Here is a 55,330-nt window from a genome sequence, read left to right on the forward strand (position 1 = left end):
AAACTATATCCCTATTATGGAGGAAAGTGGATTCGAACCACTGAACTCAGAGAGAGCGGTTTTACAGACCGCCGCGTTTAGCCACTTCGCTATTCCTCCATTTTCAATGGCGCGGGACGGAATCGAACCGCCGACACATGGAGCTTCAATCCATTGCTCTACCAACTGAGCTACCGAGCCATCAAACGGTCCATGCGGGATTTGAACCCGCGATCTCCTCCGTGACAGGGAGGCGAGATAAACCACTGCTCCAATGGACCATATTGCGGGAGCTGGATTTGAACCAACGACCTTCGGGTTATGAGCCCGACGAGCTACCAGACTGCTCCATCCCGCGATAATAAAAAGGAGGATGTGGGATTTGAACCCACGCACGAGTCACCCCGTCTAACGGTTTTCAAAACCGTCCCCTTAAGCCACTTGGGTAATCCTCCATTTGATGGATAGAAAAATATTCAATTCTTGCCTTCCGGCAATGACCCGTACGGGATTTGAACCCATGTTACCGCCGTGAAAGGGCGGTGTCTTAACCACTTGACCAACGGGCCGCGTAAGCACTCTTAAGATGATACTCGCTTAAACTCATCTTGTCAAGCGGCTTTCTCAATCTTTTCAAAGGCCACTTGCGCCGACGCTCGCGTGTCAACAAATATTAGAATACAGAAAAATCCTGTCTTTGGCAAGTCTTTTTTAGAAAAAAGAGCTACTTTTTTGCCTTTTCTCCTGCTTCTGCCCTATCTCCTTCTTACTTTTAGAGTTAAGCAGCTTTAAGGCACAAAAAAAGAGCTGCGGAACAGCTCTTTATCAAGCGGAGTAAGAGAGATTCGAACTCTCGCGCCAGTTTCCCGGCCTACACCCTTAGCAAGGGCGCCTCTTCAGCCACTTGAGTATTACTCCAATGGGCCTGGATGGACTTGAACCATCGACCTCACGCTTATCAAGCGTGCGCTCTAACCAGCTGAGCTACAGGCCCATAAGCGGGTAACGAGAATCGAACTCGCGACAACAGCTTGGAAGGCTGTGGTTTTACCACTAAACTATACCCGCAAATATTCAATTTATGGCGCGGGACGGAATCGAACCGCCGACACATGGAGCTTCAATCCATTGCTCTACCAACTGAGCTACCGAGCCAGCTTATTAAAAAGCAATTGCGGGAGCTGGATTTGAACCAACGACCTTCGGGTTATGAGCCCGACGAGCTACCAGACTGCTCCATCCCGCGATAATAAAAAATGGACCTTGCAGGACTCGAACCTACGACAGGACGGTTATGAGCCGTCTGCTCTAACCGACTGAGCTAAAGGTCCAAGTTTACAAAATAGCGGCGGGGGGGATCGAACCCTCGACCTCCCGGGTATGAACCGGACGCTCTAGCCAGCTGAGCTACACCGCCATACTGTAACCAATATGGAAAATATTAAATTACAAATCGGGAAGACAGGATTTGAACCTGCGACCCCCTGGTCCCAAACCAGGTGCTCTACCAAACTGAGCCACTTCCCGGATTTATGCACCCAGTAGGACTTGAACCTACAACCTTCTGATTCGTAGTCAGACACTCTATCCAGTTGCGCTATGGGTGCATGCATGCCGAAGACCGGGGTCGAACCGGTACGGTTGAAACCAACCGCAGGATTTTAAGTCCTGTGCGTCTGCCAATTCCGCCACTCCGGCATATATATTATAAAAGCGGAAGACGGGATTCGAACCCGCGACCCCCACCATGGCAAGGTGATGTTCTACCACTGAACTACTTCCGCACAATGCCGATTATACGACTTGAACGTACGACCCCCTGTTTACAAGACAGGTGCTCTACCAACTGAGCTAAATCGGCATAATATAAAATACGGGTGGCGGGACTTGAACCCGCACGTCCGAAAACACTAGAACCTAAATCTAGCGCGTCTGCCAATTCCGCCACACCCGCAGATCGGGGCCATGAGTCGTGAGGGACTTGAACCCTCGACCCTCTGATTAAAAGTCAGATGCTCTACCGACTGAGCTAACGACTCGATGGAGGATACAGGGCTCGAACCTGTGACCCTCTGCTTGTAAGGCAGATGCTCTCCCAGCTGAGCTAATCCTCCATATGACTAGTTTACGGCATAGGCCGTAAGCACAAATATTAGTATATCGTATTCAGCCAAGAATGCAAGTCTTTTTTGCCTTTTTTATTTTGAAAAAGCAAGGCGAAACACAAAAGAACAGCGGAAAACCGCTGTTTTGGGAAAGATTTTAAAATCAATTACATAATGTTGATCTTCTTGTTGGCAATCAGTACGATAGACAGAACGCAGAGAATTGCAATAAAGATAAAGGTGATCTTTTCGTTCTTGTTGAGCTTTCTGCCTTGTTCACGGACGCCTTGGTAATAAACGATCAGGCCTGGGATGTAACTCAAGGAAACAGCCAAGACTGATTGCCAGCCAGCCAAAATCATGCACATTAATTGGAAGAGGGCTGCCAATAAGCCGTAGGTCCATTGAGTCCATTCCTTGTGTTCACGGCTGAACTTCATTTGGTACAAGCCGACAAACAGGTATGAGAACAAGATGGCACTTGAAGCCAAAGTGTAACAGAATTCGTAAGCCTTGTCAGTGAAGAGCAAGGAGAAGAGGAAAATGGTCTGCAGGATAGCAGTAGTGAACAGGGCGTTGGTTGGCGCCTTCTTGCTGTTCAGCTTGCCCCAGAACTTAGGAGCAGCACCGTCTTCAGCGATCAAAAGCATGGTTTCTGCTGGCAGCATGGTCCATGACAGCCAGGAAACGATAGTGGAAATGATCAAACCAATGTTGATGATCATCATGCCCCAGTCGCCGACGATCATCTTCAAGTCGTTACCCAAAGCTGGTTGTGCAGCGCTGGCCAATTGGGCCCGGGTAAGTGAGCCGTATGGCAGGATTGAAATCATCATGTAGAAGACCAAAAGCAGGACGAAACCAAGCATGGTTGCTTGTTGCGCTTCCTTCAAGCTCTTGACACGTGACCCCATGACTGAGGCCCCTTCAACACCGATAAATACCCAGATCAGGGTCATCAAAGTCCTCTTCATCTGTGGCCAAAGGCCGCCAGTAGTGGTCCCCTTGGACAGATTGTTGGCAACTCTGCCCCAGAAGTCAGCGGTGAAAATCCCGCCCTTGAAGGAAACGATGCAGATGATTACAAACATAATCAATGGCACAACCTTGCAGAAAGTACCGATCGTGTTAACGAATGAGGCACTTTCAACACCGTTGTTAACCAAGAAGGTCAAGGCCCAGCAGAAGATGATAGCCACGATGATTGATGGCAGGTTTGAGCCACCCTTGAAGACCGGAATAAAGGTCCCGATCGCGCTCATCAGCATAGTCGCGAAGGCCAGGTTACCCAGCCAGGCACTCATCCAGTAGGCCCAGCCGGAAATGAATTCACCCATAGGGCCATAGCCGGCCCCGGCGTAAGCGAAGATACCACCTTTAAGGTCGGATCTCTTCTCAGTCAAATTGTTCAATGACAGAACAAGCATCAAGAAACCAAAGCCAACCAGCAGCCAGGACAAAATTGCGGGCCCTGGAGCGGCAGATGTGGCGATGGAACTGGTAATGCCGAAGATCCCAGTCCCAATGGAGGAACTGACGATCAAAGCGGTCAGGCCGACAAGGCCTATCCCGCTTTTGTTTACTTTCTCTTCCATGATTTTTACCTCCCAAATACTCTTTCCACCTAAAAAGGCGGAGATAGTCTAAACCCTTGAGCGATAGACCAGCTCCGCGATTTTAAGATCTTAAAACCAATTAGATGTCTTCACGAACAATTGGGCAAGACATGCAACGTGGACCACCACGGCCCCTTGACAATTCGCTTGAGCGAACTTCGTGAACGAGAATCCCGTGTTCTCTCAGCAAAGCGTTGGAGACGTAGTTTCTGTTGTAAGTTACAACTTCACCTGGAGCGATTGCCAAAGTGTTTGAACCGTCGTTCCATTGTTCACGCGGAGCTACGATTGGGTCACCGTTACCAGTTGGGATCAAGTCGATTTCTGACTTGCCCAGTGCCTTCTTCAGCACTTCCTTGATGTCAGTGTGGTGTTCGAAGGTTACTTCGCCATCCTTGCCTGGGTGCAGTACCCAGTTGTCAACCTTGCCATCTTCAGTCAAGATGTCCGGGTGAACAGTGAATTGGTCGTAGTTGATCATGGTGAACACCGTGTCAAGGTGCATCATCGCGTGGTTGTGCGGAATTGAGATGGCAATTACAGTGTCGTAGTCAGAGTTTGCGAACAAGCTCTTAGCGATGTCTTGAATTGCGTCAGCAGTAGTCCGTTGTGAAGTACCGATTGCTACTACGTGGTCGCTCAATACCAGTTCGTCACCACCTTCGATGTGGCTTGCGTGGTTTCTGTCACGCCATACCTTAACCTTGCCTGCAAAGCGAGCGTTGTACTTCAAGATGTATTCAGTGATCATTGATTCACGCTGACGAGCTGGGAAAGTCATCTTGTTGACTGACATCCCGTCACCGATTGAAGCTTGCGGGTCACGGGTGAAGTAAGCGTTTGGAAGTGGATCCATCAAGAATGGCCATTCAGTGTTTTCGGACACTGCAGCCAAGTCAAGGGTAGTCAATTCCGGGTCGTCTTTGCGGATACCTTCGTAGATTCTGGTTACCAGTTCAGCTGGAGTCAGAGCCTTCAAATATTCAACCAAGGCGTCATGGGTTACGCCGGCAACAAAGCCAGCTTCAACAACTTGTCTTTCAATGAATTCGTTTCTGACAGCTTCGTCTTCCAAAGCTTCAGCAGCCAGGTCTTCGGTGTAGATAACTTCGGCACCATTGTCGCGCAGAGTTTGTGCGAAGAAGTCGTGTTCTTCCTGGGCGATTGGCAGATATGGAATGTCGTCAAACAAGAGACGTTCCATTGAATCCGGCGTGATGTTTTCGATTTCGCGCCCTGGCCTGTGCAGCATAACTGTCTTCAACTTACCAATTTCTGTAGTTACATGAATAGGACTTGTCAAGATCTTTACACTCCTATAATTGCTAATTTACCTAATATCCTAATGATTTGTGTGGTTATAAATCGTCAAGTCAACCTACTAACGACTTAACTAACTAGTTGTTCGTAACTTTTAAAGAGAGATTTTCATACTAAAATTTAAACCAGTCGATGAGCTGACGAGCTTATGCGTGGATAACAGTCCCCAACTGTCCAGCAAGAGCAGCGTCTAAGCCTGACAGAGAAGTAATGATGGCTTCTCTTTCCGGGTGGCCTTCAACGAATGACATGCAGGCTTGAACCTTAGGAAGCATGCTGCCGGCGGCGAATTGACCTTCGTCAATGTACTTCTTGGCTTCTTCAACAGAGATGTTTTCCAGGTTCTTTTGGTCTGGCTTGTTGAAGTTAATGGCTACGTAGTCAACAGCGGTCAAAATGATCAGCTTGTCCGCGCCAACATTGTCTGCCAACAATGCGCTGGAGCGGTCCTTGTCGATAACGGCTGGCACGCCCTTGAGCCCTTCTTCGGTCTCAACTACAGGCACCCCGCCGCCACCACCGGCGATAACGAGTTCATTTGCTTCAATCAAGGTCTTGATGCTGTTCAATTCAACGATTCTCTTTGGAGTCGGTGAAGGAACAACCTGCCGCCAGCCGCGGCCAGCGTCTTCCTTGAAGATGTAGCCCTTGTCTTCGGCGATTGAGTCGGCTTCTTCCCTAGTGTAGAAGGCCCCAATCGGCTTAGTTGGGTTTTGGAAGGCGGTGTCAGCCGGGTCAACAACGATCTGCGTTACGATGGTTGCCACATCCTTGGTCATGCCGCGCTTGCGGAGTTCGTTTTGCAGGCTTTGCTGCAGATGATAGCCAATGTAGCCCTGGCTCATTGCCCCGCATTCAGGGAATGGGAAGGCAGCGCTTTGGCCGTGTTCAGCAGCATAGCTCATGCCCAGGTTGATTTGGCCAACTTGCGGGCCATTGCCGTGGCTGATAACTACTTCGTTGCCGGTGCTGATCAAACCGATCAGTGAGGAAGCTGTGTTCTTAACCAATTCCAATTGTTCGGCTGGTGACTTGCCGAGGGCGTTACCGCCCAATGCTACAACAACTTTTGACATAAGAGCACCTCTTCTTGATTAGTTGCCCAAGGTAGCAACCATGACAGCCTTGATAGTGTGCATTCTGTTTTCAGCTTCACGGAAGACAACTGAGTGCTTGCTTTCGAAGACTTCGTCAGTTACTTCAAGTTCCTTCAAGCCAAACTTTTCGTAAACTTCACGGCCAACTTCAGTTTCCAGGTTGTGGAAGGCTGGCAGGCAGTGTTCGAAGATAACGTTAGGGTTTTCAGTAGCCTTAAGAACGTCCATGGTGATTTGGTATGGTGAAAGCAATTCGATCCGCTTCTTCCACTTGTCGTCGGATTCACCCATTGATACCCAAACGTCGCCGTAAATTACGTCCATGCCTTTAACGCCTTCCTTAATGTCGTTTGAAACAACGATCTTGGCGCCAGTTTCCTTAGCGATTGCGTTAGCCTTTGCCAAAGTTTCTTTACTTGGGTTCAGTTCTGGAGGAGTTACAACGTGGTATTCCATACCCATAACTGCGGCACCCAGCATCAAAGCGTTGGATACGTTGTCGTGACCGTCACCAACAAAGGCAAACTTGATGTCTTTGTATTCCTTCTTCAAAACTTCCTTAGCAGTCAAGAAGTCAGCCAGGACTTGAGTTGGGTGGTCAGCGTCAGTCAAACCGTTCCAAACTGGGACACCGGAGTACTTAGCCAAAGTTTCAGCTGCTTCTTGTGAGAAGCCACGGAATTCGATACCATCGAACATGCCGCCCAATACGCGAGCAGTGTCCTTAACTGATTCCTTGTGACCGAAGTGTGAGCCGCTTGGCCCAAGGTAAGTTACATGAGCGCCTTGGTCGTGAGCACCAACTTCGAATGAGCAACGGGTTCTGGTTGAGTCCTTTTCGAAGATCAAAGCAATGTTCTTGCCCTTCAAGCGAGGTTGTTCAACGCCAGCGTACTTGTCCTTCTTCAGTTGTTCTGCCAAGTCAAGCAGGTATTCCATTTCACGAGTGTTAAAGTCTGCGAGAGTTAAATAACTGCGGTTGCGTAAATTAAAAGCCATGATAGCTTCCTCCTGTTTTCTATTGTTTTGTGTTTTTCACTTGTTTACGATTATTATTATAGAAAGCGTTTTTAGAAAACAACGACAAAAACCAAAAAGATTTACCAAAAAATCAGCAATCAATTAATTAGTTTTTCTAAACTGTATAATCGAATTTTTTAAGTGAATAGAAGGCCGCTTATACGGTCCTTTAGGTACTTTTCCCCCGTTTATACACTTTTTTATATTCAGCTGCCTTTGTGTTAAAATAGAAGCATTGACTCAGCTAACTTCAATTTACTTCAAAAATGAAGAGAAAATGCAAAAATGCACTTTTATATCACAAACAAAAACACCAAGAACTTACAACTAATTAGTGACGCCCTGGAGCAGAACTTCGAAAACATCATCGTGGGCCGGTCAACTGATGCCCAAAGGACCTTCGATGATCTCCACCAGCTCAGAGTTGACGTATTGGTGGTCGACTATGACCTGGCTCCTTTTGACGGCCTGGCTCTCTTAAGGCGGCTCAAGCAGGCCAACATCTTGCCCCGGGTGGTCATGACGGCCAATACGCCGTCAGAATCCTTGATTACGGCTGCCTACCAGAACGGCTGCGATTTTTTTATCCACCACCAGCTCAATTCTGAAGAGATTGCCCATATTTCCAAAATCATCAGCACAACCCTGCAGCTTTTGAGTAACATGCGGGTGATTGGCGAGCTCTCCGGCAGCTTGAACAATCCATATGGCCGCCAGCAAACCACCCACCACCAGCAGATCGACCATGTTACCGACACCCTGCGCTTTTTGGGCATTGCATCAGAAAAAGGCTATAATGACATCATGAAAATTATCCGCTTGATGGTCGACAAGGATATGAGCTTTGACCAGATTGACCTGGAAGAAAGCTTCGGCATCAACAGCCGGGAGAAAAAGGTCATCTACCAGCGGATCCGCCGGACCCTGCACATCGGGATCGTCAACCTGGCCACCATGTGCATCGACTACCCGGACAACGAAATACTGCTGGACTATGCCAACAACCTCTTTGAATACCAGAACATCCACGTGGAAATGCAGCACCAAAACGGCAAGGGGCTGGAGCGGAGGCAGATTTCCCTGCAGCACTTTTTTGACGGCCTCCTTCAGGAAAGCTACCGGGTCAAGCGGGACGGCAACAATGAGCTCTGGTAAGGAGCTTTCTGCTTGTAGTACAATTGGATAGTAAGGAAAGAGCTTATCTCTTTTATATAGAAAGAAAGGCACAACATGTTAGAAAAAGTTACCGTTGACCCAAGTTTTTGGGAACTCTTCCCTAACGCGCAAGTAAACATCATGCTCGTCAGCGGTATCGACAACCACGACACTGATGACAATTTGGCCCGCCGGCGCAAGCTGCTCAGAGAAGGCAGCGACAAGGCGGAAGACTTCCTGGGTGCTGCAGCTTTTGCCAAGAACCCAGTTGTTGCTGAATGGCGGCAAGCCTACCAGCAATTCAAAAAGAAAAAAGGCGTCCGGGCTTCCATCGAAGCGCTCTTGAAGCGGATCGACAAGGGCGAGGACTTGCACCCGATTTCACCATTGGTTGACGTCTACAATTCAGTTTCCCTGGCTCATGGTGTCCCAATCGGCATCGAAGACCAAGATAAATTGGCCGGCACCATGCACCTGGGCCAAGTCCACGAAGGCCTTCCCTTCCAGCCAGTCGGCGCTGACAAGGACGAACCGACCCTTGAAGGGGAAGTTGCCTGGTATGATGACCAAGGTGCCGTTTGCCGCTGCCTCAACTGGCGGGATGCCCAAAGAACCATGCTGGATGAAGATTCAACTAAGGGCGTAATCGTAATTGAATCAGTCAACGCTGACCAGGCGCAGCGAGCTAACGAAGCCATGAGCGACTTGGAAGAGCTTTTGGAAGAATTCTTTGGCATCAAGCCGGACAAGTCCGTCATCTTGACCAAGGACGCGCCAAGCGTGGACATTGACTAAAAAGCTATCAACAAGTTTTCCACAAGCAAAAAGTCTTACCCGTCATAGGTAAGACATTTTTCGATTGACTAAAATATTTTACTTCTTTTCCTGGCTCCAGACCTTTTCTCCGCCAATCCAAGTCGACGCCGGCTTGACCTTGGCTAAGTCCTCTGCCTTTTGACTGAAGATGTCTCTGTCCAAGATAACAAAGTCGGCGTCCTTGCCCGGGGTCAAGGTTCCGTTATTGACGAAGCCGCCCATCTTGGCCGCGTCTCTGGTATAAGCTAGGATGGCCCGCACTACTGGGATACCTTCATCTTCATTAATAAAACCGCCTGCTGCCGTGTGCCGGGTCACTGCCGCGTAGATTCCGTAAAAAGGACTGTCCGGTTCCGCCCATGGGGTGCATGGGGCATCAGAACTGAGGCTGAAAAGAATATTTTCTTTGTCTAAGCTCTTGATCCGGTAGGCCATTTTCATCTGGTCCGCTGACAAAAACTGCCGGTAGGAATCTTCTTCGGCGAAGAAGAAGATCGGCTGGGTGGAAACAGCGAGTCCAATTTTTGCCCCCTTCAGCTCCTTGAGCATGGAGTCGGATAAAAGTGAAGCGTGCTCGATTCTGACTGACGGCTGACATTCAAGCCAAGGATCCAGATCCTGGCAAACGTCGATCACCCGCTGAATGGCCGCGTCGCCCATGGCGTGAACCGCGACCTGCAGCTTAATTCTGTTTATTAAACGCTTACAATTTTATTCTACTCAGAAAGCCGACAAATAACAGTAAAAATTAGGCAAATAGAAAATAAAACAAGAAAACAAAAAGAGCCAGACTTCCGTCTGACTCTTGATTCGCGCGGCAGCTTCCTATCCTCGCAGGCAGTTTCCCACCAACTACTTTCGGCGTTAAGAAGCTTAACTACTGTGTTCGGCATGGGAACAGGTGTATCCTTCTTGCCATTGCCACCGCACTCTTTGCTTGAGCTTGCACGCTCAAAACTGAATATCTCTTCCAAGTCAAAACCTCATTGCTTTGCTCTTTTGGTCAAGTCCTCGACTGATTAGTACCGGTCCGCTCCAAGCCTCACGGCTCTTCCACTCCCGGCCTATCTACCTCATCGTCTCTGAGGTGTCTTACTTTCTTAAAGAAATGGGAAATCTCATCTTGAGGGGGGCTTCGCACTTAGATGCTTTCAGCGCTTATCCCGTCCGCACATAGCTACCCAGCGATGCCTTTGGCAAGACAACTGGTACACCAGCGGTGCGTCCATCCCGGTCCTCTCGTACTAAGGACAGCTCCTCTCAAATTTCCTGCGCCCACGACGGATAGGGACCGAACTGTCTCACGACGTTCTGAACCCAGCTCGCGTGCCGCTTTAATGGGCGAACAGCCCAACCCTTGGGACCGACTTCAGCCCCAGGATGCGACGAGCCGACATCGAGGTGCCAAACCTCCCCGTCGATGTGAACTCTTGGGGGAGATAAGCCTGTTATCCCCAGGGTAGCTTTTATCCGTTGAGTGATGGCCCTTCCATGCGGTACCACCAGATCACTAAGCCCTACTTTCGTACCTGCTCGAGTTGTCTCTCTCGCAGTCAAGCTCCCTTTTGCCTTTACACTCTGCGAATGATTTCCAACCATTCTGAGGGAACCTTTGGGCGCCTCCGTTACACTTTAGGAGGCGACCGCCCCAGTCAAACTGCCCGTCAAACACTGTCCTCGGCCTGGATCACAGGCCTGAGTTAGAGCATCCGTCAAGCAAGGGTAGTATCCCACCAGCGCCTCCGATAAGACTGGCGTCCTATCTTCTCCGGCTCCTACCTATCCTGTACATGCTTGACAGATACCCAATATTAAACTGCAGTAAAGCTCCATGGGGTCTTTCCGTCCTGTCGCGGGTAACCCGCATCTTCACGGGTATTATAATTTCACCGAGTCTCTCGTTGAGACAGTGCCCAAATCATTACACCTTTCGTGCAGGTCGGAACTTACCCGACAAGGAATTTCGCTACCTTAGGACCGTTATAGTTACGGCCGCCGTTTACTGGGGCTTCAATTCAAACCTTCGCTTGCGCTAAGCTCTCCTCTTAACCTTCCAGCACCGGGCAGGTGTCAGCACCTATACTTCATCTTACGATTTTGCAGATGCCTGTGTTTTTGATAAACAGTTGCTTGGGCCTTTTCACTGCGGCTGATCTTGCGACCAGCGCCCCTTCTCCCGAAGTTACGGGGCCATTTTGCCGAGTTCCTTAACGAGAGTTCTCTCGCTCACCTGAGGATACTCTCCTCGACTACCTGTGTCGGTTTGCGGTACGGGTGCACCGTTTCTGGCTAGAAGCTTTTCTCGGCAGTGTGACGTCGCAGCCTTCGCTACTTTAATTTCGCTCCTCATCACGCCTTGTCCTTATGAAAGCAAGCATTTGACTCGCTCTCAGACTTGACGCTTGAACGTGGTATCCAGCACCACGCGCTGCTAGCCTCCTGCGTCCCTCCATCGCTCATAACGATTCGGTGCAGTACAGGAATTTCAACCTGTTGTCCATCGACTACGCCTCTCGGCCTCGCCTTAGGTCCCGACTTACCCTGGGCGGACGAGCCTGCCCCAGGAAACCTTAGTCTTGCGGCGGACAGGATTCTCACCTGTCTTTCGTTACTCATACCGGCATTCTCACTTCTAGAAGCTCCACATGTCCTCTCGGTCATGCTTCACCGCCGCTAGAACGCTCTCCTACCACGTGCATAAATGCACATCCACAGTTTCGGTATCATGCTTAGCCCCGGTAAATTTTCGGCGCGGCGTCACTCGACTAGTGAGCTATTACGCACTCTTTGAATGATGGCTGCTTCTGAGCCAACGTCCTAGTTGTCTGCGCAACTCCACATCCTTTTCCACTTAGCATGAATTTTGGGACCTTAACTGGTGATCTGGGCTGTTTCCCTTTCGACTACGGATCTTATCACTCGCAGTCTGACTCCCGCACATAAATGTCTGGAATTCGTAGTTTATCTGAATTCAGTAACCCTTGACGGGCCCCTAGTCCAAACAGAGCTCTACCTCCAGCATCCTCTTTGCGAGGCTAGCCCTAAAGCTATTTCGGAGAGAACCAGCTATCTCCAAGTTCGTTTGGAATTTCACCGCTACCCACAACTCATCCCCGCAATTTTCAACTTACGTGGGTTCGGTCCTCCAGCGCGTTTTACCGCGCCTTCAACCTGGTCATGGGTAGGTCACTTGGTTTCGGGTCTGCGTCAGCCAACTGCTCGCCCTCTTCAGACTCGCTTTCGCTGCGGCTCCGTCTTTTCTGACTTAACCTTGCTGACTAACGCAACTCGCCGGTTCATTCTACAAAAGGCACGCCATCACCCGTTAACGGGCTCTGACTACTTGTAGGCACACGGTTTCAGGTTCTCTTTCACTCCCCTCCCGGGGTTCTTTTCACCTTTCCCTCACGGTACTGGTTCACTATCGGTCACTGGTTAGTATTTAGCCTTGCGAGATGGTCCTCGCGGATTCAAGCGGGATTTCACGTGTCCCGCCCTACTCAGGATACTGATAGGCCTTCTTTGGATTTCGCTTACGGGGCTTTCACCCTCTCTGGCGCGTTTTCCCAAACGCTTCTGCTATCCTCTGAAGTACCATGTCTCAGTCCTACAACCCCGGCAGATAAATCTGCCGGTTTGGGCTCTTTCCTGTTCGCTCGCCGCTACTTGGGAAATCGATATTTCTTTCTCTTCCTGCAGCTACTTAGATGTTTCAGTTCGCTGCGTGTTCCTTCCTTAAGCTATGTATTCACTTAAGGATAGCATGTCTGCACATGCTGGGTTCCCCCATTCGGAGACCTCCGGATCAAAGCCTACTTACGGCTCCCCGAAGACTTTCGCGGTTAGTCGCGTCCTTCATCGGCTTCCAGTGCCAAGGCATTCACCGTGCGCCCTTCTTCACTTGACCTTGCAAGTTTGTTCTTTCGAACTCTCTCGGTCGCTTTGCAATGTTTTCATTGATCTCAATGATTCTCGGTTTTTTTCTTGGAATTAAGATATTCAGTTTTCAACGTACAAACTTGGCCTTCCGGCCAATGGAGGCAAACGGGATCGAACCGATGACCTCCTGCTTGCAAAGCAGGTGCTCTCCCAGCTGAGCTATGCCCCCGTAAAATATCAACTTTTAAGATGTTACTCCATCTTGCCCGAAATGTAAAGAGATTTCTTTGCATTTCAATGGGCCTGGATGGACTTGAACCATCGACCTCACGCTTATCAAGCGTGCGCTCTAACCAGCTGAGCTACAGGCCCAAGTACTTATTGTTGGTACTCTCAAAACTGAACAAAGTTTCTTTTGCAGTGTGCTTCCGTAACTGGTGGACTTCTATTAGCATTTCTGCTCTCCATCCATCCGTTTTCCTTAGAAAGGAGGTGATCCAGCCGCAGGTTCTCCTACGGCTACCTTGTTACGACTTCACCCCAGTCATCTGCCCTGCCTTAGGCGGCTGACTCCTATAAAGGTTATCCCACCGACTTTGGGCATTGCAGACTTCCATGGTGTGACGGGCGGTGTGTACAAGGCCCGGGAACGTATTCACCGCGGCGTGCTGATCCGCGATTACTAGCGATTCCAGCTTCGTGCAGGCGAGTTGCAGCCTGCAGTCCGAACTGAGAGCAGCTTTAAGAGATCCGCTTACCCTCGCGGGTTTGCTTCTCGTTGTACTGCCCATTGTAGCACGTGTGTAGCCCAGGTCATAAGGGGCATGATGACTTGACGTCATCCCCACCTTCCTCCGGTTTGTCACCGGCAGTCTCTTTAGAGTGCCCAACTTAATGATGGCAACTAAAGACAAGGGTTGCGCTCGTTGCGGGACTTAACCCAACATCTCACGACACGAGCTGACGACAGCCATGCACCACCTGTCTCTGCGTCCCCGAAGGGAACCACCTATCTCTAGGTGTTGCGCAGGATGTCAAGACCTGGTAAGGTTCTTCGCGTTGCTTCGAATTAAACCACATGCTCCACCGCTTGTGCGGGCCCCCGTCAATTCCTTTGAGTTTCAACCTTGCGGTCGTACTCCCCAGGCGGAGCGCTTAATGCGTTTGCTGCGGCACTGAGGACCGGAAAGTCCCCAACACCTAGCGCTCATCGTTTACGGCATGGACTACCAGGGTATCTAATCCTGTTCGCTACCCATGCTTTCGAGCCTCAGCGTCAGTTGCAGACCAGAGAGCCGCCTTCGCCACTGGTGTTCTTCCATATATCTACGCATTCCACCGCTACACATGGAGTTCCACTCTCCTCTTCTGCACTCAAGAATGACAGTTTCCGATGCAGTTCCACGGTTGAGCCGTGGGCTTTCACATCAGACTTATCATTCCGCCTGCGCTCGCTTTACGCCCAATAAATCCGGACAACGCTTGCCACCTACGTATTACCGCGGCTGCTGGCACGTAGTTAGCCGTGACTTTCTGGCTGATTACCGTCAAATAAAGACCAGTTACTGCCTCTATCCTTCTTCACCAACAACAGAGCTTTACGATCCGAAGACCTTCTTCACTCACGCGGCGTTGCTCCATCAGACTTGCGTCCATTGTGGAAGATTCCCTACTGCTGCCTCCCGTAGGAGTTTGGGCCGTGTCTCAGTCCCAATGTGGCCGATCAGTCTCTCAACTCGGCTACGCATCATTGCCTTGGTAGGCCTTTACCCCACCAACTAGCTAATGCGCCGCGGGCTCATCCTAAAGTGACAGCTTGCGCCGCCTTTCAAACTTGAATCATGCGATTCATGTTGTTATCCGGTATTAGCACCTGTTTCCAAGTGGTATCCCAGTCTTTAGGGCAGATTGCCCACGTGTTACTCACCCATCCGCCGCTAGCGTCCAACAAATCATCCCGAAGGAATCTTTGAATTCAGCTCGCTCGACTTGCATGTATTAGGCACGCCGCCAGCGTTCGTCCTGAGCCAGGATCAAACTCTCAATTTGAAAATTGAGCTTTTTTAATCTGCTCCAGATTATTTGCTTGCGAATTGACTTCGCTTATTTGTTTGGATCAAACATTGTTTGACCCGCACACTGCGAAACTTTGTTCAGTTTTCAAAGTACCAACTTGCGTCTTAGTGACGCAACGTTTTATATCTTACTCGCTTGTTGACTTCTTGTCAACAAGTTTTTGATATTTTCTTTTTGCCTCCGCGAGACTTGCTTGTCTCACGCGGCAACAAGTATTAGTATACTAGCTTTTTCTAATTCGTCAAATTTGCTTTTTCATTCGTTTTATGATTGGCGCACCCGGCAGAGTTGTTGTCGCTCAGCTTTCTCCTTCAGCGGCAATAAATCGGATTAACAGCATTTCTCCTTCTTTTGACAAAGGATTGTTCTTACTTCGCTTGCTTTTCCCGAAAAAAGCAGAGAAAATTTCTGCGATTTTTTCTAAAAATCGGCAAAAGAATCTGAGCAAAAGAAAAATGGCGACCTAAGTCACCATTTTCTTCACTCCATCATACTCTTTTTTTCCAGTTTTTTCTTTTCTCTCTGCACTCTACATTCTTCAAATCTCTGCATTTTTATCTCTGCAGTTTGGCAACCAGCTTGTTTGGCAAAACGAAGCTCTGCCTGCCCATGGACCGCGCCGGATAACTCTCCAATTTCATCCAGTGAGGTGGTATATTGATCGTTTCTGCCGGTTTTGGTCGCGGACCATGTTCAAGGCTCCGTTGCGCGTTACGCGCCCCAGGTAGGCCAAGAGGCTCTGCGGCTGCTTCTGTCCAGGCACTCCTCAACGTCCTCCTTATCCCGCAAGATGTTGCGGGCAATCGTTGAGCAGTATGCCCCATATTCACTCTGGACTGAAGTGAGCGCAGCTTCGTCTCTGGCGAAGAACTGCCCGATGATTTCAGTTTCTCTCACTGTCTTTTTCCGTCCTTTTACTTTTTGCTTTTCGAGGCCCTCATCTCCTCTCCCCTAATAGACACCTAAGGGAGCTGAAAGGTTACACTTTTGCAAAAAGTTTTTCAGAAAAATTTTCCACGCAAAAAGGAACCCCTCCGCGGAGTTCCTTTTAGCACTAGTGCCACTTAACTTCTGGCGTGATCTTGGTCATGCCGTGCATGTATGGACGCAAAGCTTCTGGTACGGTAACCGTGCCGTCTTCGTTTTGGTAGTTTTCCAAAATAGCGGCAACCGTCCGGCCGACGGCCAGGCCTGACCCGTTCAAAGTGTGGGTCAGCTTAACCTTGCCGTCTTCGTCACGGTAACGGATTTGTGCCCGGCGGGCCTGGAAGTCAGTACAGTTGGAGCAGGATGAGATTTCCCGGTAAGTGTCCTGGGCTGGCATCCAGACTTCCAAGTCGTAAGTCTTGGCACTGGTGAAGGATGCATCCCCGGTTGACAAGACTACAACCCGGTATGGCAGACCCAACTTTTGCAGCAGGTGTTCAGCGTTGTGGGTCAGGTTTTCCAGTTCCTTCCAGGAGTCTTCTGGCTTAACCACCTTGACCATTTCCACCTTGCGGAATTCGTGCATCCGGATCAGGCCCCGGGTGTCGCGGCCAGCTGAACCAGCTTCACTTCTGAAGGCTGGTGACAAAGCAGTCACATTGATTGGCAGGTTCTTGCCATCAATGATGTCACCTCTGAAGTAGTTGACCAAAGGAACTTCAGCAGTTGGAATCAAAGTCAGGTTCCGGGCTACTTCCGGGTCGTCGTTGTCAACAATAGTGTAGACGTCTTCCGTAAACTTCGGGAATTGGCCAGTCCCTTGCATTGAGTCATTGTTGACCAAGGATGGGGTGATGACTTCAGTGTAGCCTTCGCTGGTGTTTTCATCCAGGAAGAAGTTGTAAACTGCCCGTTCCAGCAAAGCGCCGGCACCCTTGTAGTAAACGAAGCGGGCTGCGGAAACCTTGCTTGCCGCATCCCAGTCCAGGATGTTCAGGTCAGTGCCCAGGTCCCAGTGAGCCTTTGGCTGGTAGTCAAACTTGGTTGGTTCGTTCCAGCGGCGGACTTCTTCGTTGTAGCTTTCGTCAGGGCCAATTGGGGCTGAGTCAGCCGGGAAGTTTGGCAAACGGAGCAGGATGTATTCTTGCTTTTCCTGCAATTCGTCAATTTCCTTGTCCAATTCCTTGATCTTGGCGCCGACTTCACGCATGTTGGCGATGGCTTCACTGACGTCTGCCTTTTCCCGCTTGGCGGCAGCAATCTTCTTTGAAACTTCGTTTCTTTCTGCCTTCAAGTTTTCACATTGCACCATAGCTTCCCGGCGCTTGGCGTCGATAGCTACCAGTTCATCCAATTGCTCAGGCTTGATGCCCCGAGTTGCCAACTTTTCCTTGGCCCAGTCAAGATTCTCGCGAATTACCTTAATATCCAGCATATATAACCTCCGAAAAAATAAAAAAGCCGGTCCGTCCCAGTCTTGGGACGAATCGGCGCACGGTTCGCGGTACCACCCAGTTTCGGCTCAAAGAGCCACACTCAGTTGAGCGTTAACGGTGCCCGGCCGTGCAATGATTAGTTGCCCACACTAATGAAATCTGGAAGCGACCGCCGTCCGCTCTCAGCATACACGGACTCTCTGTCGGCAGTCTAGGGATTTCGTGTTTGTCTCTATTCTATGCTATTCGCTCCGTTTTAGCAAATAATACTTGGCTGAAAAATCCAAAAAAGGCGGAATTTGCCGGTAATCGACTTCATACATCTGCCGAAAGCCCAGCTTTTGCAATAAATGCTGGGGCCGCAAATTGTTTGCCCGGCAGCCGGCCCAGATTTCCTTGATCTCCGGATCTTTAAAAGCCTCCCCTAAGAGGCAGTTGATGCTTTCAGTCATGTAGCCCTGCCCCTGGTACTTTTTATCCAGTAAAAAGCCCAGCTCCCGGGACTGGCCATCCCGGGGGTACAGCTCCAGCAGACCGATCGCCTGGCCCTTTTTCAAGCAAATCATGTAGCTGGCCGGCCGCTGCTGGTAGGCCAAGGCCCCTTCTTCAGCTTCTGGCAGATTCCGGTAATGGGCAAAGCCTGCCGTCTCCTGGTAATAGGGATCCTGCCCCCAAGACAAAAGCAGCTCAGCATCTTCCGGCCCGACCGGCCGCAAATATATCCGCTCACTCTCCATCACATCAGCCTCATGATCCAGCGGGCCCCGTAGACCAGGCCCAGGCTGTAGGCCGCGATAGTCCAAGGCTTGCAGAGAACAATAATCCAGAAGTAGGTCCAGGGCTTCATCTCCGTTAAACCCGCTAAAAGGCAGAGCAGGTCATCCGGAGCAACCGGGGCCAGGATGCAGATGGCGAAGAACCAGTTGAACTTCTTTTGGTTCTTAGTCCACTTGGTATACTTCTCCAGGCTCTCCTCTGACACGATGTGCAAGATGAAGGACTTGCCGTAGTAGCGGGCCAGGAAGAAGTTGATCAAGGAGCCAATGACGATCCCTATATAGTTGTAGATAAAACCGGGCCCGGCGCCGAAGAAGACGACCCCGGCCAAAAGGGAGATCCCGCCGGGGATAATCGGGATCACGACCTGGATGATCTGGATCAAGACAAAGATGAAGGGGCCGAGGATCTTTTTGTCAGCCAGATAGGCGCTCATCTTGGCCTGGCTGGTAAAAATCCCCAGCTGGTACCAGTAGATGCAGAGGCCAATGATCACGATGGTTGAAATAATGGTCAGCCGGTTGATCAGCTTGCGGCTTTGTTCGTAACTCATGGTCTTTTCCCCCTAAAAACAATTCTAGGATAATTTTAGCAAAAAGCCTCCGGCAGCCCCACCAGTTTGCTTCAAGCTTTACCCAAACTTATCCAAGTTCCTTGCAAAAAAGCCAAAAGACAAGCAGAAATTATTGCTTTGAGTATATAATTAAGTTAAAAGCAAAGATCAGAATTCAAATCAGATCAGAAAGGAAAAATGAGATTATGGTTGTGACTGTTAACAATATCGCTTATGACCTTAAGCATGGTCTCAAGACCGACATCTACTATCCCAACGATACCGACTCACAGACAAAAATCCTCATCTTCTGGCACGGCGGCGGCTGGTTCCGGGGGAGCAAGGAAAACATTAGGGACGTAGCCATCGACCTGGCCAACGCCGGCTTCATGACATTTGTGCCCGACTACCGGCTGGCTCCAGCGAACCACTTCCCGGCTGCCCACGAGGATGCCCTCAACTTCGCGGCCTGGCTTTTAGCTTCAAACTACACCGACGAAGGCGATGAAAACAATATCGTCCAGATCGGGGCCAGCAGCGGCGGCACCCTGGCTTTGAAGGTGGCCGGCATGTACGGCTTTCCAACTGTCACCTGGTCAGCCCCGGTCGACTTCAGCAGCTGGCTGGCCAACCACCAGGAGGTCAAGCCATCAGTCAATGCTAAAGAAGAACTGGGCTTGACCAAGCAGCAGGCCATCAATGAAGCCTTTTACAAGTACTTCGTCTTGACCTATGCCGGCAGTGAAGACTCCGACCTTTTGGCCGACCTGGACGCTCAGAGCTACGACTACACTAAGTTGGGCCGCCTGCTCATGCTGAATTCCGCGGCTGAACTAACCGACCTGGCCGGCGTTACTGACTTTGCCGGCCGCCTGGCCGGCCGTGGCCACCAGGTTGACCTGGAAATCATCCCCGGCCACGGCCACGCCATGGACTACGGCCGAAAATATCTCCGGGAAAGCATGACCTATCTCAACTATACCCTCAGTCTGAAAACAGGAAGCGAATAGCCATGATAAACATTGAAAAATTCATCAAAATCCGCAAGTCACTCAAACTCTCCCAAAATGAGCTCTGCAACGGGATCTGCACCCAGTCAACCCTAAGCAAGTTCGAAAACAACGGGCAAATCCCCTCTTTCAAGATCCTCAAGCAGCTCTGCGAGCGGATGAACATCTCTTTATCCGACATCATGCTGACCAGCACGGAAAGTGAAATTGCCCAGAAGCTTTTTTCCGCGGACTTCTACTTTATCACCTACGACTATGACCAGATCCGCAAGATCCTCAAGCAGGTCAATGAGAAAAAGATCCGCGACAAGCAGGACCTTCTGCACTACAACTACCTCTGCGGGCAGCTGGCCCTGGACGGGGACCACAACAATGTTTCAGCCCTCTTCTATTTCAACAATATCTTGACGACGGACAACCTCAAGGCCGACAACATCTACCGCCTCTTGGCCCTTAAGGGCTGCAGCCAGGTTTACGCCAGCCAGGACATGGACAAGGCCTCTCACTACTTTGACCAGATCCTGGCCCAGATCAAAAAAGTCGAAATTAAGGACAGCCTAAGAGAACTCCAGGTCATGTCCATATTGACTGCAGCCGGTGAATTCTATGGGCAAAACGGCCAGTACAAGCACGCTGACGACCTGCTCAACTACGCCTACGAACTGGCATCGAGCCACCATGTGGTCTACTTTTTAGCCCGGGTCGTTTACCAGCTGGCTCTGGACGACTTGGCCCAGAAGCGGTCCCTAAATACTGCCCTGGAGCACTTGCATGACTCCCTGGCCTTCGCCCGCCTGAACAAAAACGAGGTCATCCTCAAAGAAGGCGGCAAGCTCCTTAAAGAACTTGAAGAGAAAGCATACGAAAACGGTCAATCGCGAGATTGATCGCTTATTTTTTTGCCTTAAATAGTGCCGTAGCCAGTCAGCGGCCGGCATGGGCAGTTGTTAAAGTCGTAAGTCTTTAAGAGTTCCAGTTCCTGGTCACCCTTGATAAAAGCAGTTGCCCCTTCAGACAGCATCAAGTTCATGATTGGCTTCTTTTCCGGCTGGTTAGTGAAAGGCACGATGATGACCGGCTTGTTCTGCGCCCGCAAAAAGCCGATTTCAAAGGCGCAGCCGTCATCCAGTTCATCCATGTCGTAGAGGAAGACCCCGCAGTTGGCCATGGACAGGCCGTTGATGTCGTTTTGGTAGGTCTGCTGCTTCCAAAGCAGGCTGCGTTCGTCGCCAAAGCCGACATTCGGGTCTTCAGCCGGGTCGGTTACCTGCTGGTCAAAGGGAAAGTGGACATGTTCAACCGTCGGGTTGGCCGCCAAGTATTCGCGGACCTGCTTGGCCCGGGCTTGATGGTGGTCACGGTGAAAAGATGAACCTAAATAAATACGTGCTGTTGCCGTCATGAATCCTCCTAGTGGACGCTTAAATAATCTAACATGGTGTAAATGGCGCGCTTGTTGGCGCTTGGCAAAGGCTGGGCCAGAATCTCAGCCGGAGTCTGGTGTAAGTCATTGCCGCTTTCCGCGTAGGCGCCGTCATTGATGACGATTTCGCGGACATTGTCAGCCAAAGGCTCTAAGTGAAACTGCAGGCCGATCACGTTGCCATTGACCAAAAAGCCCTGGTTGGCCAAGAGGTCGCTAGAATAAAGCAGGTGGCTTTCAGCCGGCATTTCAAACATGTCCTGGTGCCAGTGCAGGGCCAGGAGCTTGTCTGGCAAACCGGCAATAGCGTCATTTTGCTTGTAGACCGGAGCCCAGCCGACTTCCTTGTGGGCCGCCGGGTACACGCTGCTGCCTAAGCAGATGGCAATTTGCTGGGCGCCCAGGCAGATGCCCAGAATCGGCAGGTGTTGCTTGAGGCAGTCCTTGATCAATTGCCGCTCTTCTTCCAGCCAGGGCAGGTCATCGCCCGGACTCATCGGCCCGCCCAAAACGACCAGCATGTCAGTTTCATCAGCTTTCGGGAAGATGCCGAAAGTTTCCGGATGGTATACATAGACTTTATTGCCCCGGTCTTCGGCCCAGGCCTTGATGGCCCCTGGCCCCTCATTCGGGGTGTGCTGCAAAACGTTGATCCGCATAATCTCGTCCTTTCAATTTTTAAATATTTTACCATGCTCACTGGATTTTTTCATTAAACGGGAAATCTTTACCAAAAGCTTTGAAAAAATTGCCGTTAAAATATTCCTTCAAATAATAAAATTATTTCACCCTTTAGCTATACCAAAAATCAGAAACCGGTTTATACTAGAGAAAGGGATATTTGTGAATCTTGCACTAGATTGGCGGTAAAAGCCGGTCTGATCAACTTTTAATTCGAAAGGATAAAGAAAACATCTATGGCAAAATACGAATCAGTGAACCCATATACCAATGAAGTCTTCGCCAGCTACGAAAACCCGACTGATCAGCAGATTGAAGAATCTCTGGCCTTAGCCCACGCCCTCTACAAGAAGTGGCGGCATGAAGAGCCAAGCAGCCGGGCCGCCATTTTGAAGGACATCGCGGCCAAGTTTCAGGAAAAGGAAGAAGAAATGGCCAAGACCATGACCCTGGAAATGGGCAAGAAGCTCAGCGAAGCCAAGGAAGAAGTTGAAATCTGCATCGGCATCCTCAACTACTACGCCGACCACGGCCCGGAGCTTTTAAAGCCGGTCGACCTGCCTAACCCATACGGGCGCGCCTACTACTTAAAGCAGGCCACCGGGGTAATCATGGCCTGCGAACCATGGAACTTCCCTCTTTACCAGGTCATCCGGGTCTTTGCCCCGAACTTTGTCGTCGGCAACCCGATGCTGCTCAAGCACGCCCACAATGTACCAAGCTCTGCTGCCCTGGCGGCCAAGATCGTCAAAAGCGGCGGGGCGCCGGAAGGCAGTTTGCTCAACCTCTACCTCAGCTACAGCCAGCTAGACCAGGTCATCGCTGATCCGCGGGTACAAGGTGTCGCCTTGACCGGGTCTGAAAGAGGCGGGGCTTCCGTAGCCGAAAACGCCGGAAAGAACTTGAAGAAGTCCACCATGGAACTGGGCGGCAACGACGCCTTTATCGTCTTGAGCGATGCTGACCCGGCAGTTTTAAAGGCAGCCTTGAGCGACGCCCGCACCTACAACAACGGCCAGGTCTGCACCTCATCCAAGCGGATGATCGTTTTGGCTGACCGCTATGAAGAAGTCCTGGCAGACATGAAGGAGATTTACTCCGGCCTTAAGTGGGGCGACCCGCTGGAAGACTCCACTACCCTGCCGCCGATGAGCTCCCAAGCCGCCAAGGAAAAGCTGGCCAAGCAGGTGGAAGCGGCAGTTGCCGGCGGAGCCAAGGTCTACTACGAGTACCCGGAAATTGATGCTCCAGGCGCCTTCAGCCGGCCAATTATTCTGACCGACATGACTAAGGACAACCCAATGTTTGACCAGGAAATGTTCGGGCCAGTCTGCATGGTCTACAAGGTTAAAGACGAAGCCGAAGCCATTGCCTTAGCCAACGACTCTAGCTACGGGCTGGGTTCATCCGTCATCTCCAGCGATATCAAGCACGCTGAAGAAGTTGCCAGCCAGATTGAAACCGGGATGACGGTCATCAACGGCCGCTGGATTACTGACGGCAGCCTGCCATTCGGCGGGGTCAAGAAGTCCGGCTACGGCCGCGAGCTCGGTCCTTTGGGCCTGGACGCCTTCGTCAATGAACACCTGGTGATCGACTTTACTGACCAAAACCAGCAATAAGCAGATGTAACTCAATCTCTTTCAACTACACTTACCTTTACTTTTTCTTTAATCTTTATTACATTACCTACTTTTTAGTGTTTCTTTTGTACTAGTTTTTGCTGCTTAATTCTTAACTTTTAAGTTTTTATTTTTCACGAATCTCTAAGTAGAAAATACCAAGAAAAGGCCGCTGGTCACTCAGACCAGCAGCCTTTTTGTCTGCAAAAAACTATTCTTCACTATTTTGCCCAGGCTTGACCATTGGCTGGAACATGTTGATACCGGCCAAAACCGTGGTCAGGCAACTGACCAGGATCAAGAGGTAGCCGGAAATGCCGATGGCCACGGCATAGCTCTTCAAGCTGGAAACAGCCTGGCTTAAGTAGCTGGCCGCGCTAGTTGTCTGGGCCAATTGGTAAAAGAGGTAGATCAAGACCAGGCTTTCGACCAGGGACAAGGCAAAGGCCCGGACCCGGGAGACCCGGGTATTCTGGCTGACGGCCAGCATGATGAAGACTGGCAAGATCAGGAAGATGGCCAGGAAGAGGTAGAGAATCAAGGCGGGAACGATCTTACCCGCCGCGATCTGCCGGTTGGCGACTTCAAAGAAGACGCTGGCCACGGTCAGCTTGCTGCTGGAGGTCACGAAGCCTGTCCCCAGGAAAAGCAGGACCAGGGTGATCAAACTGGTCAAGAGGATGGAGAGCTGGATGATGCCGAAGTTCCGGGGCTTCTTGCTCTTCTTTTTCACCTTTTCCACCTTGGCTTCAAATTTCGGGTGGGCCTGGGTGAAGTCTTCACTCTTCTCTTCAATTTCGCTTTCCTTGTCGTCAAAGGCATTGAAGACTTTAGAAGCCCCGTTCCGGATATATTCAGTCAAGTTCCGGTCAGCCGTGTATTCGCCCTGAGAGTCCCGGTGGCCGGTCCAGATGAGTAGAGCCATGGAGACGGCAAAAGCCGTCCAGCCCAGGGGCCGGGAGAAGCTCATGATGATCAAAAGACCCACGCCGACCAAGAAGGCGATCGTGGTGTTGTCTCTCATCCACTGGAGCATTTTTTCCGCGGTTGGGTTGCCGGTAAAGGCATTCCGTTCCTGCTTTTGCTGGTAGGCGGACCGGCTGAGCTTGTCAACTGGCTCTTTTTCTAAAGACCGGTCAGCTTCTTCCCGCTTAACTTCTCTTATTTCAACATTTTCTTCTACTGCTTCTTCCGTAAAGTAGTCGCGGCGGTATTTTTCCACATTGAATCCACAGTTCGGGCAGGCCTTTTCCTGGCCAGTCAGAGCCTGGCCACAGTTGGGACACTTTTTCATAGTAATCGTCCTTTGCTAGTGTTTCTTTTTCCACATTATAACATTTTCCTTCCGGAGACAAAAAAGAACCCGCCAAAGATGACGGGTTCGTAATGCATTATTTAGCTTTCATTTAAGACTTCTTGCCGAAACTGAGGCCCTTCTTGCGGCCTGCCCACTTAGGCCATGGGAAGCCTTCGTAGGTCAGCTTGGTTGAAGCAGACAGGTTGATCGGCATCAGGAAGATCAGGATGGCCAGACCGATGATGACACCGATGGCCACTTCGATCAAGGTTGGCACGCCTGATGGGATCAAGGCCGCGAAAGTACCACCCAGGATAACGACGGCTGAGATGACAACCGTCCCGATAGCCGTACATGCCTTCAGGATTCTTGCGCTAGGCAAGGCATGCGGATCGCTGTCACGGTAGCGCATCATGACGAAGATGCTGTAGTCAACCCCGAGGGCGATCAACATGATGAAGGTAAAGAACGGCACGTTCCAAGCCAGGGTGCTCCGGCCCATCACGCCGCTGACAACCCAGCGGGTGATTGACAGAGAACTGATGTAGGCCAAAAGCAGAGTCCCCAGGATGTAGATCGGCTGAAGCAGACTCCGGGTGATGAGGATCAAGGCAATGCCGACGCCGATCAGCATGATTGCCATAGTTCTGGTAAAGTCACCGCTGGCCGTGTTCTTGGTGTCTTCGATGGTTGAGCTTTGCCCGCCCATTTCGACTTCAGCCTTGCCCAGGTCGGTCCCCTTGAGGGACTTGCGAGCCATAGCGCTCAAAGCTTGTGAGTGCTTTGCGGCACTTTCAGAACTTGGGTTGCTGTCCAGGATGATGATGATCATGGCACTCTTCTTGTCCGGGCTGAGGAAGACCTTGAGGGACTTCTGCAGGTCGGCGTTGTGCTTCAAGACGTAGCTTGGCACGTAGAAGGTGTCAGAGGCCTCGGACTTGCGCAGGCCGTTCAAGTATGAGCCGGCGGAAACCAGACCGTTGTTGACGGCAGTCAAGCCGCTGGTGATGGCTGGCGTCTTTTCAGCGAGCTTGCTTGCGCCGCTGGAAAGCTGGCTGGTACCGGACTGCAGCTTGTTAGCGCCTTCAGCCAGTCGGCTGGAGCCGTTGACGCCTTGCGCCAGACCGTTTTTCAGTTGGCTAGCACCAGATTGGAGTTGTCCGGCACCGCTGGTCAATCGTCTTGCGCCGTTAGCCAGTTGAGCCGCGCCGCTGACGCCGCTGGCCAAACCAGTAGCCAGTTGGCCGGCACCGGAGTTAACCTGGCCAGCGCCCGAGTTGACTTGGCTGGCGCCACTGGCTACAGCAGAAGCACCAGAGTTGACTTGGTTAGCGCCTTGTGAAAGAGCTAAAGCACCAGCCATACCCTCGCTCAATCCACTGTAAAGTGAATTTGAACCTGTGTAAAGCTTGTGAGCACCAGCTGCAAGAGCGTCAACTCCCGACTGCATCTCGCCAATCTTGCTCAAGCCAGACTTAAGGCTCGTGATCCCACTGGCTGCTTGAGTACTCAAATCATTGGAGCCCGAAGCAAGCTGGGACACAATTACCTGCAATTGTTGCACTTTCGTGCTCAAGTCGGCCGTGGAAGCTACAGAAGTACTGCTGCCCAGACTGCCGGCAGCACTTTCAATGCCGGAAGCGGCACTATTCATGTTGGTTGCGGCAGTACCGGCAGTAGTCAAGCCGCTGCCTGCAGTACCCAAACCACTCTTGGTAGAAGACAGACCACTGTTAAGGGTTTCTAATTCCTTTTGCAGTTCTGCCTTCAAAGTTGGGTCTGAAACCTTGCTGATTGAGCTTGCCAGACTGCCAGCTGCGGCACTTGCAGTTCCCAAGCCAGTACCAGCAGTAGTCAGACCTGACTGTGTATCAGTCAAGCCTTTTTTCAAGTTTGAGACTTGGCCTTGCAGGCTTTGCAGACCACTAACCAGACTGGAGATCTTGGAAGTGTCAATGTTTGGCACATTGATCTGACTAACCACGCCATTTAACTGTTGCAGGCCGGTGTTTAGTTTAGTCAAACCTTCTGACAATTGGTCAAGCTTGCTAGTGTCCAATGAGCCAGATTCGGCTGACAGTTCACTCTTTAGCTGGTCAAGACCAGACACCAGATTAGACATATTATCAGTCAAGTCTTGTGCTCCACGGGTCAGCGTTTTTGTACCAGTGTAAAGTTTTTGGGCACCTGTTGCCAGAGAGCCGGTCCCGTTAGCCAGAGTCTGTGAACCACTGGCCAGGGAGCTGGTCCCACTCTTCAGCTTCTGGGTACCAGCAGACAAGGTGTTGGCCCCGCTGGACAGCTTTCTAGTGCCGGAGTAAAGGGCGTCTGCCCCAACTGACAGGGTCTTGGTCCCGTTAAAGAGGGTGCCTGCCCCGTCGTAGAGGGCGATTGAACCGTTGTAAAGCTTAACCGTCCCCGTGTACAGGTCCTTGGCCCCGTCACTCAAAGTGCCAGTGCCTTCGTCGAGCTGGTCAGCCCCGTTAGCCAGTTTCTTGGCCCCGCTGGTCACCTGCTCGCTGCCCTTAGTCAATTTGCCGACACCCTTTTCCAACTTGGCGGTCCCGTCGGTAACTGACTTCAGCTGCTTCTTAACGTAGAGCAGCTTGATCTTTTCGTTGTATGGCTCAGTCGCGGACATAACCTTGTCCACGCCTTCAGAATTGCGCAATTTCCGCGTCAATTCATCGATCAGCTTCAAGTCCTTCTCATTGTCGAGCGTGTGATCACTCTTGATGTAAAGGTATGACGGCATGGCCATCCCTTTAGAAAAGTGCTTTTGCACCAGGTTCAGCCCCTGCTTGGAAGGTACTGAATCTGAAATTTCCGCCGTGTCGTCGTAGTTCAAAACGTTAGAGTAAGTAACGAAGAATGGTGCAACGACAACCGCTACAGCTGCCAAGAAGACAACTGGCCGCTTCAAAGTAGCGCTGGAAATCCCATGCCACATCTTGCTTGGGTTTTCTCCGGCGACTTCCTTGCTTGGCCAGAACATCTTCTTGCCCAAAGTGGCCATGAAGAAGGGGTTCAAAGTCAAGAGGACGATCAAGAGGACCAGAACACCGACAGCAACGCCGGAAGCAGACCGGTAAACGGAGAAGTTGGCTAAGCCCAAAGCGGAGAAACCGATCAGAATTGAGGAGCCGGAGTAAAGGATAGTCCGGCCGGCCTTCTTGATCGAGTCCTTCGTGGCTTCAGCCACCCCCAGGCCATTGCCCAGGTCCTCCTTAAAGTGGTTATATAGCAGAATGTTGTAGTCGGTCCCGATCCCGAACAAAACAATCACCATGAAGACCTGGGTGAAGTTGGAGAACGGGAAGTTCACCTGGTTGACCAGGTTGGTCACGATTGAGAAGGAAACCAGGAAGGAAACCCCAACCGTCAAAAGTGACACGAGCGGGACAACCGGTGACCGGAAGACGATGACCAACACGATGAAGATGAAAACCACCGTGACCAGTTCCGTCTTCTTGATCCCTTCTCGGATCGAGCTGGTAAAGTCATTGTTGAGGACGTCTGCACCAGTGACGTAGGTTCTTACCCCACTGGTCTTGACAGCCTTGTTTATCTCGTCGTTAACCTGGGAGATGGTCCCGTGGCTCTTGGCGATGTTCATCTGCATAACCCAAGTCGTTCCGTCTTTAGACTTGAGCAGCTTCTTGGTCGCGATGTTGTCTTGCGGCGCCAGGTAGTCCTTGATGCCGTATTTCTTCTGGTTGCTAGTCAAGCGGTCGATTGAGGCTTCGATGTTGCCCTGGTCGGTCTCGGTCAGCTTACCGGATTTCTTGTTGAAAACAACCGCGACTTCATAAGTATTCTTTTTCTTACTGCCCCATTCGTTCTTGATTAGTTTGGCTGCTTCGCTTTCCACGTTGCTTGGCAGGGAGATTTCGCTGTGCGCTCTCGTCAGTGATTCAACGTTTGGCAAGGCAACCAAAGAAATCACCAGAATGAGCACCCAGGCGATCAAAGCGCCGAGATGGTTCTTCAGTAACTTCTTCAATGTCCTTTTTCCTTTCTTTGTCTTTTACAATCAGTCTACTAAACTAGGCATTTGACTGCTGGACGCTGGGCGAAACCAGCCGCCAGATCATTTCGTGATAGTTCTCCTCTGCTTCTCGCGGACTTTCCACCTTTTCCTGGCCATCTATAAACCGGTCCAGGAAGACGTAGCCCAGGACCGCGCCAACCAAGGCGTGCTGGGAAACCACGTGTTCAGTGTCCACCTGCAGCTGGTCCCCTAAGTCCAGGATCTTGACCACCTCTTTAACCACTTCTAAATCATCAGAAATTTCATCCACGTGGTAAAGGAGGGTCGCCAGGGCCTGGTCTTCCAAAAGGCGGTCGCGGACCACGTCAGCAAACTTAAACAATGCTTCCTGGCCTGACAAACCGACCAGCTGCTTGAGCAGGTCCTGGTAGAGCATGCGGATCCGGCTGGCCGCGACCATCGACAGAAGTTGCGAGCGGTTCTTCACGTAATGATAGAGTGACTGGCTGCGAACGCCCAGAGCCTTGGCAAGATTTGGCATGGTCATCTCGCTTAAGCCACGGCTTTCAATCATTTCCGTGGCTTTGGCCAGGACCTTGTCCAAGTCCAAAGTTCTTTTTTGAGTCATAATTACTACCCTTTTCCTTTCAACTGTAGCAATTATATAACTACTAACTGAAGATTTCAATCTACACTCTGTAAATTAATTCCATTTTTATCGAAAGCGGTTCCTAAAATCGCTACCATGTGTTTAGATAGGGGATGAAAACTAAAAATGAAAATCTGGTGGTTCGCAAACTTTTACTGGTTCAGTTTACTGATTTATCTAAATGTTTTCATGTTCAATTTTCATTACGCTGACGGCAGCAGCATCAATCCTTTCGTAACAACCTTCCTGCTGCTGGCTATCTGCATTATGGTCGGGGAATTCCAATTCGCCTGGTATATGTGGCTGGCCAAGAAAACTTATAAACCACGTAAACGCAAGAAAACACAAAACGACTCTACTGTCTGGCTGTAGAGTCGTTTTTCATTTCTTCTGTTCAGTTTATTCCGTCTTTACTTTTCCATGACTTGCTTAACGGCTTGCCCCAAGGAAGCAAAGTCATCAGTCTTGCTGGACCAGGCGCTAACCACGTAATTGTGGCCGTTATTGCTGATCAAGGCGACCTCTAAACTGCCATCAGCATACTGGTAGATGGTCCCCTTGGCCTTGCTGGCCAGCTTGGTCTTCCCTGTCATAGCAGTCAGAACCTGCTGGTTGTAGCTGCCGACCAGCTTGCCCTGGTAGATGGAAACCATGATATTGGCCAGGTCACTGGCTGTCGTCTTGCCGACCACGGATTTAGAGAAGGTCCCCGTTAGCTTAGTCTGGCTGGCCCCCAGCTGCTTAAGGATCTTGTTGACCTGCTTAGTCCCGATCGTCCGCAAAAGCGCGTTAGCTGCGGTCTTGTTGCCCTTCAGCATCTGCTCGCGCAAGTAGCTTGGCCCATAGCTGATCCCGACCGCGATCGCCGTACTTGTCCCGGCCTTGTCAGCCTTGGTAACCTTGATAGTCGTGCTGTCCCCGATCTTGCCGGACTTTTCCTGGGCGTAAAGGGCGATCAAAAGATAGAGGTAAAAAATCTTCTGGGAATCCTGGCCGCTCTTGGTGTTGGTCACTTCCGCGAAATGGCTGCTCTTATTCAAGTCATAAGCCGCCACCTGGTAGCTGACGTCCTGGCCCATAGCCTTCTTAATTGCCTTGACCAGCTGCTTGTCACTGCCCTTGCTGCTCTTGACCTGGTTGTCATATTCAATGGAATTGACATTCGGTTCCTTGTCAGTGGAAGAAACGATCTTTTTGACCTTGCCGGACTTCTTTACCTGCACCACCGTGACTTTCCGCATTTCAGCATCCTTGTTGGTCCTGGTGTACACGACAAAAGCCAGTAGGGAGGCGATCAAAGCCCCGACTACAATATTGTTCTTCATTAAAGCTCCTTGTTTCTAGCTCTTAATTCCTTTAGAAAAGATGGTGCTTACGCATGAAGAAGATCAGCCAGACCATCAAAAGGACGGTGATCAAAATAATGATTATCCAGTCATAGCTGGTCCCGAGAGCCGGCAGCTTCACGTTCATCCCGTAAAAACCAGTCAAAATGGTCGGGATGGTCAAAACGATGGACCAGACCGTCAGGAACTTCATGGTGTCATTCAGGTTGTTGTTCATCATGTTGTTGGAAGTCGCTGACAAAGTCTTGGTAACCTGCCGAGAAATCTGCACCATTTCTGAAGACTGGCTGGATTCAATCAAAACGTCGTCCAGCATTTCCTTGGCCGCTTTGGAAAAAGTCAGCCGGGAGTGCTGCAGGCTGCGCAGCATCATCTGGTCAGTCTGAATTGAACTGGACAGGTAGACCAGACTCTTTTCAATATTGGACAACTCCACCAGGTCCTTATTGTCGATGTTATCGCTCAGCTTGACGTCTAGGTCGTTGCGTTCAGCATCCAGCTGGGTGATGGCCCGCTGGAAGTACTGGGAAGTATACATCAAAAAAGTCACCAGCAGTTCCGTCACATCCTGGGCGTGTGAGAGCCGGCGCAAAACCTTGGGATCATTGAACTCGTCAAAAACATAGCTGGTCTCAATCGTATGGAAAGAAAAGAGGTTCTTGTCCTGTAGCAAAAAAGTGATTGGCCGGGAAGTGAAGTGCTTGATGGTCGTCGTTGGCCAGACTGGCACGTCATAGACTAGCAGGTGGGTGTCGGTATATTGGTCGTAGTCGTAGTGGGGCCGTTCATGCCGGTCGGAAACGTAGGAAATGATTTCCGGTGTAAAATAAAACTCTGTCTGCAGGCGCCGGCTGTCAGATTCGTTCAAGCCATTGACGTCATACCAGTTAAAGTCTGTTTCAATTGGAAAAATTTGTTGCTTAATCATTGCTGTCCCCACCTTAATTTTACTCATTATTCATGATACCATTTTTTGAAATGAAGTTTCTTTAAAAGTAGGAAAAAAAGATGCAAATCACAGAAAAATATCTTCCATTTGGAAATTGGCAAACCTACTGCCGGATCGTGGGCGAGGCTACTGACCGCGCCCCGCTCCTCCTTCTCCACGGCGGGCCCGGCAGCAGTCACAACTATTTTGAAGTCCTCGACCAAGTCGCTGAAAAAAGCGGCCGCCAGGTCATCATGTATGACCAATTAGGCTGCGGCAACTCCAGCATCCCCGACGACCAGGCGGAAACGGCCTACACGGCCCAAACTTGGGTCAAGGAGCTGGAAAATGTCAGAGAGCAGCTGGGCCTTGACCAGATCCACCTTTTGGGGCAAAGCTGGGGCGGGATGCTGGCTTTGATCTACCTGTGCGACTACCAGCCTAAAGGGGTCAAGAGCCTGATCCTCTCCTCCACTTTAGCCTCCGCCAAGCTTTGGAGCCAGGAACTGCACCGCTTGATCAAGTACCTGCCCAAGGGCGAGCAGACAGCTATCAAGGAAGCTGAAACAACTGGCAACTACGACTCCCCGGCCTACCAGGCGGCCAATGCCCACTTCATGGACCAGCACGCCATCAAGCTTACGCCGGACCTGCCGGAGCCAGTTTTGCGCAAAAAAAAGGGCGGCAGTTTGGCCTACTTGACCGGCTGGGGCCCTAATGAATATACGCCGATTGGCAACCTGCACGGCTATGAGTACACTGACCGCTTAAAGGACCTGCACTTGCCGGCCTTGATTACCAGCGGCACTGACGACTTGTGCACTCCCCTAGTGGCTAAAAGCATGTACGACCACTTGCCAAATGCCCGCTGGGAGCTCTTTGCCGGCTGCGGCCACATGCCTTTTGTCCAGGAAAATGCCAAGTATCAAGAGCTATTGTCTGACTGGTTAATCAGCCAGGATTAGACCAAAGCCTTCTTTAACAAAAAATCTGTCTGACGGTCATCGCCAAGAACGAAGACATGCTCGCTAAACCGGGTCAAACCGCGGCTAGCATAGAAGTTCTTGGCGTTTTCGTTGTGCTCCCAAACGCCCAGCCAGAGGACAGACTTGCTCCATTCCCGGCCCTTTTCTTCCGCGAACTCAAAGAGCTGCTTGCCCAGGCCCCGGTGCTGGAAACTTTTCCGCAGGTAGATCCGCTCGATTTCCAGGCCGTTTGGGTCGACCTCTTCGTTTTGGGCGTCATCAACGTCCAGCTTCAAGTAGCCGGCAACTTCCCCGTCCGCTTTTAAGAAGTAAAAGAAGCTGCCCGGAGTTGCCATTTCTCCCCCAAGCTTGTCTTCATTGTAGTTTTCGTCCAAAAACTTGGCCATATCTTCCGGGCTGTTGTCTTTGCCAAAAGTATCCGCGAAAGTCTCCCGGCTGATGGCAATCAACTCTGGCAAATCTTTCTCACTAACTTGCACAATTTTTACTTCTGTCATGCTTTGCCTTCTTCTCTTTTTTCTGCTTTACAGTTTCTTAGTTAAGGCCGGTCAAGACCCAGGTTCTGAGCAGTATCCCTGCTCTTTCCCAGTCTTCTTCCCGGTAGTCGTGGCCAGCGCCCCGCATTTGCAAAAGTTCGCCTTGCTTCAGCTGCTTGGCCATCATTTCTAGGCTGGCCAAAGGCGCCTGGTCGTCATCGCTGCCGGCAACAATGTAGCTGCGGCCCTGGTAGCCCTTGATCTTGTCCCAGTCCTTGATGACTGGTGACATTAAAAAGATCCCCCGGACTGACCGGCCGATTTCACTAGCCGCAACAGCTGCAGCGTTGCCCGCTTCCCCGTAGCCGGCAAAGACGATGTATTCGCTGGCCACCCGGTCATCGTTTCTAAGTTCGTCAAAGGCCAGGTGGTAGCCGCTGATGGCGCTGGCTGCATCTTCTGCTTCAAAGGTGAAGGTCAGGATGCCGGCGTCGTTTAAGTAGCGGCTGAGCCAATAGGCCTGGTCCTTATCGCCGGTCTTAGCCAAAATTACCAAAGGGGTCATCCCTTCGATCGGGTTGACGGCTTCGCCCCAAATTCCCTTTAACTTGCCCTTGGCGCTGATTAAGGTCATCTCTTTTTCCATAAAAAACTCCTTACGATTTCTTACTTTACATTAAAAAACTTACAACATTCCTATTGTACTATTTTTGGCAGAAAATTAGGGCCGGTACTTGTAAATCGAGTTGTTGAGATTGTCCTTGACCAGCTGGTCAAAAATTTCCTTGCCCTTGGCCGTAATCGCCGCGGCAATTTGATCATTGGCTTCCGTCAAAGACCCGGCGGTTGCTGGCTTCGCTTTCCGCTGAACTCATGGCCACGTTGTAGCTGTTGATCCCCTACTCGTCAAAGCGGCCGTAGTTTTCTACGGCGTCGCGGACAGCGGTGAAGCCGCGGCCTTCTCCCTTTATTCGCTGACCTGCATGCCGCGGTCGATCTTTGCCCGGCCGGTTTCGTAGTCAAACTGGTAGCCCGGCTGCACATTGTAGATATAAACGTTGAAATCCAGGCTGCCATCGGTGGAAACCGCCTGGAGGTTGATCCCCCGGGCCATGAGTTCCCGGCCTCTGAAAATTGGCGTTGCCTGGTAGATGACCTTCTTCCCGCTTCTTAAAGCTGACCGAACCTTGCTTTCAAAAATCGGCTGGATCTTCTGGTTAGAAAAGGCTGACTGGGTAAAGAGGTTCTTGGGGTTGTTCTGGTCACCGGACTGGTTCTTGGGGTTGTAGTTGCCGTCCTGGTCGATGCCGGCGGAAACTGAGTAGGCAATCAGGTGGCCCCGGTTGTAGATCTGGGTCCCGTTTTGCCGGTTGGAGTGCCAGCCGGTTGGCTGGACGTACTGCCTGACTCTTAAAGAGTCGTTAGCCACGTTCCGCTTCTCCAAAAAGGCGGTGTTGGATCTGGAAGTCCGGTTCTGGCTATCCAGGTTGGAGTAAATGACCCGGTTGACCTTCCAGGCGCTTTTCACCAAGGTGGAGTGGTTATTGTTAACATAGTGCCAGCCCTTGCCTCCGGATTTAAAAGTTTCCTGGGCTAATTTCTGGTAGTCGCTCTTAGCTAATCCCCCGTAGACGGTTTTAGCCGTTTGGGCCGAGCTGACCGCACTTGATGAAGTACTGGTATTTGAACTGGAACTAGTTAAATTTCCCTGGCCGCCCTTGGTGTAGACGCCCCAAATAATTGCCGCCGCGGCGATAGCGACCGACAGCAGGCTGGTATTTTGACGCTTCTTGCGCCTGCGTTTTTTTGCCATTTCTTTTCCTCGCTTTTTAAACTAAAACTATTTTAGAGGATTTTTCCCGGAAACCAAAAGATTTAAACTATAATTGAGAGAAAAAGCAAGCAATACTTATCTAATAGAAAGGCAAAGGAAAAAAATTATGGAAGAATTCAAACTAAATGACGGAAACCAGATTCCAAAGATCGGCTTTGGCACATACAAGATCAAGGGCTACCAAGGGGCCCGGGCCATCAGCCAGGCGATTGAAAATGGCTACCGGCTCCTGGACTCAGCCGCCCGCTATGAAAACGAAGGGGCCCTGGGCAAGGCAATCAGAAGCAGCTCTGTTGCCAGAAGCCAGCTCTTTGTGACCTCAAAACTGCCGGGAGCCCACCACGAATACAAGGCCGCGATTAACGAACTGGAAGAAGGGCTTTTAAGAAGCGGGCTGGACTATTTTGACCTCTACTTGATCCACTGGCCAAATCCTCTGGAAGACCACTATGTAGAAGCCTGGCAGGCCTTGATCGACGCGCAAAGATTTGGCTTGGTCCGGTCGATTGGGGTGTCGAATTTTGAACCCGGGCATATCGACCGCTTGATCAAGGAAACCGGGGTTACGCCAGCCGTCAACCAGGTTGAGCTGCATCCCTACTGGTCCAGCCGCGCCGTCCGGGCTTATGACGATGAGCATGGGATCGTTACGGAAGCCTGGAGTCCGCTCATGCGGGCCGGGGAAGTTTTCCAGGAAGATTTGATTCAAAAGCTGGCCGCTAAGTATGGCAAGAGCCCGGCTCAAGTAATTTTGCGCTGGGAAGTCCAACTGGGGGTAGTGCCAATTCCAAAGGCTTCCTCCAGCCAGCACCAGTTGAGCAACCTGGACATTTTTGACTTCAGCTTAACTGAAGAGGAAGTGACCGCCTTGACGGACTTGGACAAGGCAGATGGCCGCCGGCCCGACCGCGACCCTAACCAGCACCAGGAATTTTAAGCAGTGGAAATAATCAAGAAATAATCTGATTTTTCAAAAAAACCAAGTCCAATATGTCACATGCCCCCTACAGGAAGCGGTATCATATATAGAATATAGCTTTTTAAACTTGGAGGCACCATGATGACAAAAACAGAAAAAACTTTTTCAACGATAATCAAGACCGTCAACTGCTTGATGTTCCTGGCCGAAGCAGTTTTAATCTGGTTCATGGGCGCGGAACTGGTCGGTTTTCAAACAAAAGCCAAAGATCTGATCATTGGCTAGTCACTAATCATTGCTTCCGTTGCCCTCGTATTGGCGGCTATCCTAATCTGGACAAGCAAGTTTTCCGTCCTCTTCTGGATCACCGAAGTTGCCTTGCTTGCCAGCTTCATCATTTTAACTATTTTCCGGATCATGGATGTTGGTACAGCCTTTGACATACTTGGTTCAGCCGCGATTCTTGCCCTCATCCGTTATGGCAAATTTACCAAGCCCTACATCGGGCCAATCGTGGTCGTGGCCATCAACTTGGCTTATCTCTTGCTTTTAATCTTCTATTACGACTTCTTCAATTTCTCCTACTAAGGAAAAAGTAAAAGGCAAAATTTCCAGCAATAACAAAACTGAGCTCACATTAATATGAGCTCAGTTTTTTCTATATTCAGCTAATTTTTCCCGCTACTTTTGCATCCCCTGCAATAAGGCAAAGAGAGCACCGTAGAGGTTGGTATCATTTCTGAACTTGGCCGCCACGATTTCCGGCGGGAAGATCTTGCTTGCCTCTTCATTGCCGGACTTGATGGCTGCAAAAGCCGCCAAACCGTCAGCAAGGTCTTCATTGCCCAGCTCCTGGTTGACCCTTTCCACCATTCTGACAGCTGAGCAGCGGGCACCAGTATGGGCAGCCATTTCCTTAAGCCCAGCTTCCTGGTTCGTGATCATCCAGCTGAGTTCCCCAGCCTGGAAGCTGCTCCCGTGCAGAAGCTTGCCGCCAACGACGATCCCGCCGCCAACGCCAGTGCCCAGAGTCATCACCGCTCCGGTATCAACTCCCTTGAGTTCGCCCAGCCACTACTCGCACAAGGCTGCCGCCTTTGCATCATTTTCCGCGCTTGGCCTCTTCCCCTTTTCCAGCAGCTGCCCTTCATTATCCATCAAGGCGTACTTCACGTTGGTTCCGCCAATGTCAAAAACTAAGTATTGCGTCTTTTTTTATCCTCACATCCAAAAAAGCATCTATAACTACTAGTATAAGTGTTTGCAGCCGCTGCTTCCATGCCAAAAATTGACCAAAAAAAGGCCAGCCTTGAGCTGGTCTTTAATACTAGTATGATCGCAAAAAATGCTTTGATTAGTGGTGGGATGCACCGCTAGTTGCTTCTGGTTCAGCTGCCTTTACTTCTTCCTTGGCAGCATCTGCCTTGGTTGAAGGACCAGTCTTAGCGTCTGGGTCAGAGTTGCGGCGGTAAGTTGCGCCAGTTGTAGCGTCTGGATCAACAACCAGCTTCTGGCCAGTTACTTCGCAGAAGTACTTCACGAATGGGTAGATGTCTTGAACCCATTCGTAGATACCCATGTAGTTGCCTTCTTCGTCTTCCACTCTCTTGTAGTAGTGCAAAACGAGTTCAGTCAAGTTACCAGTTGGTACTGGCATCCAAACTGCATCATGGCCGCCTTCCTTGGTCCGCAGGGCGTGAACAACCTTCTTGGCATTTGGGATAACGTCACGGATGTCCGGGTGAACGGCGCCCATAGTATCACCAACTTGGGCTGGCACACGGCGGGCCTTCATCTTGTAGTTAGGGTCTTGCGGACGGTTGTACCACAGGAATTGATTGTTGTCGTCCACGAAAGTCATTTCACCGAAAGTGTTGCGGAGCATCCAGTTGATTTGGTTAACCGTCAGCAAACCTGAGTCCAGCTTAACGTAGTCATCGCCTTCAGCAGCATTAACCTTGGCAGCTGCCTTGTCCAGCCATTCAGGGTCGTTCTTTTCCAAGCCGTCAACAGTGTAGCGGCTGTGGCCAGTTGCTTCAAAATCTTCCTTCAAATATTCTTCAGGGTTCATGTCCTGCAGCCATTTTGGTTCTGCCATAATTCAGTCTCCTTCAGTCTTGCAACAAACTATTTTCTTTGTTTTCTTGTTTCCTTACTTATACTCTCCATTGTATCCTGTAAGCACTTACTTTACAAGAGTAATATATCATATTTCTTATATGTACAAAAATAGATGTTTTTCTTTTTACTAAATCAAAAAGCTTTTTAACATATATTTTGCTGTATAAAAGTAATAAAAAAGCCAGCTTAGGCTGGCTTAACCTTGTCTAAAACAATAATCTGGTCGAACATGGCCTTTTCCACGTCCGAAATCTTGTGGGCGACTTCGATCACCGCTACCTTCGGATTGCCCAGCAAAGTCTCATGGATCTCCAAAGACAGGCGGGGATCCAGGGCACTAGTGGCTTCGTCAGCCAGCAGGATCGGCCGGCCAGACAAGAGGGCTCGGGCAATTTCCACCCGCTGGATCTGCCCGCCGGAGAGGTTGTTGCCGTTCTCCCCGACCGGGTAGTCCAGGCCGTTTTCCTGGATCAGGTCATCCAGGCCCGCTTCATGGCAGACCATGAGCAGCTGTTCTTCATCCACCTGCCGGCCCAGAGTCACGTTAAAGCGGAGGGTGTCGTCAAACATGAAAGGCTTCTGGTTGACGTAGGAGTAGAAATTGTGGGCCTTGTACCAGTCCCCCGTCACTTCTTCACCGTTGATTAAAATTTCACCATGGCTTGGCGTGTAGATACCCATCATGAGGCGCAAGAGAGTGGTCTTCCCCCAGCCGGACGGCGCCATCAAGAGGATCTTTTCCCCCGGCTTGACCTTGATGTTCACGTGTTCAAAAATCTGCCGCTTGCTGTGCTTGGTCACGTAGGCCACGTCCCGGATTTCCATGCCGTCAAAGCGGTCGACCGGGTAATTGTCGTCTTTTTGCACGTAATTGAGGGCCCGCTGGGTTCTCTGCCACATCGGCACGGTTGACTTGACCTGGTTGAATTCGTTAAACAAGGTGACCACCGGGCTGATGAAGTTGATGGCCAAGTCGACCATCATGACCAGGGTCCCGACCGCCAGCCGCCCCTGCATCATCATGATCCCGCCGATCGTGCAGGGAATGATGAAGCAGAATAGTTCAGCTGCTGAGTAGATCAATTCCAGGGCCCAGGCCTGGGTCAAGGTCATGTTCCGAAGGGCCGTTTCCATGTCCCCGGCAGCGCCCATCGCCCGCTTGACGATATTAGTACGGACGTTGTAGAGGCGGGCTGACTGGGCCCCGTTCAAGCTGTCAGACACGTACTGGGTGTAGACGGCATTCTTCTGGGTCCAGATCTTGGACTTCTTAGTGATGATCTTGCTGGTAATTATCTGCACGCCGGCCGGAGCCAGAGTCGCCACGATAAAGATCAGGGTCATTTCCCAGGAGTTATATAAAGCAAAGGCCAAAGAGCCCACGAAGGTCAAACTTTGGTAGATGATGTCCAGCTGGGCCGTGACCCGGTTGGTTTCGATCTGCTTTAAGTCGTTGGTCATGAAACTCAGCCCGTCCTTGGTGTCCAGGCTGTTTTGGTCGATCAGGTAGCGGAGGTTGGCCTCTTTCAAGGTCATGTTCACGCTTCTGATGATGTTCATTTTGGTCGTTTCATAGAAGAAATTGCTGGCCATGAACAAAAGCTGGCCCCCGGCCGTCAAGGCCGCGAAGCCGACCAGGCGGCCGTAATCAGCCTTACCGGAAGAGGCAATGTTCAGCATGACCTTGAGCATGTAGGCCACGAACAAAACATTGCAGGCCTTGATGGCGGCCAGGAAGCTGAACAGGGCTACCTGGCTTTTCCGTGCGTATTTGAGACTCATTGGATAATCCCTCTCTTTCATAAACATTATAGCAATCTTTCCTATTTTTGCCGCCAGCATTGATATAATTAAGATAATCCTAAGAAAGTAAAATCTTGCTAAAGTCTGATTCTTGGCAAAGCGTGACAATTTTTTAAAAAAGAGAAAAAGACCGGAAAGACTAGCGGGAAAAACAAAGAATAAAAACTAGAAAGAAACGAGAAGACAAAATAAATGAAATTAGTTGAACTGCATACCAAAGCCGACCAATTATCCGGCAGCTACTATCTGGGCTACCTGGTCTACCAAAGCGCGGACGCGGCCACACTCATCAGCCTGGACGACGACGCCAATGCCGGCGGGGTCTTGGTCATCAATAACCAGGACATCCTGACCAGCGTCGACGAATCCCCCAGCCTGGCCTACTGCCAGCACCTGATCGATGAAGGCAAGTCGACCGACCCCTTCGCCCTCATGCCCCTCAACCAGGAGCTCCTGAAGACGCCTTTGACCAGCCTTAGCGCGGCCAGCCAAGCCGCACTGGAGAAGGACCTGGTCGTCAATATCACCTTAACCAGCGGAATTGTCTACACCGGCATCATCGCCTTAGCCGGTCCAACCGAAATCCGGCTGAAGCAGATCGGGGACGACTACGAGCTGGACCCTCTCTGCCTAGTCATCCCCCTGTCTGCCATCTCCAGCCTGGAATTAAACGCTCCTTTAAACAAGCTCTGGAAAAAGTACCAGGCGGTTAAAGAGCAGTTTGCCGGCCAGAATCCCTACGGCTTAGTTGAACTTTACCTGGACTGGCTGGATGACGCCCGCTTTGGCAGCTGCCTTTTGGGCCTGGTCCTGGACCAAAGTGACCAGTTCCTGCTTTTTGAAAGCTTGAATGACTATGGGCAATTAGAATCCATCTGCCTGGTCAACAGAGAAGACGTGGTTCATGAATCAGTAAATTCCGCGGCTATCGACTTCTCCAGCTTCCTGGTCGCCTACAACCAGAAAAATGAAATTTTTGATCCGGGCCACTTGGGCAAATTAGCCCAGTCCTTAGACCATGTCCCAACTGTCCGGGAAGTGATTGAAAAAGCCGGCAAGCAACTGGTCAGCGTTGACGACTATGAATTAGCCTGGGAAAACCTGGGCTACGTGACCGCGGTAGACGAAGCAGGCTTCACCATTGAGGACCCGGAAAGCGGGCAGGAAGTCAGCCACCTTTTTGAAAACGTCTGTGCCTTGGACTTGGCCAGCACCGAACTGGAAAAAATGCGGGAATTCCTGGCAGCCCAAAACCAGTAGGCAAATAAGGCATATAATAGATAAAGGCATATAATGAACTAGATAGTTATAGTTAGGAGATTTTTTCAATGAAACAAGGAACGACGATTTTGACTTTGGACAATGGCTACCATCTTTGGACCAACACCCAAGGGACAGGTGATATCCACCTGCTCTGCCTGCACGGGGGCCCGGGCGGCAACCACGAATACTGGGAAGATACGGCTGAACAATTAAAGAAGCAGGGGTTGAACGTCCAGGTCCACATGTACGACCAGCTGGGCTCCCTTTACTCTGACCAGCCGGACTACAGCGACCCAAAGATCGCGGACAAGTACCTGACTTACGAATACTTCCTGGACGAAGTTGAAGAAGTCCGGCAAAAGCTGGGCATCGATAACTTCTACTTGATCGGGCAAAGCTGGGGCGGCCTTTTGGTCCAGGAATACGCGGTTAAGTACGGAGACCACTTGAAGGGGGCCATCATCTCCTCCATGGTTGACGACATCGACGAATACGTGGCCGCGGTCAACCGCCGCCGGCAAGAAGTCCTGCCGCAGACCGAAATCGATTTCATGTACGAATGCGAAGCCAAGAACGATTACGCCAACCAGCGCTACCAGGACGACGTGCAGATTCTGAACATCAATTTTGTTGACCGCAAGCAGCCTTCCAAGCTCTACCACCTGGGCAACCTGGGCGGCACGGCTGTCTACAACGCCTTCCAGGGCGACAACGAATTCGTCATCACGGGCAAATTGAAGGACTGGCACTTCAGAAGCCAGCTGCCAAAGATCAAGGTGCCAACCTTGCTGACTTTTGGCGAAGTGGAAACCATGCCTCTGGAAACGGCCAAAACCATGCAGAAACTGATTCCTAACTCCCGCCTGGTCACTACTCCTGACGGCGGCCACCACCACATGGTCGACAACCCCGATGTCTACTACAAGCACCTGGCTGACTTCATTAGGGAAGTTGAAGCCGGCACTTTCCAAGGCGAATAAGATTATGAGGTCCTTATTTTTGAGGGCTTTTTTGTAAAAGAAATCTTAACCTTTGGTAAAAGATCCAAAGACTTCTGCCTTTAGCTTTTAGCCATTTTCAAGTAAAATAGGCTAAGACTAATCAGAAGCGTTTAGGAGGCAAAACTTTGACAATCGGTAAAGAACTACAGAAACAGCGCCGCGCCAAGCAGCTCAGCCTGGAAGCCGTTAGTCAAACCCTGCGGGTCGACCAAGCGACTCTGCAAAAGATTGAAGCCGATGATTTTCAAGGCTTAAACCCGGTCATGGTCAGAAGCTGCATCCGGCAATATGCCAGTCTGCTGGGGTTAGACGGGGCACAGCTGCTCGACCAGTTTACTGAGCCGGCCGCCGCCGGCAAGGACATTCCGGCTGCTAAGCCAGCCAGTCCAGTTAAAGAGAATGTAACTGAAGTCCGGGCTGCTAATCCGGCGCCAGTTAAGGAGGCCAGCCCGGCCGGCAAGGCCAAGGAAATTTTGGACAAGAGCAAGGTGCCGCATGGCTTCAAGGCAATTTTTAAATTCTTTGACACCATCAACTTGGACAAGCTCTTAAAGATCGGGATCTGGGTCATCATAGGCCTGGCCGTGGTCGGGTCCGTAGCCGGCGGCTTCAATGCCCTGGCTTCTAAACCCACCAGCATTTCCCACTCATCCAGCTCTTCCAGCTCCTCGTCGTCATCACCATCTTCTTCATCTAAGCCAGCTCAAGATTATTCCGCTAAGCCTGATGAAAACAAGCCAAGCCATGATGACCAGTCGAGCCAGCCGAGCCAAAGCCAAAGTAAAGAAGAGCAGGTCAGCTCTTCCAGTGAAGCCAGCTCTTCTAGTTCCGTGACCAGCTCATCTAGCCAAGAACAGAGCAGACAGGCCTCTTCCTCTAGCAGCCAGTCAAGCACTGACACGACGACTGATACAAACGAATAAAGTGCATGCAAAAAGCGCCCGGGTAACCGGACGCTTTTCGTTTACTTTTTTTGGCCTTAAGCCCGGCCCTTGTAAGTCCCTTCCAGGGTGTTGATGACCAGTTCGTCGCCTTCGTTGATGAAGTCAGGCACAGTCACAACCAGGCCGGTTTCCATAGTGGCTGGCTTGCCGCCGGAAGCTGCGGTTGCCCCCTTAATGCCTGGCTGGGTTTCTACTACCTTCATGTTGACAGTTGATGGCAATTGCACGGCCAAAAGTTCCCCGTCTTCAGTGAACTCCAGGATAACTTCGATATTTGGCATCAGGTACTTGACGTCGTCACCCAGTTGGTCGCCGGAAATCGCGTATTGTTCGTAGGTTTCCGTGTCCATGAAGTTGTAGCTGTCGCCTTCAGCGTACAGGTATTGGGCGTTCTTCTTGACGACTTCGACTAGCTCGATCTTTTCACTTGGCCGCATGGTCTTGTGGATCACGCTGCCGGCCCGGACGTCACGCAGGTCCATTTGCATAACGGTGTTGCCCTTGCCTGGCTTGTGGTGGTTAGCCGCCATAACCAGCATCAGCTTGCCGCCATCGTCAAAAATCATGCCTTTTTTCAATTCAATTGCTTGCATAAAAAAATCTCCCTAATAAATTTTTTATCACTGTTCTTCATTATACCATTGACTTAAAAGCCGCGAAGGTAAATTTTGTCAATCAAGTGCCCCTCAACCTTATGCAGGATCAAATTGGCCCGCTCCTTGGTCGGGGCGATGTACTGGCGGAGGTTGACCAGGTTGACCATCTGCCAGGTTTCTTCCGCCAGGCGCAGGGCCTCGTCTTCCGGCCCGTTGGCCAGCTTGTAGTAGAAGTTGCTTGGGTCATTCTTCTTCATTTTCATGATCTTCTTGAAGCGTTGCATATACCACTTTTCAATCAAGTCTTCTTCCGCATCGATATAAATTGAAAAGTCAAAAAAGTCGCTGGTCACCAGCTGGCCGCTTTCCGGCAGCTGCAGGGTGTTGATCCCTTCGATGATCAAGATGTCGGGCTTTTTCACATGGCCATAGCGGCCCGGGACGATGTCACTTAATTCCTGGGAATACAGGGGATAAGCGACGTCATTTTTTCCGCTGACCACGTCCTGGAGGAAGTCTCTGAGCATCTGCATGTTGTAGCTTTCCGGGAAACCCTTCCTGGGCATCAGCTTCCGCTTCTCCAGCTCTTGGTTGGGGTAGATGAAGCCATCAGTGGTCATCATCTGGGTCTTTAAGTCCGGGTAATACCGGGTCAAGAGCAGCTGCAAAAGGCGGGCAGTCGTGGACTTACCCACGGCAACTGAGCCGGAAATGCCGATAATATAAGGCACCTTTCTTTCCGGCAGCTGCAAAAATTTTGCCTTCTTAGCGGCTGTCGCCTGCTTGGCTTGGTAGGCCAGGTGGATATAGTTCAGCAGGGTCTGGTAGATTTCATCGACGTCCTTGACGTCCAGCTGGTCGCCCAAAGACTTGACCTTGGCCAGCTCTTCATTAGTCACCGCCAGCTCGGTCTTGGGGGTTAAAGCCGCCCAGGCCTGCCGGCTGAATTCAGTATAGTTTCGCATTCTTTTTACTTGTCCTTTTCTCATTCTTTATCTATTATAGTAGAAAAAGCAGGAGAAACTGGCAAATGCCAGCTTCATTTTTCAAAGAAATGGATGAAACAGATGAAGAAAGTCGTGCTTTTTGGTGATTCAATTTTTAACGCGTATGACGGGCAAAAGGATACCGACCGTTTGACCAAGGCCTTGTCCAAGCGGCTGGGAGACGCTTACGAGGTCGTGAACATCTCGGTTAGCGGTGCCTGCGCCCAGGACGTCCTGCCCAGAGTCGGCAGTCTGCCTGCCTGCGACATTTTGGTCGTAGAGTACGGTACCAACGACGCCGCCAGCTGGGGCTGCAGCGCCTATGACTACCAGGAAGGGCTGGAAAGCTTGATCAAGCAGGCCCAGAAGGTAACCGGGGCCAGCGATACCCTGGTTTTAGCTCCGTCCATGCCGGATTTGACAAACCCGGAAATGGCCGCGGCCTACTCCTTGGACAAGCTGGACGAGTACGTCGACATCGCGCAAAGAGACGCCGGCAAGACCAACTCCTTCTTCTTCGACTTGACCCACAAGATGGAAAAGCTGAAGGACCTGCCTTCCTTCATGATTGCAGACGGCCTCCACTACAGCGAAAAAGGGATCTCCTGGCTGGCCGATGTCTTGGCTGACCAAATCAATAAGATGGCATAGGGAAAGCGTCCGGTTACCCGGGCGCTTTTTGCATGCCGCTTAAACAGGAAAAATGACCGCTTGCGCGTCTGCTCTTTCATTTTTGCTTAATCTTCTTCATAATAAAATCTGAAAAGGGGGGAGAAAAGATGCAGGTAGAGTTTAAACAAGACAAGCAGCTAAAAGAAGACCAGCTTATCATCAAGGCCAAGAAACTGACGCCAGAAATAGAAGCGGCCCTGGCCTTTTTGGAAGAAAAACTGGCCCAGAAGATCACGGTCTATCAAGGCAGCGATGAAATCATCCTGCCCCTAACCAGCATTCTCTTTTTTGAGACCAGTGACCGGCACGTCTGGGCTCATGACCGGGAAGGCAGCTACCTGGTCAAGCAGACCTTGCGGCAGCTGGAAGCCAGCCTGCCCAGCGACTTTGACCGGGCTTCCAAGAGTGCCCTGGTCAACTGCCGGCAAATCAATGCCGTCAAGCGGTCCATTACGGGCTGCGAGCTTGGCTTTACCGCTTCTTACAAGAAGGTCTTCGTCTCCCGCCGCTACTACCAAACCCTGATCAGCCATTTGCACGAAATGAGGTAAGCACAATGAACAAGAACAGAAAGTCCGCGGTCAGATGGGGCTTGATCCTGATCGCTATCGCCATCCCCTTGATTTTAAGCCAGCTTTTTCCAGACTACTTTACCCTTTTTAAGCTCTTCAACTTAAGTTGGGGCCAGGTCTTCTGGATTCTCCTCTTAGCCTGGATCGCCTGGACCAGCTTCAAGAACCGGGCCCTCTTCTTTGGAATTTTTGCCAGTGGCTTGATCGTAAAAACCATCAGCGAAGCTAGCCACTTCTTTAAATGGACCGGCTACATGTACCTGGCCCTCTTCCTAATCGCCCTGGGCTGCCAGCTTTTGGCCGGAGGAAGCCAGCTGGAGGTCAAGATGAATGTAAAAACTGGCAAGAAAGACGATGACGGCACTAGCCTTAGCTACAGCGAATCAATCGGCGAAAATGGCGAAAAAGTTTCCATCGAATCCGTCTTCTCCAAATGCGTCCGCTACGTTCACAGCCAGGCCTTGCGCAAATTATCCGTCTCTACCGTTATGAGTCCGGTAACCATCTACTTGGACCAGACCCAGCTCAAGGATGGACGCGGCAAGCTAGATTTGGATGCGGTCTTCTCCAAAGTTGATATCTACATTCCCAGAGAATGGGAGGTCCAAGCCGACGCCAGCCCGGTCTTCTCCCGCTTCAACTCCCTTAACCCCAGCGGTTTAACAGCGGATTCACCCCTTTTAAAAATCGATGCTGACCTGGTCTTCAGCCAAGTCACCATTCACCGGGTCTAAAAAACTGTTCAGTTCCTTATTTAATAAGGCTGAACAGTTTTTCTTTTATTCTATTTTATTCTAATCAACCTTGCCCAAGTAATTTGACTTTTGTCCGAACCACTTCTGGTTGATCTTGGCCAAAGTCCCATCGGCCTGCAGATCCGCCAGGGCCTGGTTGATCTTCTTTTTCAAGTTCTTGTCGCCCTTCCGCATCCCTACCGCGAACAAGTCCTCTGGCACCTCTTTGTTCAAGATGACCTGGTAAGACTTTGAGTCTGCCTCGTGCTTGATGTAGTATTCCGCGTAGGTTTCATCCAGGAGGATCCCCTTGATTCTGCCGGCGTTGAGGTCCAGGAAGGCTGACGGAATAGTGTCGTAAAGGACCTTGCTCTTCGGCTTAATGACCTTTTGGCTGCCATCCAGCCAGATCTGGGCGGTTGACCCGCTCTGGGCCCCGATTGCCTGCCCCTTCATCTGGGCAAAAGACTTGATCCCGCTGGACTTCTTCACGACCAAAACCTGCCGGTTTCGCAAGTAGCTGCGGCTGAAGGCAACTTTTTTCTTCCGCTGGCTGGTCACGCTGTAGCCGTTCCAAAGGACGTCAATCGTCCCGTTTCGCAGCTCCGTTTCCTTCATGGACCAGTCGATAGTCTGGAAGTCCGCCTTAAGGCCCAGCTTCTTGCACACGGCCTTGGCTAAGTCGACGTCGTAGCCGACCAGTTGGCCGTCTTTTTGCCGGAAGTCCATGGGCACGAAGGTGTCGTCTAAACCGATCACCAGGCTGCCCCGCTTTTTAATCTTGGCCCAGGTATCTTTTTGGTTGGCTTCTTTAGTTAAATTGCTGCAGGCTGTTGTCAAAAAGCAGGACAAGACCAGGCCCAGCAGCAGGATTCTCTTAAACCATTTCATCTCTAGCACTCCAATGTCTTAACCTCTAGGACCTGGTCGGCCACCTTTTTGGCAAAGTCCATGTCGTGGGTGATAATCAATTGGGTCAGGCCTGACTCCTTCAAGCTCAAGATGAGGTCGGCCACCTGGTCCCGCAAGGCCGGGTCCAAAGCACTGGTCGGTTCATCGTAGCAGAGCATCTTCGGCTGCATGGCCAAAGCCCGGGCGATGGCTACCCGCTGCTTCTGCCCGCCGGAGAGCTGGTAAGGATAAAGGCCGCCCTTGTCCGCCATCTGCAGCTTCGTCAAAAGCTCCTTGGCCTTGGCTTCCGCTGTTGCCTTGTCTTCTTTTAGCGCCAGCTGGGGAGCCAGGGTGATGTTTTCCAAAACTGACATGTTGGGGAAAAGGTTAAAGTCCTGGAAGACCACGCCCACGGCGCCCCGCTCTTCCTGGCTAAGCTCGTATTTTTCCCCGTCCAGGCTCATGCTGCCCGCGTCAGCTGTTTCAAGGCCGGCCACGATCCGCAGAAGGGTCGTCTTCCCGGCCCCGGAAGGACCAACCACCGTTAGGATTTCCCCGTCCTTTAGGCTGAAGTTCATATTTTGCAAAATCTGCCGGTTGCCAAAAGACTTGGCTAAGTTTCTTACTTCAAGCATGTTTAGTCCTCCTATCTGTAGTATGAGTAGTACTTTTCCAGCTGCCGCAAAAGCAAAGTGCACAGGCCGATCAAAAGCAGGTAGATCAAGGCCACCAAAACCAGCGGCACTAAAGTCACGTCCCGAGCCGTAGCCAGGTTGCCGGCTCTGAGCAAGTCGCCCAAACCGATCACGTAGACCAGGGAGGAGTCCTTGACTAGGTTGATCACTTCATTGCCGATTGAGGGCAGGACGATTTTTATTACCTGGGGAATAACGATCTTTCTAAGGGTCTGCCCGTAAGTCAATTGCAGGACCTTGGCTGCCTCAAACTGTCCCCGGTCGATGGCCTGGTTGCCGCCCCGGAAGATTTCAGCAAAGTAGGCCGTGTAGTTCAGGACAAAGGCCACCAAAGCCGCCATATAGCGGGGGAAGGTCAAGCCGACGATCGGCAGGCCGTAGAAGACAAAGATCAGCTGCAGCAAAAGTGGGGTCCCCCGCATCAGCCAAACGTAGAAGTTGAGTAGCCACTTCAATGGGGCAAAGCGGCTGCTTAAGCCGAAGGAGACCAGGATCCCCAAAGGCAGGGAGAAGATTAAAGTTTCAAAAAAGATTTGCAAGGTCATCCCCGCCCCGCTAAAAAGGGAGGGAAGTATTTCCATAACGTATTTCATTCGTTTTACCCGCTTCCTAGAAAAATAAAATAAAAAAGTCCTCCCGGCCCCAAAGGGCCAAGAGGACGCGTCAGCGTGATTCCACCTCGTGTTCACCGGTCCCTCGCGGCAACCGGCCTCACCAGCTTGAAAAAGCCTTCAAGCTGCAGCGGTAACGGGCTGACCCGGAAGGAGCTACTAAGCCTTCACCCCTCCTGCTCACAGACGTGTGTTCAGCCAACCCTCGCTCCCCTTTCCACCGGCGGGAAGTCTCTATCTGTCCAGGCAGGCCTACTTCTTCTGTTCATCGCATGAAATATAACCGACTCTAAGTCTGTTTTTAGTAATATTAAGCCAATATTAAAAAGCCGTCAAGCTTTTCTTTTACTTTTTTACAAAAGTTGCTTCATTAGTTGGCAAAAGCGGACTCTTTTCACCAGCGTAAACCAGGTCCAGCTTGTACATGGCCCGGGAAGCGATCGTGTAGACCAGCTGGGTCTCGTCTTCTTCGTGGTAGGTCGCTTTAGAGGCATCCCACATGATTACGGCGTCAAATTCCAGCCCCTTGGCCAGGTAGGACGGCAAGACCAGGTTCCCTTCCACCAGGCGCTGGTTAGCGCTGGAGATAAGGTGGACCCCCTCAAGCTGGTCAGCCAGCTTTTTAGCCGCCTCCAGGTCCTTAGTGATGATGGCAGTCGTCAGCTTTTGAGCGTCATTTTCCGCTAAAGCTGCTTTCAAAGCCGCTAAAGCTTCTGCTTCATCACTTCTGCCCCAGACTTGCGGCAAAGGCCCCTGCCGGTTGAAGCTTTCGATTTTTTCACCATGGCGGAGGATCTGCTTGGTGTAGTCAGTCAGCTGCTTGGTTGACCGGTAGGACTTGGTCAACTGAACCAGCTTGGTCTTTTCCGGGTCAAAGAGGCCGGAGATCTGCTTTAAGAGGCTGCTGCTCTCGTCCTTGGTAAAAATCGCCTGGTTCAAGTCGCCCAGCATGGTGAACTTGGCCCGGGGGAAGTTGTAGCGCAGATAGGCCACCTGGAAGGCTGAGTAGTCCTGGATTTCGTCGATAAAGCAGTAGCGCATTTCCAGGTTAGTCTGGCGGGCAATGATCTGGTCGTAAAGGTAAAGATAGGCTGAAGCATCCCGGAGGTCAATTTCCTGCTCTTTAAACTTAGCCTTAACTTCTTCAACATGGGCCAGCCATTCTTCTTCGCTGATCCCGTACTTGGCCAGGTCCGTCATCTTCGGCACGGCCCGCAAAAAGGCCAGGTACTGACCCCGCAGGTTCAAGAAGCCGTTGTGGTTGATCCGGCGGGCAACTTTAGCCAGGTGCTTGATAACAATCTTTTTACCCAGGAAGGCCCGTTCAGCCTTTTCTGAAGAGAATTCCTGGTCCGGCCGGTCGTACATGTCCAGCATCTGCTCGCGGCTGAGCCCTTCGATTTCCCGGCTGACCCAGACCTTGCGGGCTTCACTGGCCACCCGTTTGTTCAAGCGGCGGATCAGTTCCTCGCGGGTAGCGTCAATCCGGTTGCCCAGCTTGTAGTTTTCATTGAAGGAGTAGTAGATCTCCTTGATTTCTTCCTTGCTGAAAAACGGCTTCTTTTTGGTCCGGAAATAGATATTGCGGAAGATCATGCCGGACTGGTTCAGGTGCTGGCCGTAGCGGGTAGCCAGCTTGTAGAAGGCCAGCGAATCCTTGAAGCGGCCGATTGCCGTGTCAGCCTGCCGGTCTTCAAACTGGTCAAAGAGGTTCTGCACCTTCATCTTCGGCAAGCGGCGGGCGATAAACTGCCAGTAGGTCATCTGGACCATGTTCTGCTCGCCCATTTCCGGCAGGACGTTTTCGATGTAGTCGTTAAAAAGCTGGTTAGGACTGAACATGATCACATTCCCGCTCTTGAGGTTGCCCCGGTAGCGGTACAAGAGGAAGGCGATCCGCTGCAGGATGGCACTGGTCTTGCCAGACCCGGCCGCCCCCTGGACAAAAAGCAGGTCGCTGGTCGTATCCCGGATAATCTTGTTTTGCTCCTTTTGGATGGTCTTGACGATGGACTTCATCTGGATGGAGGACTTTTCTGACAGAACTTCCATCAGCATCTGGTCGCCGATGGTTTCGTCGGTGTCGAACATGTTGATGATGGTTCCGTCTTCGATCATGAACTGCCGCTTCTTGCTCATGTTGACTTCAACCGGCCCTTCCGGTGAGTAGTAGGTTACCTTGCCGATCTTGCCATCGTAGTAGATTGAGGAGATCGGGGCCCGCCAGTCATAGATCAAAAGCTCATTGTTCTCGTCCATGAAGGAGGCCAGGCCAATATAGATGCTTTCCGGCTCTTCGCCAGCCTCCTCAAAGTCGACCCGGGCGAAGTAAGGATGGACATGCAGCCGCTTTAAAGTAGATAGTTCGCGGGCGTTGACCTGCCAGGCATTGTCGCGTTCTTTGAGCATTTGCTGCTGCTGCTGAATCGACAGGGCAGTGTCCATTGAGGTCGAGTAGTCGTCATAGTCCAGGCGAATATCATCATAGAAGTGGGCGCTGATGTTGCGGGCTTCGGCCTTGTCTTTAGCGATAGCCTGCTGCAGCTTGTCCCTCTTTTGATCAATCTTTTGCAGGACCTGGTCCAAGTGGGCTTGTTCTGCTTTGCGGTCTGAGTTTTCTACCATGTAATATATGCACCTTTTCTAAAAAAATAAACTCCAACAGCTTTTCTTTGAAAAAACTTGCCTAATATTCTACCATTTTTCAGCTTAAAACTAAAGCCAGACCGCCTTAGGAAAAGCTTAAGCAGTTTCAGCGGCCTTTTTGCTAGGAAAAAGAGCTGGCAAATCTTATAATAATTAGCGCAAAGGAGAAAATTGATGCGACGATTTTTTAATTTCATCAAGAACCTGCTCATCTTAGCGATCATGGCCGCGGCCGTGGTCAACTACCATGAGCAAATACAGACTTTCCTGCTGGAAGCAGCGGGCACGGCCAGCACTTATCTGGAGCAGAAAGGCTTAAAGAGCAAGACTCTGGATTTAAGCGGCGGCATCGTTGCTGAAAACAATAAGAAGGTCACTAAGAACACGACCGGCTACCGCTGGCCAAAGGCGACGGCCAAGGTCTACATCGGGGTCAAGCAAACCGACCTCTACAACGCCACGGTCAATGCCATGGCAGCCTGGAACCAGACGGGAGCTTTTACCTTTAAGCAGACTAAAAACAAGAAGAACGCCCAGATCGTGGTCGTGGCCAACTCCAAGAACAACGGGGCAGCGGGCCTGACTACCTACAAGTATCTCAGCCACACCAACCGGCTCTACTCAGCCCAGGTGGCTCTGAACACCTACTATCTGGAAAACGACTATTACAACTACACGCAGGCCAGAATCGTCAACACGGTTGAACACGAATTAGGCCACGCGATCGGCTTAGACCACCGGACCGGGGTTACTGTCATGTACCCGATCGGATCCATCTACACGATCCAGCCAAAGGACATCAAGCTGGTTAAGAAGATTTACAAGAGCAAGTCATAAGGCAAGTTAGAAAAATGAAACGGATTTATCTGGTTAGACACGGGAAAACTTTTATCAACAAGTACAACAAGATGCAGGGCTGGTGCGACACCCCCTTGACTGACGAAGGCCGGGAAGGCGCAGAAAAGGCCGCTGAGGCCTTGCAGGAGCTGCCCTTGGACATTGCCCTGTCTAGCAACACTTTACGGGCCAGCGAGACCTGTGAAATCATCATGGAGAAGAACTGCAACAGGGACCTGCTCCAGCACCTGGCCTACCCTTACTTCAGAGAGCATTTCTAGGGCTACTTTGAGGGGATGGACAATGACGTGGCCTGGCGGATGGTCGGCGCGGCCCACGGCTTTACTAACGCTGCTGATTTGGCTGAACACGCGACTTGCGACCAGATAGCTGACTGGACCAAGGAGGCTGACCCCTACCACGATGCTGAAGACAGCAAGGAATTTTGGGCCCGCTGGCAGAAAGGTTTTGACTTGATCCAGCAATTGGACGGGGCAGAAAATATCCTGCTGGTCAGCCACGGTTTTGCTATCAAGACCCTGGCCCAGAAATTTGCGGTGGACGGGATCGACACGACCGTTCACCCGAGAAATTCATCAATTTCAACTTTAGTGATGGATGAAGCTGGCAATTTGCAGATGACCAGTTACAACAAATTGCAGCTGTAATTTTTACCAGATTTTTACGGACAAAAGGCTTACAAGTTAGCATAGAGCTACTATAATATGAGCCGACAAGAGACAAGATTCCAGTTTAAGGATGGAGCGCAATTAAATATATGAGAACGAAGATTTTTGGTCACCGCGGTTATCCAGCCAAGTTCCCGGAGAATTCCCTGGAGGGCTTTGACTACTGCATGCATCACGGAGCTGAGGGGATCGAATTCGATGTCCACTTAACCCGTGACGGGGTGCCAGTGATCATGCATGATGAGAACATCAAGCGGACCACTAATGGCAAGGGCCTGATCAAGGATTTCAGCTTGGCGGAATTGGACCAGTTCCACCTGGCCAATGGCGAGCGGATCCCCCGTTTGAAGGACCTCTTCCAGCTGACTGAAGAATCTGGCTATGAAGGCCAGCTGAATCTGGAGATGAAGACCAATAAGTTCGATTATCCAGGCTTGCCGGAGAAGATTTTTGCCCTGGCGGACCAGTTCAAGTTCAATCAGGAGATCATCTACTCCTCCTTTAATTTGCAGACCTTGATCCACGCGCAGAAGATCCGGCCGAAGGAAAACTACAATTTCTTGACCGACAAGCGGATCAAGGACCCGGCAGCTTTTGTCAAGGAGCACGGCTTTGAGGGGGTCCACCCCAAGCGCTTGCTCGACACGGACACGCCGGAGCGGATCTGGACGGTGGACAGTCCCCTGCGGGCCAAGAAGATTATTGAGTACGGCGCGGCCGGCTTTTTCACCAACAAGTTCGAAGATATGATGGACCTGCGCAAGCGGGTGGCAAATTACTAACGCGAATATATGAGGAGAGTTGCCTTAGCGGGCAGCTCTTTTTTGCGCGGTTATTTTGCTAACGCCTCTATCAGCAGCAATCTGTCGCATTGTTTTGTTCATATAGCCGTCCTCATCTCGTGCAATATAAGATCAATTATAGCAATGGCTACACACGACTACCCATAAAAATACCCGAAACGATTTCTAATAACGCTTCGGGTCACTTATTTGAATCGGATTTTAGGCTTTGTTTCAAGCTGTTTCTGGACGATCCGTTAGTGTACAATCTAACGGATCAATTTTTGAAAGTTTATCAGTTAGTAATCATTGAGCCACAAGCTGTAGCCATGTTGTCAATATCGCCGTCCCAATCATTAACAGTATCTTGCTGAGAATCCAGCGTTTCTCTCCTGCAGTATTCTCTACTGGAGAAATATTAGACAGAGGAAAAGCCAACAATTTTTTGTGCCGAAATTCTAGCATCATCTGCACAATGGTTAAGATAACAAACAAGACAATTGATGTCCACAAAATCATTACACGGACACTATCGTCCAAAGAAATTATCAGAAAATCGTTTATTGAATAGACTATCCAGCCACCTAAGAAAAACACCAATGATAAAATCTTTGTTGTGCTTTCCAATTTGACTAATTGGTTCACCTTCTTAAATAAAGTTGGATCTTCACCCAGATATTTAGCTACTTCTATATAGGCTTCACTACGCTTTTGATGCGCAGCTTGTCGCCGTACCAACATTGTCAAAAAAAGAGAACTTAATAACACTGTGAATCCAAGCACACCAAGCATTAATTGTAACAACCCCAATTAATCACCTCCTTAAAAGCTAAGCAGCAATGAATGTCGCTGGTAATAGTTTAGCAGCCGTTCCAACAAGCGTAGCCGCTACTTCTGGAGCCATAATAGAAGCCAGCAGCAACTTTTTGATATCTTTCCGTTTCTTCAAAGAAATTTACTCCATTTTCTTTTCCCGTATATTAGATTAACATCTCTATTCTAGCGCATTTTTGCTAAATAAAACAAAAAGCCAATGAACAAATTGCCTTTTGTCCATTGGTAAAAATAGCTCTTAACTTGTTTTTAGCGGCTTATGCCAACCCATCGATAAAATGGTCAATCTGCAAGAAGTATTCTACTAATTCCCGGTGCTTCTGCCCGTCTTTTTCATAGTAGTCCTGCAGATCAGCTAAATCCATCTGCTCCATCAGCTTGGAAGCCGTCTTATCTTTGCTCCAGCTTTGGTGGCGCTGCTGCATCAAGTCATACATGTGCTGCTTAACGTCTTCGTATGGCGCAAAGACATGTGTCTTCTTGCCCTCTTTAAAGACCAGGTAGTTCTCAATCTCCCGCTTAAAAGTCGCGTGAATATGTGTCTGCATCCCTGGATATTTTGCCCTGATCCGGTGCAAGTGCCGCTGGCTCTGCTTAGCTTCATCCGTCCCCTTGTCTGAGTCGATCAAGATGAACCAAGGTTCATTCAGTTTAGAAAAAAGGTCAAAATTCAGCCAGGCCAGCAGACTGCCGCATCCCCCGACCGGTAAAATAAAGAGCCCTTTTTCAGCAAAA

At 50.7% G+C, this 55,330-nt stretch carries 48 protein-coding genes, 24 tRNA genes, 3 rRNA genes and 3 pseudogenes (2 of these 78 only partly in view); 20 read left to right on the forward strand and 58 right to left on the reverse strand.

What is annotated here, in order from left to right; genetic code table 11:
• The 26 genes from LJ046_RS00315 to argF form a co-directional block, all read right to left on the reverse strand.
• Window positions 1-13: transfer RNA gene (locus tag LJ046_RS00315), tRNA-Trp, on the reverse strand; it reaches 58 nt to the left of the window's first position.
• A gap of 4 nt (window positions 14-17) precedes the next feature.
• Window positions 18-99: transfer RNA gene (locus tag LJ046_RS00320), tRNA-Tyr, on the reverse strand.
• Window positions 100-107: 8 nt separating this feature from the next.
• A tRNA-Phe gene (locus LJ046_RS00325) sits at window positions 108-180 on the reverse strand.
• A 6-nt stretch (window positions 181-186) separates the two neighbouring features.
• Window positions 187-260, reverse strand: a tRNA-Asp gene (locus LJ046_RS00330).
• A 3-nt stretch (window positions 261-263) separates the two neighbouring features.
• Window positions 264-337, reverse strand: a tRNA-Met gene (locus tag LJ046_RS00335).
• 9 nt (window positions 338-346) lie between these two features.
• A tRNA-Ser gene (locus LJ046_RS00340) sits at window positions 347-434 on the reverse strand.
• 42 nt (window positions 435-476) lie between these two features.
• Window positions 477-548: transfer RNA gene (locus LJ046_RS00345), tRNA-Glu, on the reverse strand.
• 261 nt (window positions 549-809) lie between these two features.
• Window positions 810-897: transfer RNA gene (locus LJ046_RS00350), tRNA-Ser, on the reverse strand.
• A gap of 2 nt (window positions 898-899) precedes the next feature.
• A tRNA-Ile gene (locus LJ046_RS00355) sits at window positions 900-973 on the reverse strand.
• A 3-nt stretch (window positions 974-976) separates the two neighbouring features.
• Window positions 977-1,047 (reverse strand) — tRNA-Gly (locus LJ046_RS00360).
• A 14-nt stretch (window positions 1,048-1,061) separates the two neighbouring features.
• Window positions 1,062-1,134: transfer RNA gene (locus LJ046_RS00365), tRNA-Phe, on the reverse strand.
• Between the two features lie 17 nt (window positions 1,135-1,151).
• A tRNA-Met gene (locus tag LJ046_RS00370) sits at window positions 1,152-1,225 on the reverse strand.
• 11 nt (window positions 1,226-1,236) lie between these two features.
• A tRNA-Ile gene (locus LJ046_RS00375) sits at window positions 1,237-1,310 on the reverse strand.
• 12 nt (window positions 1,311-1,322) lie between these two features.
• Window positions 1,323-1,396 (reverse strand) — tRNA-Met (locus tag LJ046_RS00380).
• A gap of 36 nt (window positions 1,397-1,432) precedes the next feature.
• A tRNA-Pro gene (locus tag LJ046_RS00385) sits at window positions 1,433-1,506 on the reverse strand.
• A gap of 6 nt (window positions 1,507-1,512) precedes the next feature.
• Window positions 1,513-1,586 (reverse strand) — tRNA-Arg (locus LJ046_RS00390).
• Window positions 1,587-1,591: 5 nt separating this feature from the next.
• A tRNA-Leu gene (locus LJ046_RS00395) sits at window positions 1,592-1,677 on the reverse strand.
• Window positions 1,678-1,691: 14 nt separating this feature from the next.
• Window positions 1,692-1,763, reverse strand: a tRNA-Gly gene (locus LJ046_RS00400).
• 4 nt (window positions 1,764-1,767) lie between these two features.
• Window positions 1,768-1,840 (reverse strand) — tRNA-Thr (locus tag LJ046_RS00405).
• An 11-nt stretch (window positions 1,841-1,851) separates the two neighbouring features.
• A tRNA-Leu gene (locus LJ046_RS00410) sits at window positions 1,852-1,933 on the reverse strand.
• Window positions 1,934-1,945: 12 nt separating this feature from the next.
• Window positions 1,946-2,018: transfer RNA gene (locus tag LJ046_RS00415), tRNA-Lys, on the reverse strand.
• A gap of 2 nt (window positions 2,019-2,020) precedes the next feature.
• Window positions 2,021-2,093 (reverse strand) — tRNA-Val (locus tag LJ046_RS00420).
• A gap of 158 nt (window positions 2,094-2,251) precedes the next feature.
• Window positions 2,252-3,679, reverse strand: a complete 1,428-nt coding sequence (locus LJ046_RS00425; RefSeq protein ID WP_002878793.1) for a basic amino acid/polyamine antiporter — start codon at window positions 3,677-3,679, stop codon at window positions 2,252-2,254.
• 100 nt (window positions 3,680-3,779) lie between these two features.
• Window positions 3,780-5,003 (reverse strand): arginine deiminase, encoded by a 1,224-nt coding sequence (gene arcA / locus LJ046_RS00430; protein WP_002878792.1) that lies wholly within the window; start codon window positions 5,001-5,003, stop codon window positions 3,780-3,782.
• A gap of 163 nt (window positions 5,004-5,166) precedes the next feature.
• Window positions 5,167-6,096 carry a carbamate kinase gene (arcC, locus tag LJ046_RS00435; RefSeq protein ID WP_002878790.1) on the reverse strand — a complete coding sequence of 310 codons (930 nt, stop codon included), beginning with the start codon at window positions 6,094-6,096 and terminating at the stop codon, window positions 5,167-5,169.
• An 18-nt stretch (window positions 6,097-6,114) separates the two neighbouring features.
• Window positions 6,115-7,116, reverse strand: coding sequence for an ornithine carbamoyltransferase (gene argF / locus LJ046_RS00440; protein WP_002878789.1), 1,002 nt, complete (start codon window positions 7,114-7,116; stop codon window positions 6,115-6,117).
• Between the two features lie 306 nt (window positions 7,117-7,422).
• Here argF and LJ046_RS00445 point away from each other — a divergent pair, with 306 nt between their 5' ends.
• Window positions 7,423-8,292: a DNA-binding domain-containing protein gene (locus LJ046_RS00445; RefSeq protein ID WP_002878787.1), complete on the forward strand. Its 870-nt coding sequence runs from the start codon at window positions 7,423-7,425 to the stop codon at window positions 8,290-8,292.
• A gap of 75 nt (window positions 8,293-8,367) precedes the next feature.
• A complete protein-coding gene (locus LJ046_RS00450) occupies window positions 8,368-9,087 on the forward strand; it encodes a B3/B4 domain-containing protein (RefSeq protein ID WP_002878785.1) in 720 nt (239 codons plus the stop codon).
• A gap of 78 nt (window positions 9,088-9,165) precedes the next feature.
• On the opposite strand, the gene LJ046_RS00455 is transcribed toward LJ046_RS00450, so the two are convergent.
• The 6 genes from LJ046_RS00455 to LJ046_RS00480 form a co-directional block, all read right to left on the reverse strand.
• Entirely contained in the window at window positions 9,166-9,804 is a 639-nt protein-coding gene (locus LJ046_RS00455) for an amidohydrolase family protein (RefSeq protein ID WP_338131870.1), read from the reverse strand.
• 116 nt (window positions 9,805-9,920) lie between these two features.
• Window positions 9,921-10,037 (reverse strand): 5S ribosomal RNA (rrf, locus tag LJ046_RS00460).
• A gap of 70 nt (window positions 10,038-10,107) precedes the next feature.
• Window positions 10,108-13,015 (reverse strand): 23S ribosomal RNA (locus tag LJ046_RS00465).
• Between the two features lie 128 nt (window positions 13,016-13,143).
• Window positions 13,144-13,216, reverse strand: a tRNA-Ala gene (locus LJ046_RS00470).
• 69 nt (window positions 13,217-13,285) lie between these two features.
• Window positions 13,286-13,359 (reverse strand) — tRNA-Ile (locus tag LJ046_RS00475).
• A 113-nt stretch (window positions 13,360-13,472) separates the two neighbouring features.
• Window positions 13,473-15,036 (reverse strand): 16S ribosomal RNA (locus LJ046_RS00480).
• The 16S, 23S and 5S rRNA genes sit together here with 2 tRNA genes alongside, the layout of an rRNA operon.
• Window positions 15,037-15,329: 293 nt before the next feature.
• Between LJ046_RS00480 and LJ046_RS09910 the strand changes: the two genes are divergently transcribed.
• Complete coding sequence (locus LJ046_RS09910; RefSeq protein WP_155760696.1) at window positions 15,330-15,530, forward strand: hypothetical protein; 201 nt, start codon at window positions 15,330-15,332, stop codon at window positions 15,528-15,530.
• 244 nt (window positions 15,531-15,774) lie between these two features.
• Here LJ046_RS09910 and LJ046_RS10260 read toward each other — a convergent pair whose 3' ends face one another.
• The 4 genes from LJ046_RS10260 to LJ046_RS00500 form a co-directional block, all read right to left on the reverse strand.
• Complete coding sequence (locus LJ046_RS10260) at window positions 15,775-15,960, reverse strand: hypothetical protein (protein WP_002879320.1); 186 nt, start codon at window positions 15,958-15,960, stop codon at window positions 15,775-15,777.
• A 157-nt stretch (window positions 15,961-16,117) separates the two neighbouring features.
• A complete protein-coding gene (gene serS, locus LJ046_RS00490; protein ID WP_002879321.1) occupies window positions 16,118-17,425 on the reverse strand; it encodes a serine--tRNA ligase in 1,308 nt (435 codons plus the stop codon).
• Window positions 17,426-17,668: 243 nt separating this feature from the next.
• A complete protein-coding gene (locus LJ046_RS00495) occupies window positions 17,669-18,163 on the reverse strand; it encodes a GNAT family N-acetyltransferase (protein ID WP_002879323.1) in 495 nt (164 codons plus the stop codon).
• Window positions 18,163-18,756, reverse strand: a complete 594-nt coding sequence (locus LJ046_RS00500; RefSeq protein WP_002879324.1) for a TVP38/TMEM64 family protein — start codon at window positions 18,754-18,756, stop codon at window positions 18,163-18,165. Before LJ046_RS00500 ends, LJ046_RS00495 begins: the two co-directional genes overlap by 1 nt.
• A gap of 206 nt (window positions 18,757-18,962) precedes the next feature.
• Between LJ046_RS00500 and LJ046_RS00505 the strand changes: the two genes are divergently transcribed.
• Together LJ046_RS00505 and LJ046_RS00510 are read left to right on the forward strand one after the other, a co-directional pair.
• Complete coding sequence (locus tag LJ046_RS00505; protein ID WP_002879325.1) at window positions 18,963-19,766, forward strand: alpha/beta hydrolase; 804 nt, start codon at window positions 18,963-18,965, stop codon at window positions 19,764-19,766.
• A 2-nt stretch (window positions 19,767-19,768) separates the two neighbouring features.
• Complete coding sequence (locus LJ046_RS00510) at window positions 19,769-20,653, forward strand: helix-turn-helix domain-containing protein (protein WP_002879326.1); 885 nt, start codon at window positions 19,769-19,771, stop codon at window positions 20,651-20,653.
• A 17-nt stretch (window positions 20,654-20,670) separates the two neighbouring features.
• Here LJ046_RS00510 and LJ046_RS00515 read toward each other — a convergent pair whose 3' ends face one another.
• Together LJ046_RS00515 and LJ046_RS00520 are read right to left on the reverse strand one after the other, a co-directional pair.
• Window positions 20,671-21,168 (reverse strand): nucleoside 2-deoxyribosyltransferase, encoded by a 498-nt coding sequence (locus tag LJ046_RS00515; protein WP_002879327.1) that lies wholly within the window; start codon window positions 21,166-21,168, stop codon window positions 20,671-20,673.
• Between the two features lie 8 nt (window positions 21,169-21,176).
• Window positions 21,177-21,848, reverse strand: a complete 672-nt coding sequence (locus tag LJ046_RS00520; protein WP_002879329.1) for a type 1 glutamine amidotransferase — start codon at window positions 21,846-21,848, stop codon at window positions 21,177-21,179.
• Window positions 21,849-22,106: 258 nt separating this feature from the next.
• Here LJ046_RS00520 and LJ046_RS00525 point away from each other — a divergent pair, with 258 nt between their 5' ends.
• Complete coding sequence (locus tag LJ046_RS00525) at window positions 22,107-23,492, forward strand: NAD-dependent succinate-semialdehyde dehydrogenase (RefSeq protein WP_002879330.1); 1,386 nt, start codon at window positions 22,107-22,109, stop codon at window positions 23,490-23,492.
• Window positions 23,493-23,703: 211 nt separating this feature from the next.
• Here the strand turns inward: LJ046_RS00525 and LJ046_RS00530 are convergent, their stop codons facing one another.
• The 3 genes from LJ046_RS00530 to LJ046_RS00540 form a co-directional block, all read right to left on the reverse strand.
• Window positions 23,704-24,786: a hypothetical protein gene (locus tag LJ046_RS00530; RefSeq protein ID WP_002879331.1), complete on the reverse strand. Its 1,083-nt coding sequence runs from the start codon at window positions 24,784-24,786 to the stop codon at window positions 23,704-23,706.
• A gap of 112 nt (window positions 24,787-24,898) precedes the next feature.
• A complete protein-coding gene (locus LJ046_RS00535; protein WP_002879332.1) occupies window positions 24,899-28,792 on the reverse strand; it encodes an MMPL family transporter in 3,894 nt (1,297 codons plus the stop codon).
• 43 nt (window positions 28,793-28,835) lie between these two features.
• The gene (locus LJ046_RS00540; RefSeq protein ID WP_002879333.1) at window positions 28,836-29,408 is read right to left on the reverse strand and encodes a TetR/AcrR family transcriptional regulator; all 573 of its coding nucleotides are present in this window, start codon (window positions 29,406-29,408) and stop codon (window positions 28,836-28,838) included.
• Between the two features lie 210 nt (window positions 29,409-29,618).
• On the opposite strand from LJ046_RS00540, the gene LJ046_RS00545 reads away from it, so the two are divergent.
• On the forward strand, window positions 29,619-29,801 hold the full coding sequence (locus LJ046_RS00545; protein ID WP_231128047.1) for a hypothetical protein: 183 nt from the start codon (window positions 29,619-29,621) through the stop codon (window positions 29,799-29,801).
• A 38-nt stretch (window positions 29,802-29,839) separates the two neighbouring features.
• Here LJ046_RS00545 and LJ046_RS00550 read toward each other — a convergent pair whose 3' ends face one another.
• Together LJ046_RS00550 and LJ046_RS00555 are read right to left on the reverse strand one after the other, a co-directional pair.
• Window positions 29,840-30,754, reverse strand: a complete 915-nt coding sequence (locus LJ046_RS00550) for a serine hydrolase (RefSeq protein WP_002879335.1) — start codon at window positions 30,752-30,754, stop codon at window positions 29,840-29,842.
• 31 nt (window positions 30,755-30,785) lie between these two features.
• Window positions 30,786-31,703 (reverse strand): magnesium transporter CorA family protein, encoded by a 918-nt coding sequence (locus LJ046_RS00555; RefSeq protein ID WP_002879337.1) that lies wholly within the window; start codon window positions 31,701-31,703, stop codon window positions 30,786-30,788.
• Window positions 31,704-31,783: 80 nt separating this feature from the next.
• On the opposite strand from LJ046_RS00555, the gene pepI reads away from it, so the two are divergent.
• Window positions 31,784-32,668 (forward strand): proline iminopeptidase, encoded by an 885-nt coding sequence (pepI, locus tag LJ046_RS00560; protein WP_002879339.1) that lies wholly within the window; start codon window positions 31,784-31,786, stop codon window positions 32,666-32,668.
• On the opposite strand, the gene LJ046_RS00565 is transcribed toward pepI, so the two are convergent.
• The 3 genes from LJ046_RS00565 to LJ046_RS00580 form a co-directional block, all read right to left on the reverse strand.
• A complete protein-coding gene (locus LJ046_RS00565; RefSeq protein WP_002879341.1) occupies window positions 32,665-33,186 on the reverse strand; it encodes a GNAT family N-acetyltransferase in 522 nt (173 codons plus the stop codon). The genes pepI and LJ046_RS00565 overlap by 4 nt on opposite strands.
• Window positions 33,187-33,223: 37 nt before the next feature.
• Entirely contained in the window at window positions 33,224-33,811 is a 588-nt protein-coding gene (locus LJ046_RS00570) for an alpha/beta fold hydrolase (protein WP_002879343.1), read from the reverse strand.
• Between the two features lie 321 nt (window positions 33,812-34,132).
• Complete coding sequence (locus LJ046_RS00580; protein ID WP_002879345.1) at window positions 34,133-34,978, reverse strand: DNA/RNA non-specific endonuclease; 846 nt, start codon at window positions 34,976-34,978, stop codon at window positions 34,133-34,135.
• 127 nt (window positions 34,979-35,105) lie between these two features.
• Between LJ046_RS00580 and LJ046_RS00585 the strand changes: the two genes are divergently transcribed.
• The 3 genes from LJ046_RS00585 to LJ046_RS10270 all read left to right on the forward strand — a co-directional run bounded on the left by LJ046_RS00585 (window position 35,106) and on the right by LJ046_RS10270 (window position 36,506).
• Window positions 35,106-35,936, forward strand: coding sequence for an aldo/keto reductase (locus tag LJ046_RS00585; RefSeq protein WP_002879346.1), 831 nt, complete (start codon window positions 35,106-35,108; stop codon window positions 35,934-35,936).
• A 120-nt stretch (window positions 35,937-36,056) separates the two neighbouring features.
• Window positions 36,057-36,203 carry a hypothetical protein gene (locus LJ046_RS10265; RefSeq protein WP_231128049.1) on the forward strand — a complete coding sequence of 49 codons (147 nt, stop codon included), beginning with the start codon at window positions 36,057-36,059 and terminating at the stop codon, window positions 36,201-36,203.
• 30 nt (window positions 36,204-36,233) lie between these two features.
• Window positions 36,234-36,506: a hypothetical protein gene (locus tag LJ046_RS10270; protein ID WP_072557681.1), complete on the forward strand. Its 273-nt coding sequence runs from the start codon at window positions 36,234-36,236 to the stop codon at window positions 36,504-36,506.
• Between the two features lie 93 nt (window positions 36,507-36,599).
• Here the strand turns inward: LJ046_RS10270 and LJ046_RS00595 are convergent.
• From LJ046_RS00595 to LJ046_RS00605, 3 genes and pseudogenes are all read right to left on the reverse strand, one after another.
• Window positions 36,600-37,076: pseudogene (locus LJ046_RS00595) on the reverse strand (ROK family protein).
• 196 nt (window positions 37,077-37,272) lie between these two features.
• Entirely contained in the window at window positions 37,273-38,016 is a 744-nt protein-coding gene (locus LJ046_RS00600; protein ID WP_002879348.1) for a PAS domain-containing protein, read from the reverse strand.
• Between the two features lie 209 nt (window positions 38,017-38,225).
• Window positions 38,226-39,821, reverse strand: coding sequence for an ABC transporter ATP-binding protein (locus LJ046_RS00605; RefSeq protein ID WP_002879350.1), 1,596 nt, complete (start codon window positions 39,819-39,821; stop codon window positions 38,226-38,228).
• Window positions 39,822-40,034: 213 nt separating this feature from the next.
• On the opposite strand from LJ046_RS00605, the gene LJ046_RS00610 reads away from it, so the two are divergent.
• The 3 genes from LJ046_RS00610 to LJ046_RS00620 all read left to right on the forward strand — a co-directional run bounded on the left by LJ046_RS00610 (window position 40,035) and on the right by LJ046_RS00620 (window position 43,029).
• Window positions 40,035-41,102 (forward strand): hypothetical protein, encoded by a 1,068-nt coding sequence (locus LJ046_RS00610; RefSeq protein ID WP_002879351.1) that lies wholly within the window; start codon window positions 40,035-40,037, stop codon window positions 41,100-41,102.
• Between the two features lie 68 nt (window positions 41,103-41,170).
• Window positions 41,171-42,085, forward strand: a complete 915-nt coding sequence (locus LJ046_RS00615) for a proline-specific peptidase family protein (RefSeq protein ID WP_002879352.1) — start codon at window positions 41,171-41,173, stop codon at window positions 42,083-42,085.
• A 146-nt stretch (window positions 42,086-42,231) separates the two neighbouring features.
• On the forward strand, window positions 42,232-43,029 hold the full coding sequence (locus LJ046_RS00620) for a helix-turn-helix domain-containing protein (RefSeq protein ID WP_002879353.1): 798 nt from the start codon (window positions 42,232-42,234) through the stop codon (window positions 43,027-43,029).
• A gap of 56 nt (window positions 43,030-43,085) precedes the next feature.
• Here LJ046_RS00620 and efp read toward each other — a convergent pair whose 3' ends face one another.
• Together efp and coaA are read right to left on the reverse strand one after the other, a co-directional pair.
• On the reverse strand, window positions 43,086-43,643 hold the full coding sequence (gene efp / locus LJ046_RS00625) for an elongation factor P (protein ID WP_002879354.1): 558 nt from the start codon (window positions 43,641-43,643) through the stop codon (window positions 43,086-43,088).
• A 53-nt stretch (window positions 43,644-43,696) separates the two neighbouring features.
• Window positions 43,697-44,611: a type I pantothenate kinase gene (gene coaA, locus LJ046_RS00630; protein WP_002879355.1), complete on the reverse strand. Its 915-nt coding sequence runs from the start codon at window positions 44,609-44,611 to the stop codon at window positions 43,697-43,699.
• Window positions 44,612-44,713: 102 nt separating this feature from the next.
• Here coaA and LJ046_RS00635 point away from each other — a divergent pair, with 102 nt between their 5' ends.
• The 3 genes from LJ046_RS00635 to LJ046_RS00645 all read left to right on the forward strand — a co-directional run bounded on the left by LJ046_RS00635 (window position 44,714) and on the right by LJ046_RS00645 (window position 46,610).
• Window positions 44,714-45,283 carry an SGNH/GDSL hydrolase family protein gene (locus LJ046_RS00635; RefSeq protein ID WP_002879356.1) on the forward strand — a complete coding sequence of 190 codons (570 nt, stop codon included), beginning with the start codon at window positions 44,714-44,716 and terminating at the stop codon, window positions 45,281-45,283.
• 128 nt (window positions 45,284-45,411) lie between these two features.
• Complete coding sequence (locus LJ046_RS00640) at window positions 45,412-45,855, forward strand: LytTR family DNA-binding domain-containing protein (protein WP_002879357.1); 444 nt, start codon at window positions 45,412-45,414, stop codon at window positions 45,853-45,855.
• A 5-nt stretch (window positions 45,856-45,860) separates the two neighbouring features.
• Window positions 45,861-46,610 carry a LiaF domain-containing protein gene (locus tag LJ046_RS00645; RefSeq protein ID WP_002879358.1) on the forward strand — a complete coding sequence of 250 codons (750 nt, stop codon included), beginning with the start codon at window positions 45,861-45,863 and terminating at the stop codon, window positions 46,608-46,610.
• A gap of 60 nt (window positions 46,611-46,670) precedes the next feature.
• Here the strand turns inward: LJ046_RS00645 and LJ046_RS00650 are convergent, their stop codons facing one another.
• From LJ046_RS00650 to helD, 4 genes are all read right to left on the reverse strand, one after another.
• Window positions 46,671-47,501: an amino acid ABC transporter substrate-binding protein gene (locus LJ046_RS00650; protein WP_002879359.1), complete on the reverse strand. Its 831-nt coding sequence runs from the start codon at window positions 47,499-47,501 to the stop codon at window positions 46,671-46,673.
• 2 nt (window positions 47,502-47,503) lie between these two features.
• Window positions 47,504-48,136: an amino acid ABC transporter ATP-binding protein gene (locus LJ046_RS00655; RefSeq protein ID WP_002879360.1), complete on the reverse strand. Its 633-nt coding sequence runs from the start codon at window positions 48,134-48,136 to the stop codon at window positions 47,504-47,506.
• A gap of 11 nt (window positions 48,137-48,147) precedes the next feature.
• Entirely contained in the window at window positions 48,148-48,789 is a 642-nt protein-coding gene (locus LJ046_RS00660; RefSeq protein ID WP_002879361.1) for an amino acid ABC transporter permease, read from the reverse strand.
• A 363-nt stretch (window positions 48,790-49,152) separates the two neighbouring features.
• Entirely contained in the window at window positions 49,153-51,432 is a 2,280-nt protein-coding gene (gene helD, locus LJ046_RS00665; protein ID WP_002879362.1) for an RNA polymerase recycling motor HelD, read from the reverse strand.
• Between the two features lie 195 nt (window positions 51,433-51,627).
• On the opposite strand from helD, the gene LJ046_RS00675 reads away from it, so the two are divergent.
• The 3 genes and pseudogenes from LJ046_RS00675 (at window position 51,628) to LJ046_RS00685 (ending at window position 53,761) form a co-directional block, all read left to right on the forward strand.
• Window positions 51,628-52,290 carry a matrixin family metalloprotease gene (locus tag LJ046_RS00675; protein WP_002879364.1) on the forward strand — a complete coding sequence of 221 codons (663 nt, stop codon included), beginning with the start codon at window positions 51,628-51,630 and terminating at the stop codon, window positions 52,288-52,290.
• Window positions 52,291-52,304: 14 nt separating this feature from the next.
• Window positions 52,305-52,958, forward strand: a pseudogene (locus LJ046_RS00680) (histidine phosphatase family protein).
• Window positions 52,959-53,068: 110 nt separating this feature from the next.
• Complete coding sequence (locus tag LJ046_RS00685; protein WP_002879365.1) at window positions 53,069-53,761, forward strand: glycerophosphodiester phosphodiesterase; 693 nt, start codon at window positions 53,069-53,071, stop codon at window positions 53,759-53,761.
• A 306-nt stretch (window positions 53,762-54,067) separates the two neighbouring features.
• On the opposite strand, the gene LJ046_RS00695 is transcribed toward LJ046_RS00685, so the two are convergent.
• The 3 genes and pseudogenes from LJ046_RS00695 to LJ046_RS00705 form a co-directional block, all read right to left on the reverse strand.
• Window positions 54,068-54,571 carry a hypothetical protein gene (locus LJ046_RS00695; RefSeq protein WP_002879366.1) on the reverse strand — a complete coding sequence of 168 codons (504 nt, stop codon included), beginning with the start codon at window positions 54,569-54,571 and terminating at the stop codon, window positions 54,068-54,070.
• A gap of 19 nt (window positions 54,572-54,590) precedes the next feature.
• Window positions 54,591-54,683 (reverse strand): annotated as a pseudogene (locus LJ046_RS00700) (peptidoglycan-binding protein); the annotation flags it as partial.
• 169 nt (window positions 54,684-54,852) lie between these two features.
• Window positions 54,853-55,330, reverse strand: partial view of an ATP-dependent nuclease gene (locus tag LJ046_RS00705; RefSeq protein WP_002879368.1) — the 3' portion only. The gene runs 1,046 nt beyond the window's last position; only the last 478 of its 1,524 coding nucleotides appear in the window; its start codon lies beyond the right edge, outside the window — the gene reads right to left on this strand; it ends in the stop codon at window positions 54,853-54,855.

This window comes from Lactobacillus delbrueckii subsp. jakobsenii ZN7a-9 = DSM 26046, from assembly GCF_001888925.1.
In the GTDB taxonomy this organism is placed as follows: Bacteria; Bacillota; Bacilli; order Lactobacillales; family Lactobacillaceae; genus Lactobacillus; species Lactobacillus delbrueckii.

What these genes read in the sequence shown, in the direction of transcription:
- LJ046_RS00425 (WP_002878793.1), bottom strand. Translation starts at nt 3,679, where the DNA reads ATGGAAGAGAAAGTAAACAAAAGCGGGATAGGCCTTGTCGGCCTGACC.
- arcC (WP_002878790.1), bottom strand. Translation starts at nt 6,096, where the DNA reads ATGTCAAAAGTTGTTGTAGCATTGGGCGGTAACGCCCTCGGCAAGTCA.
- argF (WP_002878789.1), bottom strand. Translation starts at nt 7,116, where the DNA reads ATGGCTTTTAATTTACGCAACCGCAGTTATTTAACTCTCGCAGACTTT.
- LJ046_RS00445 (WP_002878787.1), top strand. Translation starts at nt 7,423, where the DNA reads ATGCACTTTTATATCACAAACAAAAACACCAAGAACTTACAACTAATT.
- LJ046_RS00450 (WP_002878785.1), top strand. Translation starts at nt 8,368, where the DNA reads ATGTTAGAAAAAGTTACCGTTGACCCAAGTTTTTGGGAACTCTTCCCT.
- LJ046_RS09910 (WP_155760696.1), top strand. Translation starts at nt 15,330, where the DNA reads ATGATTGGCGCACCCGGCAGAGTTGTTGTCGCTCAGCTTTCTCCTTCA.
- serS (WP_002879321.1), bottom strand. Translation starts at nt 17,425, where the DNA reads ATGCTGGATATTAAGGTAATTCGCGAGAATCTTGACTGGGCCAAGGAA.
- LJ046_RS00495 (WP_002879323.1), bottom strand. Translation starts at nt 18,163, where the DNA reads ATGGAGAGTGAGCGGATATATTTGCGGCCGGTCGGGCCGGAAGATGCT.
- LJ046_RS00500 (WP_002879324.1), bottom strand. Translation starts at nt 18,756, where the DNA reads ATGAGTTACGAACAAAGCCGCAAGCTGATCAACCGGCTGACCATTATT.
- LJ046_RS00505 (WP_002879325.1), top strand. Translation starts at nt 18,963, where the DNA reads ATGGTTGTGACTGTTAACAATATCGCTTATGACCTTAAGCATGGTCTC.
- LJ046_RS00510 (WP_002879326.1), top strand. Translation starts at nt 19,769, where the DNA reads ATGATAAACATTGAAAAATTCATCAAAATCCGCAAGTCACTCAAACTC.
- LJ046_RS00515 (WP_002879327.1), bottom strand. Translation starts at nt 21,168, where the DNA reads ATGACGGCAACAGCACGTATTTATTTAGGTTCATCTTTTCACCGTGAC.
- LJ046_RS00520 (WP_002879329.1), bottom strand. Translation starts at nt 21,848, where the DNA reads ATGCGGATCAACGTTTTGCAGCACACCCCGAATGAGGGGCCAGGGGCC.
- LJ046_RS00525 (WP_002879330.1), top strand. Translation starts at nt 22,107, where the DNA reads ATGGCAAAATACGAATCAGTGAACCCATATACCAATGAAGTCTTCGCC.
- LJ046_RS00530 (WP_002879331.1), bottom strand. Translation starts at nt 24,786, where the DNA reads ATGAAAAAGTGTCCCAACTGTGGCCAGGCTCTGACTGGCCAGGAAAAG.
- LJ046_RS00540 (WP_002879333.1), bottom strand. Translation starts at nt 29,408, where the DNA reads ATGACTCAAAAAAGAACTTTGGACTTGGACAAGGTCCTGGCCAAAGCC.
- LJ046_RS00545 (WP_231128047.1), top strand. Translation starts at nt 29,619, where the DNA reads ATGTTCAATTTTCATTACGCTGACGGCAGCAGCATCAATCCTTTCGTA.
- LJ046_RS00550 (WP_002879335.1), bottom strand. Translation starts at nt 30,754, where the DNA reads ATGAAGAACAATATTGTAGTCGGGGCTTTGATCGCCTCCCTACTGGCT.
- LJ046_RS00555 (WP_002879337.1), bottom strand. Translation starts at nt 31,703, where the DNA reads ATGATTAAGCAACAAATTTTTCCAATTGAAACAGACTTTAACTGGTAT.
- pepI (WP_002879339.1), top strand. Translation starts at nt 31,784, where the DNA reads ATGCAAATCACAGAAAAATATCTTCCATTTGGAAATTGGCAAACCTAC.
- LJ046_RS00565 (WP_002879341.1), bottom strand. Translation starts at nt 33,186, where the DNA reads ATGACAGAAGTAAAAATTGTGCAAGTTAGTGAGAAAGATTTGCCAGAG.
- LJ046_RS00570 (WP_002879343.1), bottom strand. Translation starts at nt 33,811, where the DNA reads ATGGAAAAAGAGATGACCTTAATCAGCGCCAAGGGCAAGTTAAAGGGA.
- LJ046_RS00580 (WP_002879345.1), bottom strand. Translation starts at nt 34,978, where the DNA reads ATGGCAAAAAAACGCAGGCGCAAGAAGCGTCAAAATACCAGCCTGCTG.
- LJ046_RS00585 (WP_002879346.1), top strand. Translation starts at nt 35,106, where the DNA reads ATGGAAGAATTCAAACTAAATGACGGAAACCAGATTCCAAAGATCGGC.
- LJ046_RS10265 (WP_231128049.1), top strand. Translation starts at nt 36,057, where the DNA reads ATGATGACAAAAACAGAAAAAACTTTTTCAACGATAATCAAGACCGTC.
- LJ046_RS00600 (WP_002879348.1), bottom strand. Translation starts at nt 38,016, where the DNA reads ATGGCAGAACCAAAATGGCTGCAGGACATGAACCCTGAAGAATATTTG.
- LJ046_RS00605 (WP_002879350.1), bottom strand. Translation starts at nt 39,821, where the DNA reads ATGAGTCTCAAATACGCACGGAAAAGCCAGGTAGCCCTGTTCAGCTTC.
- LJ046_RS00610 (WP_002879351.1), top strand. Translation starts at nt 40,035, where the DNA reads ATGAAATTAGTTGAACTGCATACCAAAGCCGACCAATTATCCGGCAGC.
- LJ046_RS00615 (WP_002879352.1), top strand. Translation starts at nt 41,171, where the DNA reads ATGAAACAAGGAACGACGATTTTGACTTTGGACAATGGCTACCATCTT.
- efp (WP_002879354.1), bottom strand. Translation starts at nt 43,643, where the DNA reads ATGCAAGCAATTGAATTGAAAAAAGGCATGATTTTTGACGATGGCGGC.
- coaA (WP_002879355.1), bottom strand. Translation starts at nt 44,611, where the DNA reads ATGCGAAACTATACTGAATTCAGCCGGCAGGCCTGGGCGGCTTTAACC.
- LJ046_RS00635 (WP_002879356.1), top strand. Translation starts at nt 44,714, where the DNA reads ATGAAGAAAGTCGTGCTTTTTGGTGATTCAATTTTTAACGCGTATGAC.
- LJ046_RS00640 (WP_002879357.1), top strand. Translation starts at nt 45,412, where the DNA reads ATGCAGGTAGAGTTTAAACAAGACAAGCAGCTAAAAGAAGACCAGCTT.
- LJ046_RS00645 (WP_002879358.1), top strand. Translation starts at nt 45,861, where the DNA reads ATGAACAAGAACAGAAAGTCCGCGGTCAGATGGGGCTTGATCCTGATC.
- LJ046_RS00650 (WP_002879359.1), bottom strand. Translation starts at nt 47,501, where the DNA reads ATGAAATGGTTTAAGAGAATCCTGCTGCTGGGCCTGGTCTTGTCCTGC.
- LJ046_RS00655 (WP_002879360.1), bottom strand. Translation starts at nt 48,136, where the DNA reads ATGCTTGAAGTAAGAAACTTAGCCAAGTCTTTTGGCAACCGGCAGATT.
- LJ046_RS00660 (WP_002879361.1), bottom strand. Translation starts at nt 48,789, where the DNA reads ATGAAATACGTTATGGAAATACTTCCCTCCCTTTTTAGCGGGGCGGGG.
- helD (WP_002879362.1), bottom strand. Translation starts at nt 51,432, where the DNA reads ATGGTAGAAAACTCAGACCGCAAAGCAGAACAAGCCCACTTGGACCAG.
- LJ046_RS00675 (WP_002879364.1), top strand. Translation starts at nt 51,628, where the DNA reads ATGCGACGATTTTTTAATTTCATCAAGAACCTGCTCATCTTAGCGATC.
- LJ046_RS00685 (WP_002879365.1), top strand. Translation starts at nt 53,069, where the DNA reads ATGAGAACGAAGATTTTTGGTCACCGCGGTTATCCAGCCAAGTTCCCG.